This window comes from Paenibacillus sp. P5_B5 (assembly GCF_056400365.1).
Window position 1 is genome coordinate 1 of sequence record NZ_JBFULK010000009.1, and the last position, 57671, is coordinate 57671.

General features: G+C 40.3%; 50 protein-coding genes (1 of these 50 running past the window's edge). 35 read left to right on the forward strand and 15 right to left on the reverse strand.

Features of this window, described 5'->3' with window-relative positions:
• Window positions 1-804 precede the first annotated feature (804 nt).
• From AC1DOK_RS13210 to AC1DOK_RS13235, 6 genes are all read left to right on the forward strand, one after another.
• Window positions 805-1911: a methyl-accepting chemotaxis protein gene (locus AC1DOK_RS13210; RefSeq protein ID WP_477554756.1), complete on the forward strand. Its 1107-nt coding sequence runs from the start codon at window positions 805-807 to the stop codon at window positions 1909-1911.
• Window positions 1912-2179: 268 nt separating this feature from the next.
• A complete protein-coding gene (locus AC1DOK_RS13215; protein ID WP_477554757.1) occupies window positions 2180-2884 on the forward strand; it encodes a response regulator transcription factor in 705 nt (234 codons plus the stop codon).
• Between the two features lies 1 nt (window position 2885).
• Complete coding sequence (locus AC1DOK_RS13220; protein ID WP_477554758.1) at window positions 2886-3821, forward strand: sensor histidine kinase; 936 nt, start codon at window positions 2886-2888, stop codon at window positions 3819-3821.
• Between the two features lie 143 nt (window positions 3822-3964).
• Window positions 3965-4888 carry an ABC transporter ATP-binding protein gene (locus tag AC1DOK_RS13225; protein WP_477554759.1) on the forward strand — a complete coding sequence of 308 codons (924 nt, stop codon included), beginning with the start codon at window positions 3965-3967 and terminating at the stop codon, window positions 4886-4888.
• Entirely contained in the window at window positions 4881-5573 is a 693-nt protein-coding gene (locus tag AC1DOK_RS13230; RefSeq protein WP_477554760.1) for an ABC-2 transporter permease, read from the forward strand. Before AC1DOK_RS13225 ends, AC1DOK_RS13230 begins: the two co-directional genes overlap by 8 nt.
• Window positions 5574-5709: 136 nt before the next feature.
• Complete coding sequence (locus AC1DOK_RS13235; RefSeq protein WP_477554761.1) at window positions 5710-6501, forward strand: polysaccharide deacetylase family protein; 792 nt, start codon at window positions 5710-5712, stop codon at window positions 6499-6501.
• A gap of 149 nt (window positions 6502-6650) precedes the next feature.
• Here AC1DOK_RS13235 and AC1DOK_RS13240 read toward each other — a convergent pair whose 3' ends face one another.
• On the reverse strand, window positions 6651-6944 hold the full coding sequence (locus tag AC1DOK_RS13240; RefSeq protein WP_477554762.1) for a 2Fe-2S iron-sulfur cluster-binding protein: 294 nt from the start codon (window positions 6942-6944) through the stop codon (window positions 6651-6653).
• 323 nt (window positions 6945-7267) lie between these two features.
• Here AC1DOK_RS13240 and AC1DOK_RS13245 point away from each other — a divergent pair, with 323 nt between their 5' ends.
• From AC1DOK_RS13245 to AC1DOK_RS13260, 4 genes are all read left to right on the forward strand, one after another.
• Entirely contained in the window at window positions 7268-8332 is a 1065-nt protein-coding gene (locus AC1DOK_RS13245; protein ID WP_477554763.1) for a lactonase family protein, read from the forward strand.
• Window positions 8333-8728: 396 nt separating this feature from the next.
• Window positions 8729-14452, forward strand: coding sequence for an Ig-like domain-containing protein (locus AC1DOK_RS13250; protein ID WP_477554764.1), 5724 nt, complete (start codon window positions 8729-8731; stop codon window positions 14450-14452).
• Window positions 14453-14486: 34 nt separating this feature from the next.
• Entirely contained in the window at window positions 14487-18308 is a 3822-nt protein-coding gene (locus AC1DOK_RS13255; RefSeq protein WP_477554765.1) for an immune inhibitor A domain-containing protein, read from the forward strand.
• A gap of 69 nt (window positions 18309-18377) precedes the next feature.
• Window positions 18378-19793, forward strand: a complete 1416-nt coding sequence (locus AC1DOK_RS13260; protein ID WP_477554766.1) for a copper amine oxidase N-terminal domain-containing protein — start codon at window positions 18378-18380, stop codon at window positions 19791-19793.
• Window positions 19794-19848: 55 nt separating this feature from the next.
• Here the strand turns inward: AC1DOK_RS13260 and AC1DOK_RS13265 are convergent, their stop codons facing one another.
• Window positions 19849-21036: an MFS transporter gene (locus tag AC1DOK_RS13265; RefSeq protein ID WP_477554767.1), complete on the reverse strand. Its 1188-nt coding sequence runs from the start codon at window positions 21034-21036 to the stop codon at window positions 19849-19851.
• Window positions 21037-21290: 254 nt separating this feature from the next.
• On the opposite strand from AC1DOK_RS13265, the gene AC1DOK_RS13270 reads away from it, so the two are divergent.
• From AC1DOK_RS13270 to AC1DOK_RS13290, 5 genes are all read left to right on the forward strand, one after another.
• Window positions 21291-21752 carry a GNAT family N-acetyltransferase gene (locus AC1DOK_RS13270; protein WP_477554768.1) on the forward strand — a complete coding sequence of 154 codons (462 nt, stop codon included), beginning with the start codon at window positions 21291-21293 and terminating at the stop codon, window positions 21750-21752.
• A gap of 189 nt (window positions 21753-21941) precedes the next feature.
• On the forward strand, window positions 21942-22889 hold the full coding sequence (trxB, locus tag AC1DOK_RS13275) for a thioredoxin-disulfide reductase (protein WP_477554769.1): 948 nt from the start codon (window positions 21942-21944) through the stop codon (window positions 22887-22889).
• A 44-nt stretch (window positions 22890-22933) separates the two neighbouring features.
• Window positions 22934-23503: an FAD-dependent oxidoreductase gene (locus AC1DOK_RS13280; RefSeq protein ID WP_477554770.1), complete on the forward strand. Its 570-nt coding sequence runs from the start codon at window positions 22934-22936 to the stop codon at window positions 23501-23503.
• An 84-nt stretch (window positions 23504-23587) separates the two neighbouring features.
• A complete protein-coding gene (locus tag AC1DOK_RS13285; RefSeq protein WP_477554771.1) occupies window positions 23588-23965 on the forward strand; it encodes a RidA family protein in 378 nt (125 codons plus the stop codon).
• Window positions 23966-24104: 139 nt separating this feature from the next.
• Complete coding sequence (locus AC1DOK_RS13290) at window positions 24105-24506, forward strand: phage holin family protein (RefSeq protein ID WP_477554772.1); 402 nt, start codon at window positions 24105-24107, stop codon at window positions 24504-24506.
• A 22-nt stretch (window positions 24507-24528) separates the two neighbouring features.
• Here the strand turns inward: AC1DOK_RS13290 and AC1DOK_RS13295 are convergent, their stop codons facing one another.
• Both AC1DOK_RS13295 and AC1DOK_RS13300 read right to left on the reverse strand, forming a co-directional pair.
• On the reverse strand, window positions 24529-24963 hold the full coding sequence (locus tag AC1DOK_RS13295; RefSeq protein WP_477554773.1) for a DUF6526 family protein: 435 nt from the start codon (window positions 24961-24963) through the stop codon (window positions 24529-24531).
• A 26-nt stretch (window positions 24964-24989) separates the two neighbouring features.
• Window positions 24990-25673, reverse strand: a complete 684-nt coding sequence (locus AC1DOK_RS13300) for a Crp/Fnr family transcriptional regulator (RefSeq protein WP_477554774.1) — start codon at window positions 25671-25673, stop codon at window positions 24990-24992.
• A gap of 192 nt (window positions 25674-25865) precedes the next feature.
• Between AC1DOK_RS13300 and AC1DOK_RS13305 the strand changes: the two genes are divergently transcribed.
• Window positions 25866-27173 (forward strand): phosphodiester glycosidase family protein, encoded by a 1308-nt coding sequence (locus AC1DOK_RS13305; protein ID WP_477554775.1) that lies wholly within the window; start codon window positions 25866-25868, stop codon window positions 27171-27173.
• A gap of 153 nt (window positions 27174-27326) precedes the next feature.
• Here AC1DOK_RS13305 and opp4C read toward each other — a convergent pair whose 3' ends face one another.
• Genes opp4C through AC1DOK_RS13330 form a run of 5 tightly spaced genes read right to left on the reverse strand, consistent with a single transcriptional unit; the run spans window position 27327 to window position 33043 of the window.
• Window positions 27327-28235, reverse strand: a complete 909-nt coding sequence (opp4C, locus tag AC1DOK_RS13310) for an oligopeptide ABC transporter permease (protein WP_477554776.1) — start codon at window positions 28233-28235, stop codon at window positions 27327-27329.
• Between the two features lie 19 nt (window positions 28236-28254).
• Window positions 28255-29220 (reverse strand): oligopeptide ABC transporter permease, encoded by a 966-nt coding sequence (gene opp4B / locus AC1DOK_RS13315; RefSeq protein ID WP_477554777.1) that lies wholly within the window; start codon window positions 29218-29220, stop codon window positions 28255-28257.
• 18 nt (window positions 29221-29238) lie between these two features.
• Window positions 29239-31005 carry an oligopeptide ABC transporter substrate-binding protein gene (gene opp4A, locus AC1DOK_RS13320; protein WP_477554778.1) on the reverse strand — a complete coding sequence of 589 codons (1767 nt, stop codon included), beginning with the start codon at window positions 31003-31005 and terminating at the stop codon, window positions 29239-29241.
• A 26-nt stretch (window positions 31006-31031) separates the two neighbouring features.
• Window positions 31032-32027, reverse strand: a complete 996-nt coding sequence (locus tag AC1DOK_RS13325; protein WP_477554779.1) for an ABC transporter ATP-binding protein — start codon at window positions 32025-32027, stop codon at window positions 31032-31034.
• Entirely contained in the window at window positions 32018-33043 is a 1026-nt protein-coding gene (locus tag AC1DOK_RS13330; protein WP_477554780.1) for an ABC transporter ATP-binding protein, read from the reverse strand. Before AC1DOK_RS13330 ends, AC1DOK_RS13325 begins: the two co-directional genes overlap by 10 nt.
• 550 nt (window positions 33044-33593) lie before the next feature.
• Here AC1DOK_RS13330 and AC1DOK_RS13335 point away from each other — a divergent pair.
• From AC1DOK_RS13335 to AC1DOK_RS13345, 3 genes are all read left to right on the forward strand, one after another.
• Complete coding sequence (locus AC1DOK_RS13335; protein WP_477554781.1) at window positions 33594-34403, forward strand: pyruvate, water dikinase regulatory protein; 810 nt, start codon at window positions 33594-33596, stop codon at window positions 34401-34403.
• Window positions 34404-34430: 27 nt separating this feature from the next.
• Entirely contained in the window at window positions 34431-35054 is a 624-nt protein-coding gene (locus AC1DOK_RS13340) for a phosphatase PAP2 family protein (protein WP_477554782.1), read from the forward strand.
• A 169-nt stretch (window positions 35055-35223) separates the two neighbouring features.
• Window positions 35224-35853, forward strand: a complete 630-nt coding sequence (locus AC1DOK_RS13345; protein ID WP_477554783.1) for an acetate uptake transporter — start codon at window positions 35224-35226, stop codon at window positions 35851-35853.
• 102 nt (window positions 35854-35955) lie between these two features.
• Here the strand turns inward: AC1DOK_RS13345 and AC1DOK_RS13350 are convergent, their stop codons facing one another.
• From AC1DOK_RS13350 to AC1DOK_RS13365, 4 genes are all read right to left on the reverse strand, one after another.
• Window positions 35956-36993 (reverse strand): NADH:flavin oxidoreductase/NADH oxidase, encoded by a 1038-nt coding sequence (locus AC1DOK_RS13350; protein WP_477554784.1) that lies wholly within the window; start codon window positions 36991-36993, stop codon window positions 35956-35958.
• Entirely contained in the window at window positions 36941-37486 is a 546-nt protein-coding gene (locus AC1DOK_RS13355; RefSeq protein ID WP_477554785.1) for a DMT family transporter, read from the reverse strand. The genes AC1DOK_RS13350 and AC1DOK_RS13355 overlap by 53 nt, the downstream gene beginning before the upstream one ends.
• 141 nt (window positions 37487-37627) lie before the next feature.
• The gene (locus tag AC1DOK_RS13360; protein WP_477554786.1) at window positions 37628-38674 is read right to left on the reverse strand and encodes an acyltransferase family protein; all 1047 of its coding nucleotides are present in this window, start codon (window positions 38672-38674) and stop codon (window positions 37628-37630) included.
• A 205-nt stretch (window positions 38675-38879) separates the two neighbouring features.
• Window positions 38880-39188 (reverse strand): hypothetical protein, encoded by a 309-nt coding sequence (locus tag AC1DOK_RS13365; RefSeq protein ID WP_477554787.1) that lies wholly within the window; start codon window positions 39186-39188, stop codon window positions 38880-38882.
• 170 nt (window positions 39189-39358) lie between these two features.
• Between AC1DOK_RS13365 and AC1DOK_RS13370 the strand changes: the two genes are divergently transcribed.
• The gene (locus AC1DOK_RS13370) at window positions 39359-40312 is read left to right on the forward strand and encodes an MBL fold metallo-hydrolase (protein WP_477554788.1); all 954 of its coding nucleotides are present in this window, start codon (window positions 39359-39361) and stop codon (window positions 40310-40312) included.
• A 613-nt stretch (window positions 40313-40925) separates the two neighbouring features.
• Here the strand turns inward: AC1DOK_RS13370 and AC1DOK_RS13375 are convergent.
• Entirely contained in the window at window positions 40926-42098 is a 1173-nt protein-coding gene (locus AC1DOK_RS13375) for a conserved virulence factor C family protein (protein ID WP_477554789.1), read from the reverse strand.
• Window positions 42099-42143: 45 nt separating this feature from the next.
• A complete protein-coding gene (locus tag AC1DOK_RS13380) occupies window positions 42144-42710 on the reverse strand; it encodes a guanylate kinase (protein WP_477554790.1) in 567 nt (188 codons plus the stop codon).
• A gap of 405 nt (window positions 42711-43115) precedes the next feature.
• On the opposite strand from AC1DOK_RS13380, the gene coxB reads away from it, so the two are divergent.
• The 15 genes from coxB to AC1DOK_RS13455 form a co-directional block, all read left to right on the forward strand.
• Entirely contained in the window at window positions 43116-44123 is a 1008-nt protein-coding gene (gene coxB, locus AC1DOK_RS13385) for a cytochrome c oxidase subunit II (protein WP_477554791.1), read from the forward strand.
• 109 nt (window positions 44124-44232) lie between these two features.
• Complete coding sequence (ctaD, locus tag AC1DOK_RS13390) at window positions 44233-46029, forward strand: cytochrome c oxidase subunit I (RefSeq protein WP_477554932.1); 1797 nt, start codon at window positions 44233-44235, stop codon at window positions 46027-46029.
• Window positions 46029-46643, forward strand: a complete 615-nt coding sequence (locus AC1DOK_RS13395) for a cytochrome (ubi)quinol oxidase subunit III (RefSeq protein WP_477554792.1) — start codon at window positions 46029-46031, stop codon at window positions 46641-46643. Before ctaD ends, AC1DOK_RS13395 begins: the two co-directional genes overlap by 1 nt.
• Window positions 46644-46647: 4 nt before the next feature.
• A complete protein-coding gene (locus AC1DOK_RS13400) occupies window positions 46648-46962 on the forward strand; it encodes a cytochrome C oxidase subunit IV family protein (RefSeq protein WP_477554793.1) in 315 nt (104 codons plus the stop codon).
• A gap of 233 nt (window positions 46963-47195) precedes the next feature.
• Window positions 47196-48053 (forward strand): cytochrome c oxidase assembly protein, encoded by an 858-nt coding sequence (locus AC1DOK_RS13405; protein ID WP_477554794.1) that lies wholly within the window; start codon window positions 47196-47198, stop codon window positions 48051-48053.
• Window positions 48054-48079: 26 nt separating this feature from the next.
• Entirely contained in the window at window positions 48080-48535 is a 456-nt protein-coding gene (locus AC1DOK_RS13410) for a DUF420 domain-containing protein (RefSeq protein WP_477554795.1), read from the forward strand.
• Between the two features lie 254 nt (window positions 48536-48789).
• Window positions 48790-49530: an ABC-2 transporter permease gene (locus AC1DOK_RS13415; protein WP_477554796.1), complete on the forward strand. Its 741-nt coding sequence runs from the start codon at window positions 48790-48792 to the stop codon at window positions 49528-49530.
• 37 nt (window positions 49531-49567) lie between these two features.
• Window positions 49568-49960: a GntR family transcriptional regulator gene (locus AC1DOK_RS13420; RefSeq protein WP_477554933.1), complete on the forward strand. Its 393-nt coding sequence runs from the start codon at window positions 49568-49570 to the stop codon at window positions 49958-49960.
• A 14-nt stretch (window positions 49961-49974) separates the two neighbouring features.
• Window positions 49975-50859, forward strand: coding sequence for an ABC transporter ATP-binding protein (locus AC1DOK_RS13425; protein ID WP_477554797.1), 885 nt, complete (start codon window positions 49975-49977; stop codon window positions 50857-50859).
• A 14-nt stretch (window positions 50860-50873) separates the two neighbouring features.
• The gene (locus AC1DOK_RS13430; protein WP_477554798.1) at window positions 50874-51776 is read left to right on the forward strand and encodes an ABC transporter ATP-binding protein; all 903 of its coding nucleotides are present in this window, start codon (window positions 50874-50876) and stop codon (window positions 51774-51776) included.
• Window positions 51769-53055, forward strand: a complete 1287-nt coding sequence (locus AC1DOK_RS13435; RefSeq protein ID WP_477554799.1) for an ABC transporter permease — start codon at window positions 51769-51771, stop codon at window positions 53053-53055. Before AC1DOK_RS13430 ends, AC1DOK_RS13435 begins: the two co-directional genes overlap by 8 nt.
• Window positions 53056-53555: 500 nt before the next feature.
• Window positions 53556-55190 carry a type 2 periplasmic-binding domain-containing protein gene (locus AC1DOK_RS13440; protein ID WP_477554800.1) on the forward strand — a complete coding sequence of 545 codons (1635 nt, stop codon included), beginning with the start codon at window positions 53556-53558 and terminating at the stop codon, window positions 55188-55190.
• Window positions 55191-55463: 273 nt separating this feature from the next.
• Window positions 55464-56345 carry an ABC transporter permease gene (locus AC1DOK_RS13445; RefSeq protein WP_477554934.1) on the forward strand — a complete coding sequence of 294 codons (882 nt, stop codon included), beginning with the start codon at window positions 55464-55466 and terminating at the stop codon, window positions 56343-56345.
• 18 nt (window positions 56346-56363) lie between these two features.
• On the forward strand, window positions 56364-57254 hold the full coding sequence (locus AC1DOK_RS13450) for a carbohydrate ABC transporter permease (RefSeq protein ID WP_477554801.1): 891 nt from the start codon (window positions 56364-56366) through the stop codon (window positions 57252-57254).
• Window positions 57255-57269: 15 nt separating this feature from the next.
• Window positions 57270-57671 carry the start of a sulfatase family protein gene (locus AC1DOK_RS13455; protein WP_477554802.1) on the forward strand. Its footprint extends 1005 nt past the window's final position, so only the first 402 of its 1407 coding nucleotides appear in the window; the start codon lies at window positions 57270-57272; the stop codon falls past the right edge of the window.

The window sequence follows — 57671 nt, forward strand, 5'->3', positions numbered from 1 at the left end:
ACCGGATTCATGGCAGTTTGAAAGATTGGCCACCGAAGGAGTACCTTCGTTTAGTGCAGCAAGGAGTCCTAAAACCGCGAGATATTGCGCTATAATACGATTGCTTCAGTATGAGTGTGGACAGTGTCCAGATTTAGGGGGCTGAACCGTATCCGCAGCGGAACCGGAAGCAAACGACGTTATAACGGAAGAAGCTTCCGCAATAACGCCGTTTTGTGCCGCACCGCGGGCAAAGCCAGCGCAATAGCGTAGGATCCGCAGCGGAACCGGAAGCAAACGACGTTATAACGGAAGAAGCTTCCGCAATAACGTCGTTTTGTGCCGCACCGCGGGCAAAGTAAGCGCAATAGCGGAGTATCCGCAGCGGAAGCGGAAGCAAACGACGTTATAACGGAAGCAGCTTCCGCAATAACGCCGTTTTGTGCCGCACCGCGGGCAAAGCCAGCGCAATAGCGTAGTATCCGCGGAGAAAGCGGAAGCAAACGACGTTATAGCGGAAGGAGCTTCCGCAATAACGCCGTTTTGTGCCGCACCGCGGGCAAAGCCAGCGCAATTGCGGAGTATCCGCGGAGAAAGCGCAGTAACCTTGTCGTAGTCTCAACTCGTATGCCCTCTAGTTTGAGGGCATACACAACCGGGCAAGCTATAGCCTCATCAATTATCTGATGATTAGCTGATCAATCGTCTGATCGTCGTCAGAGGAGGATGAATACTTTTTACATGGCGTTAACATAAGTAATCATTTGATTTAACACAAAGGTTCTACTATTAGGAGAAAAGTAGCATACTTGGGGAGTGGTCTCAATGTCTATCGTCCAGAGCCGAAATTTAAGTGTATCCATTAATGATTACATTCGAAATTGTATTATTATTGGCCCCAATCAGACATGTGGAGAATGCCACCATTTATTTGAAACACTTCAATCAGAGTGTGCAGTAGTATGTGATTCAGAGAACATTCCGCTAGGTCTTGTAATGAAAGAACGATTCTACATGCATATGGGTAGATTGTATGGCAGTTCCCTCTATTTTGAGAAAAGGATAACGCTTCTGATGGAACAATCACCAATCATTGTAGATCTCGCCATTTCCCCACATGAGCTAATTGATCGTGCTTTAAATCGTAATGAGGGTTATCTATATGATTGTGTAATTATTACAGATCAATCTCGATATAAAGGTATTATCACTGTTGCTGACTTGTTAAAAATCTCTAGAACCCTCCAAAGAGAAGCAGACGATGCACAATTAGTTACGGTCAAGTCAACCCATCAAATGGTGAATCAAATCCATGAAGCGGTAAAGCAGGTGATGGATTCTACCCATATAGGGATGAGCATATCGGATCAAATGATAGAGTTAACAATAGAGGGAAGAAAGCAGTTATCTAATGCTCAGGCTATATTCGAACATCAAAAGTCGCTTGCGATCGAGCAAGAGGAACAAATCCGTCAGCTTCAAGAACGGGCGTCATCGATATCTTCTATTCTTAAGTCGATTCGAGAGCTCGCTAAACAATCCAATTTATTAGCCTTGAATGCATCGATTGAATCTGCGAGGGCAGGCGTTCATGGGAGAGGATTTGTGGTAGTATCAGCTGAGGTTCGCAAAATGGCGGATGAAACAAATAAGGCAGCAGAGAGAATATCCACAATTATTGAATCGATTGATGAAGCAGTCATTCAAGCGGTAGAATTAGTGCAATCAGGTCGAGAGCAAACGGTACAGAATGCCTCTTATGTTGAACAGACATCCGAAGTATTTGATAAACTGTTTGCCGCTGTACCTGCGAATAAACAAAGCGCACATCAAATAGCCGATATTTCTAAACTAGCAGACCAAGAAGCATCGAAAGCACTAGAAACCATACAAGGACTAATTGGCAAATACGAAACGACTGTTCAGGTGTAGGTGTAGGTGTAGTGTAGGTGTTGGTGTTAGTTTAGGCGAAGATCAAGATGTTGATGAAAATATAGGTTTTGATGTTAGCGAAGATATAGGTGAAGGCATAGGTATGATAGGATAGTATATGATAGAATAGAATAGAATAGAATAGAATAGAATAGGTTAGGTTAGAGACTCTAATTTATTGAGGCTCTTCTTGTTGTTCACATAGTTTACATAGTTTACATAAAGGAATTTCCCTTTTATGAAGAAATGAAGGGGAAGGGAGAGAAGAATGATGAATCATATTTTACTCGTTGAGGACGATCCATCTATCGTTGAAATGGTGAGCGGGTATTTGAAGAAGGAAGGCTTTGAAGTAACAATAGCTTATGATGGAGAAGAAGGTATGGCTAAGTTCAGTCAGCATATCTATGATCTGATCATTCTTGATATTATGATGCCCAAATTGAACGGAATGGAGGTTCTGAGAAGCATACGAGACACAAGCTCAGTTCCGATTCTGATGATGTCAGCCAAAGATAGTGATGTCGATAAAGCTTTAGGATTAGGGTTTGGTGCAGACGATTACTTGGCGAAGCCATTCTCAATGATCGAGATGCTCGCAAGAATTAAAGCAGCCATAAGACGAGCTACTGAATATACGCGTAGTAGCAGTCATTCCGATCACGACGATCAGATAGTTATTGTAGATAATCTCAGATTTGATATTCAGAATTTTTCAGCAACCAAGAATAATGAAGACCTTCGGCTTACGTCCAAAGAATTCGACATTCTGAAATTGTTGATTACTAATCCTAATCGTGTATATACCAAGGCACAAATCTATAGGTTAATTTGGAATGATGAGTATTATGGTGATGAGAATGTGATTAATGTTCATATCAGGCGATTAAGAGGCAAAATAGAAGATGATCCATCGAGTCCTATGTATATTAAGACTTTGTGGGGAATCGGGTATAAGTGGGAAGGTCAATAACATGGTTATCACTTTGACTGGTATTATTGTTGTTTTAATAGGTGTGATTTTTTTTCAATATAGCTCGAGAAGAACAAGAAATAATGATCTCACTTACATCCATCAACAGCTGAATCGAATCATAACTCACGATACCGGAGAGAAATTATTGTTATTTACTGGGGATAAGCAAATCATAGCATTATTAGTAGAAATTAATCATTTGCTTGAGAATAATCAGTATAAATCAGCGAATTATACAAGAACAGAGTTATCAATGAAGAAGATGATCTCCAATATCTCACATGATCTAAAGACACCACTTACGGTTGTTTTAGGATATTTGGAAACTTTAAATAGAGACAGCGAAATAAGTAGTGAAGAACGACAATTGCTACTGACGAAGGTGCATCACAAGGCAGTAGAAGTATTGGGACTTATACATAAGTTTTTTGATTTAGCAAGGATAGAAGCGGGAGATAAGGATATTCCTCTTGCTAGAGTGAATTTAAATGAAATATGTGAACGAAACATGCTTCAGTTCTATGATATATTGACCTCCAAAGGTTATGAAGTTCATATCGATACGCCAGAAAAACCTGTTTATGTAATGGGAAATGAAGAAGCGCTTGATCGAATTCTGAATAATTTAATCTCGAATGCCATACATCATGGCGGTGATGGACACGTCGTTGGGTTAATAGTAGACGAAGATCAGGAGTTTAGTTATATCCATATTTGGGACAAAGGTAAGGGAATTAATGCGCAGCACCAAGACCGCGTGTTCGAACGAATGTTTACATTAGAAGACTCAAGGAATCAATCGAATCCTGGTAGTGGACTTGGACTTACGATAACGAAACGACTTGTACAAAATCTTGGAGGTACGATTAAATTAGCTAGTAATCCCTATGATCGAACGATGCTTACGGTTCAACTTCCTAAATTACGATACTAGATGAGCCTCAGTCAAGCGGGGCTCGTTTGTGCTTGGTGATACTTGTCCAGAATTAAGAAATAAGTAAGGATTGCTTAAGATAAAAGCTAAATTCGATGTCTAGAATAAGGAGTATATTAAAGTATCGAAGGAGGAGACCTTGTATGAGTTGTATCGTTAGAACTCGGCAATTAACGAAAACTTTTAACGGCAAGGAAGTTGTATCAGATGTCAATATGAATATTAAGCAAGGTGAAATCTATGGGTTCTTGGGACCTAATGGAGCGGGTAAGACGACGATTATGAAAATGATGACTAACCTTGTGAAGCCTACTGGTGGGGAGATTGAAATTTTTGGAGAGAAAGTAACGAACCAGTCTCATGAGCTACTTAAGAGAATGGGTTCCATTATCGAATTTCCTGTTTTTTATGATAAGCTGACGGCTAGAGAAAATTTAGAGCTTCATTGCGAATATATGGGTTACTATAACAAACGGGCAATTGACGAGGCCCTTGATCTTGTTAAATTGAAAAATATTGATCATAAAGCTGTGAAAGAATTCTCACTTGGAATGAAACAAAGGCTAGGAATCGCACGTGCTATTACGACAAAACCAGAATTGCTAATACTAGATGAACCTATTAATGGACTTGATCCAATTGGAATCAAAGAGCTTCGTGATTTATTCAAAATGTTAAGCAAGGAATACGGTACAACGCTGTTAATCTCCAGTCATATTCTAGGTGAAATGGAGCAAATGGCAGATACGATTGCTGTTATTAATCATGGGAAATTAATAGAAGAAGTTTCAATGGATTATGTGAGAGAGAGGAACACAGAATTTATTGAAGTCACAGTCAACGATTGTAAGAAGGCAGCCTTTATACTAGAGAATAGTTTGCATACATCTAACATAAGAGTGATGGATGATGAAGTCATCAGAATTTATAAATCGAATATTGCACCAAGTGAAATTACCAAGACCTTAATATTAAATGATATTTATATTGAGGCGATTCATAAGAAAAGCAGCTCACTTGAAGACTATTTCATGTCCTTATTAAATGGGGGTGCGAAAAGTGCTTAAGCTTATGAAGTTAGAATTGAGGAAATTTCCTATTAAAGGTAGTGTTTTAGGTGCTTTTATTGCGAATATAGTTATTCTAGGGTTCATTGTTCTTGTAAGCCTTGATGTAGGACAATTAGATGAATTACCTTTTGCTAATTTCAGCGAAGCGTTCATGATTATTGATACGATTGTAAGAGGGACATTTACCGTTTTTGCCGCTGCGATGCTTTCTCGTATGGTCATTAGTGAATTCAAGAATAAATCGATCACGGTCCTGTTTATGTATCCGATTAACAGAAAGAAATTAATTCTATCAAAGCTGATTATTGTGGTTATATTTACACTCGTTGCGGTAGTTTTATCTAATCTTATTATCGGAAGCGGGTTCTATATCATTAATCATTATATACATATTGTACTTGGTCAATTAACAAGTTCTATGCTAATCGAATCGATGATCGGCATTGGGATGAGAAGCGTCGCAACAAGCTTAATGTGCTTAATTCCTCTTTATTTTGGTATGAAAAAGTACTCAGGAACAACTACTGTCATCGCATCATTAATTATCGTCTCAGTTGTTTGTTCCAATAATATGGGATTCTCATTAAGCTCCATTATAGCTGTACCGATCAGTATGGGGATTGTTGGACTATTAATTGCTTACTATACGATAAGAAGAATAGAGTCTGATGATTTAACCTAATTAGTGGCAAGTTAAGAGACCAGCTCTGGATTCGCAGGGACGAACATTCTGTTATTAATCATTCAAAATAGAATATAGACGGTATCTAACAAGACAGGATAAGCATAGAATAGTACAGAAGGGGGAGAGACAGCTGATGCAAAGAACGTTGTTGTTCTTATTATTCCTAGTTGTTGTGTTCTATATGGTGGTTCCCTACTGTATAACACGCGTGTTTGGCGTATGGGCGTTTAAGAAAGCTAAGCATGCCAAGCAAATTGCATTTACCTTCGATGATGGCCCTGACCCTCAATATACACCAAGACTGCTAGATTTATTACATAAGCACGGGGTTAAAGCAACCTTCTTCGTACTTGGTAGTAAGGCTGAACAATATCCTGAATTAATTAGACGGATGTACAGAGAAGGACATCAGATTGGCATTCATAACTATAAGCATGTTACGAACTGGATGATGACTCCTAAGCGGGTTAGAAATAAGCAGGTTGATCGCACAGCTGATATCATTGAGCAAATAACCGGGGAGCGTCCTCAATGTTATCGACCACCATGGGGGTGTGTGAACTTAGGCGACCTTCTACTGTTGCGTAAGTCCTATCGTATTGTGCTGTGGTCTGTAATGGCTTGGGATTGGAAAGCCTACTCTGAGGCAAGTAAATTACAACGAATTTTGTTAAAAAATATTAAGCCAGGTTCGGTCATTCTATTGCATGATAGTGGTGATACACTAGGGGCAGATGTTGAAGCACCTGAATTAATGCTGCAAGCACTTCAGGAGGTTCTAAAAGAGGTTCATCGAAGGGGCTACACATGCCTTCGTTCGGATCAGTTAATGGATATCGAATATTCGATATCTGGAGTTACAGCACAGGCTAAAGTGGATCATCCTCGTGATCTGGAAGCCCAAGAAGCAATATCCAGTAGTTAATCATAGGAGCACTATTTAAACAATAGAAGAAGAGCACCCCTTACGACGGTAACGGGTTTACATTAGAAGTGGCATAATTGTCACTTTTTTTGCTAAGAAAAGCGTGTCAAACTGTTTGCCAATTTGCACGCTATTTTGCATGTCTATTTTTAAAAATAGGTTTTGAGCTTGACCTTGATTGTCCCAGAGCTTGCGACCGTAGCCTGACATCCAAGACGGTAGCCTTCTGCAATTTCTTCTGGCTCTAATCGAAGGTTCTCCGCTTTATTCGGTTCTGTTAAATGCTCCATTCCCTCGCTTACATGGCATCTGCATCTAGCACATATGCCTCTTGTACAGCTGAAGCCCCAGTCTACCTTATTTTTTTCTGCGTGTTTTAGTATGGATACGCCAACTTCGGGTTCAACTTCTTTGAGAATAGTTCTACCTTTTAATTCTAGCATCTATGATATACCTCCTGTAGGCAATGCTAATCTTACAGACATAAATACTAACTCATATGCTAGCAGATGAAATACTTGTATATGCAAGTATCGTAAAGTATTATATCCCCCTAATACTTGTGCATGCAAGTGTTTTGGAAGGCAGATAAACCAGGTTATCGGAATGTTAACTAAACTGTAATAAATATACCATAGATCATTTAGTGAGACAGGGAATTAGCGACCAAAAATAGAATGTAGAGATACAGCAAATAAATGGCTAGTATAAGAGCAGAGTCATCCAATACAATCAATAAGGATAGAACAGGGAGGTAGTCATCAATATGAAGTTAAATGACAATGAAATTTATGTATATGTAGGTTCTTATGCGGAACAGGCGTCACCAGGGATTTATTTATATGCTTTTCATACGGAAACGGGAGGCTTACGATTACTTGATCAATATGCGGATATCCTTAATCCTTCCTATTTAACGATTGATCCGGTTCAGTTGCGTCTGTATGCGGTAAGTGAAGGAGAAGAAGGGACTGTTGTCTCTTATGCTATTGATTCTGAAACAGGAAGCCTGACACGTCTGAATAGTGTACCTACATTAGGAGCAGATCCGTGTTATGTGAGTTTAGATCCTAGTAGGAACTCCTTATTTGCTTCGAATTATTCGGGTGGTAATGTATGCTTGTTCCAAACTGGGGAAGAGGGTATTGCATTAGCAGACCAAGTTCAACACACTGGATCAAGCATTCAATTGGATCGACAGGAGAAAGCACATCCACATTCCATTCTTACAGATCCATCAGGTGCCTTTGTATTTGTTCCTGATCTAGGGATGGACCAAATCGTAGTTTATAAGCATGATAAAGATAATCAGAAGCTAATTGCTCATGGCAATGTGCCCATTAAACCAGGAGTGGGACCACGTCATCTAACCTTCCATCCAGTGCTTAATCACGCTTATGTTATTAATGAACTGGATAACACGGTAATTGCTTTTGCTTACGATGCTCAGCAAGGAGTTCTTACGGAGATTCAAACGATCTCTACATTAGAAGATTCTTATACAGGAGTTAGCTATTGTGCTGATATCCACATTTCCCCTAACGGCAAATTCCTATATGGCTCTAACCGTGGGGATGATAGTATCGTTCTGTTCCATATTAATGAAGCAGATGGCACACTTACTTATGTAGATCGAATTTCTACGTTTGGCAACTTCCCACGTAATTTTGCAATCATGCCTGATGGTAAGTTTCTTCTAGCTGCTAATCAGAATTCCGATACGATTGTTACATATGCCATTGATCAAATGACAGGACGTTTGACAGTGATGGGTGAAGTTACGAAAGTTGCTAAACCGGTTTGTATTAAGGTGTTTTTCAACTATAAATAATGTTGTATGGATTTACTATAACGAACAAAACTAACAAAGCCGTTTCCTTTATGGAACGGTTTTTTAGTTTATAAGAATTTATATTGCAAGGCTAATAAATTCTATTCAATATTTTATACATCTATACATAGCTGTGTCTAATTCGTTAAACTTTCTAGAAATATTAGTGACGAATTGCGAGTGGTCTACTGCCGTTAGGACGGGGACGTCTGATATTTCCTAGGTTTGTTCCAATGAATTAATAGGTGAGGTGACATATTCAGGGCCATAAATAATGGCACGCTAATTGCAAGAGTTAATTAATAAGGAAGCTCTTTCATTAATCATCTATTGAAAGCGTTTACTAGCGAGTTATTTCAGTTAGTCAATAAATCTTAAAAAAAAGGAGGTCTAAAGATGTCTCTTTCAAAAAAAAGGAAGCAAGGTATTTTAAGGTTATTCATTGTACTAAACATCTTATTTGTAATCGTGTCTGCAAATGGTTACGTAGCATCTGCGAATGGTGTTATGGATGTCATTACGCCATCAGATGGACAGGAAGAAGCAATGGAGGTTATCCCTTCAACGAATATAGAGGAACAATCGAATGAGGATGAGTTCTCCAATTTCTCACTTGCGAAAGGTGCATCTGGTTTTGTCACCTTCACCTCTTCTCAAGAACTTAGCTATCCACAAGGGATCGCAGTGGATAGTGAGGGGAAGGTTTATGCCGCGAATAGTGAGTTTACTGGTGAATGGGGTGCTGAACTATCAGTTAAGCAGTTTGATAACCAGGGTACATACATTCAAGATTTTGGTGAAACAGGATATATTGCAAATGGAATAGCGGTAGATGATCAGAATGTATTTGTGTATGACGATTATGGAAATATCCGTAAGTACGATAGAGCTGGAAAAATAGTAAACACTTTTGATACGCATTTTTACGAGGGGAAAGGTATAGCAATAGACCAGCAATATATTTATGTAGTAAATAGTGGAGCAGATAAAAAGAACATCGAAAAATACAATAGAGAAGATGGGACTCTAATCCAAAGCTGGGGAAATGATATCGATAACGTTTCCGATCCATCAGCAATAGCGGTAGATCATAACTTTGTTTATGTTTCAGATAGGGCTTCTAATGAAGTAATAAGATTTGGTAAGGACGGAAGCTCACCAGCTGTAATTGTAAAAGGACTTGACTCGCCGCGTGGATTAGCCGTAGATGACGCAGGCCATATTTATGTTGTGGAAACTAATCAAGTCAAGAAATTTGCCAATGATGGAACGCACTTAAATACTTGGGGGAATGGATACGGATCAGAGGAAGGGCAGTTCAAATACCCTAAAGGAATTGCACTAGATAAGCAAGGCAATATTTATGTGAGCGATACCGAAAATAATAGAATTCAGTTTCTGAATCCTCCTCCTTCTGTAGTAGGGAAAGAAGCTAAAGCAGGTGTGATTGACAATACCAATCCAGCTCATTCAACTGTTGCGTATACAATAGATATTAAATTTAGCGAGAATGTATTTCTTGATGCCTCTGGAACTATTACCCTATCAGATGGTGTGGGCAACGTAAATATGGATGTTCAAATCCTTAACGGCAATGTGCTTGAGGTGAAATCGATAGGTGGACTTAAGTCCAACCATCCATACACTTTAACCATTCCAAGGAATGTGATAAAGGATAGTGGCGGGTCGACGTTAGAATCAGATATTGTATACCCATTTAAGACGCCAGATGTGACACCTCCCACTGTGATAAGTACAACTCCTCTTAATCAGGCAGAAAATGTAACGATAGATAAGAAAATCAACATTACTTTCAGCAAAAGTATTCAGCCAAGCGATAATTTCGGAAGGATTAAGCTGGAGGATACCACCGATCGTAAATCGGTTAGTATTCAAACGAATACGGATCAAAACACTTTAACATTAACCCATCCAGATTTACTTGCCTATAGCACTGTCTATAAAGTTACGATTCCTGCAAATGCCGTGAAGGATACGGTTGGAATAGGCAATCCACTTATTAAAGAATATACCTTTGAATTCACAACTACTAAACAAGACATAACGTCGCCAACCATAACAGCTACAAGTCCGAGAGATGCTGCTAAGAACGTAGCAGTGGAAGTAGAGTTCGAAGCAACCTTTAGCGAAAACATTCAGCAAGGTGATCATTTTGGGATGATAACACTAAAGAGTAATGAAACAGAAGTAGGAATGACAGCCAGTGTCAAAGACAATGGCATTCTTAACATTAAACCAAACAAACCGCTTAATCATGGCAGTGTATTTATAGTAACAATACCGGTAGGTGCTGTGAAGGATATTGCAGGGAACCATTCTGCAGTCGGGCATACCTCTACGTTCACTACAATCGAGCGAGATGTAACATCACCAACGATCATAACCACAAATCCGATCGCTGACGATCAAGGCGTTGCAATAAACAAGGAAATAGAGATTACATTTAGCGAGAATATACAGCTTGATGCTGCCAAATCGATTATGTTGAAGAAATCTGCCGGAGTAGCGACGATTATCCAGAGCAGTTTGAAAGCTAACGACCCTACAACCGTGGTATTAAAGCCTAAAGATACTTTAGATTATCTAACCAAGTATGAGGTAACGATACCTGCGGGAGCCGTATCAGATGAGTCTGGCAATCAACTCGAAGCTCCACTTGTACTTTCCTTCAAAACGCAATCTAATCCGAGTACAGGGATATCCCATTACAAAGAAATCCCAATGCCAGGCAACTCGCGATTTGAGGGATTAGCTGTAGATCGGTGGGGAAATGCCTATTCAACAAGTTACGAGAACAATGTATTTGGAGTTAAAAAGTTTGACCAGGATGGTAAGTTAGTTAACACTCTCACCGGGTTTCGATATCCAGGGCGTCTTGTTATAGATAACTTAGGGAATCTATATGTCCATGATCTGGATAGGGTTAAGAAATTTGATAAAGAAGGCAAAGACGTGCAGACGTTTACAATTGAAGATAGCAGCGGGGGAATTGCATTAGATCAAACAGGTAATATTTATATAACGAATACAAGCAATCATACAATCGTTAAATACAGCAATGCGGGAGTGAAACTAGCGACATGGGGGACGCAGGGAAGTGCAGAGGGACAGTTTAACAGACCCGTTTCAATAGACGTTGATAAGGATGGATTTATCTTTGTTGCAGATAGAGAGAATAAACGCATACAGAAGCTTGATCCGAGTGGGATATTTGTGACTTCATGGGGTGTTAGCGAAGCTGATTATTATTGGGGTCCTAGTCCAATCGATGTGTCAGTAGACAGCTTTGGCAGCGTTTATGTCGTAGCAGATAATGAAAAGAACCTTCTGTTGCAATATGACAATAAGGGTAAGTTTATTAGGACTATTGGCAAAAAGAAAGATGCGAAGGATACCACCGGAGGTAAGGTTAATGAGTACATATCTCCAACAACAGCTACAATAGATGACTCCAATAACCTGTACTTGCTAGATAATGGTAAGAAAAGAATTCAATACATCGACATGTCACCTCAGATTGCACAGATAAATGAGTCCTTTAATCAGGCAGATGTTGGAGAGAATGCGGCACTTAATTATACGTTCGAATTAATTTTCAATGAAATTGTTCATGACAATAAAGCGTTGAATATCAAACTTCTCAACGATAAGAATGAACCAGTAGCAGTTACGTATCAATTAGAAGACAATAGGCTAGGAATTCAAGCTGCAAATCTCATTACTGATAGTAAGTATAAATTAGTCGTTCCTGCTGATGTAGTGAAAGATAGCGTGGGGCAGACAATGGATGCTGAATTCCTCCGAATTATTCACACACTTGATACCAAGGTACCATTCGTAGAGCGAACAAATATAAGCAAAGGAATTGTAAACGATATTCAATCGAATATTTTACTGAGCTTTAATGAAGCCATACACCAAGGAACTGATTTTGATCGAATTACGCTGCAAAAAAGTGACGAATCGACTGTTGGCGTAACAGGTAAGATCGAAGGCAATGTCCTTACAATTAAACCGAATCTATCACTTGAGTATGACCAGACCTATACGTTGACAATTCCCAATAAAGCTATAGCGGATCAGAATGGTCTAAATCTAGTGAACGATTACTCCCAGACATTCAAAGTGGTTAAAGCAGATAAGATTGCACCAAAGATTACAATGACGAATCCTGATCAGGGAATGACTGGTGTTCAATTAGATAAGGAGATTGTAATTACATTTGATGAAGACATTCAAGCAGGAGACAATTTCAAAATTATTTCTATTCTAAAAGGTGAGAAGGCTATCGTAATTGATCGTACGATCAATGGAAATTCACTTACCTTAAAGCCGAGAAGTAGACTTGAGCAGGATATGAATTACAAAGTTATCCTACCGGAAAATGCTATAACTGATAGAACAGGCAATAGAATGACTCAGAAATATACTTTTGTATTCACAACTGGAAAGGCGATAGAGGCACCTTATGTAGAGAGCAGCACACCTGTTCAAAATGCAGCTAAGGTGCAGTTAAATAGCGGTATTGCAATAACCTTTAGTGAGCTTATTGTTGAGGGGAATAACCTTGATCAGGTCAAATTAGCTCATAACGGGGTAGTTGTTGATACGGAATCGTCGATTAGCAGAAATACGCTTACGATTCAACCTAAGAAGGCTTTGAATTACGGAACTGTGTATCAATTAACAATTCCTCAAGGAGCAGTAATGGATACAGAATCTATTCCGCTTGAGTATGAATACACGCTAGGATTTACGACAGTGAACAATAATGCTAATTTAGCTTATCTAGAATTATTCGGCTCCAAAGTAGTGGGTGAGGATTTCCGGGTATTCCCGTTATACCCTTCATTCAGATCAGATATTACAAGCTATACGGCAAGATTGCCTTATGATATTTCAGATTTTGATGCTGAGGTCATATTGGAAGATGAAGAAGCGATTGCTGATATAACAATTACAAAGCAATCTGCAGATGATGTACTTATTCTTGTTACAGTAACAGCTTCTGATGGGGTAACGTCTAAAGTTTATCGTATCCTTGCGACAATTGATAAGAAGCCAACAGATGGTGGAGAATCCCCAGGTGGTTCAACGGGTGGCGGATCAGGCGGATCAGGCAGCTCAACCGGAGGTAGCGCACTTAGTCTTACGTTGAAAGAAGTCAACGCTGACAAAGCCATAAGTGATGCGTTAAATAGTGGGAAAGAAGTTATTATTTCTTTAAGTAATGACCCAGATGGCAAATTGCAAATTACATCAAGTAGCATGAAATCTTTAATAGACAAGAAGAAATCGCTTGTATTACAGAATGGTCTGGTAACAGTAGAATTTGCCCCCACATCCTTCGGAAATACACTGGCAGACAACTCAAAACTTGAATTAGGTATCCGAATTCTTAAGCCAGGTGAGAAACAAACGGAGTTAAAGAATGCTGCTCTAGGTGAAAACGTAGGTCTACTTGATATCGGTGGCGTGTTAGTCGAATTGATTGCTCAAATAGTTCATGTAGATGGAACCAAAACACCTATTAAGTCATTTGGAGAACCTGTAGCTATTACAGTGAACTTATCCGCATTGCAATTATCAGAAGCAGATATCGCTCAATTAACAGGTGTCCGTTACGTCAAGGATGATAAGCGTAACCTTACGCTTGTTAAATTAGGCGGTACATATAACACACTAAACAAATCATTTACCTTCTATACCGACCACTTTAGTCTATACGGTGTGATTAAAGCAAAGAGTTTAACCCAAATTCGACTAAAGTTTAATGAGCTTCATACAACGGTTAATGGTGTTAAGAAATCCAATGATGTAGCGCCAATTGTTGTTAATGACAGAACGATGGTTCCTGCGAGGTTTATTGCAGAGAACCTTGGGGCAGATGTGCTGTGGAATGAAGAGGCGAAGGAAGTAACCATTAAGCTGGATGGAAAAACACTTACGCTGACTGTTGATAAGCTGATCGAAGGATTTGATACAGCACCAAAGGTTGTAAATGACCGTGTATTAGTCCCAATCCGTTATATATCTGAATACTTCGGAGCTAATGTGTTGTGGTATCCATCAATGGAAACCGTAGAAATCGTTAAGTAGTAACAAATAACTTAATTAAGTAGCGGGAGGATATATGAAGAAAATAACGAGCATTTTACTTGCAACAACCTTATTATTTGGAGCTGTACCTAGTGCTTTTGCTGCTAAACCATTGGATGGCAATATAACGGTAACGGTTAAACCCTTGGTCATCCTGATGGATTTTCCTGATTATAAGCATAATGATTTTAAAATAAAGGAGAAGGATTACCGTCCTTTCTTTATAAGAGATACGTATGAGAAAGACTGGTATCAGCAATTGTTCTTTGGTGATACGTACACGCTGTATGATGAACAGTTTGATTCGATGAAAACGTATTTCAAAGAACAATCAAGAGGACGTTATATCGTCGATGGTGGAATTGCAGGCTGGTATACGGCCAAGAATGGAATTCTTGATTATGGCAAAGAGACGCAAGATAATGCTGCTGAATTAGTCAGAGAGGCTATAGCAGCTGTGGCGAATGACCCTAACTTTGATTTATCTGAATACGATATGGAGGACAAATATGATTACAATCAAGACGGTAATTATTTTGAGCCAGATGGAATTATAGATACGATTATCATGGTACATGCAGGTCGTGGTGATGAGTGGGGAAGCGGGTCCTTGGGCTCGGGTCGAGGTATTTGGCCATTTAGAGGGAAATTATCATGGTATGATTCATTCTCGGATGACAATAACTCTTATAAACAGTATGAAGTGACAGATACTAGTGGCAAGAAATACAAGGCTGAAGACTTTGTGACGGTTGCACAAGATTCATTGCCTATGCTGATAAACCATGAGTTCGGTCATACATTAGGACTCCCAGATATATACGGATCGGGTAATGAACCAGCACGTAACTGGTCGATCATGTCGAGTAATTATTTGGGAAGTGTGTATGCAACCATGTCTCCGCAGTTTGGCGCTCTAGGAAGAGAAACTCTGCAAGAGAAATTAGGTGGGGATTGGGCAAGGATGCACACGATTGACTTTGATAACATTGATCAGGGCGGTACGGATGTGACAATAGGGACACTAACATCTGGAGAACCTATTGATATGGTAAGAGTTGATTTGCCACCCAAATTGGAGTTTGTAAAGCCCTACGGCGGCACGCATATGTATTATAGCCAAAAGGCTGACGAAGCAAGAAATTCGATGTCTACAAATATAAACTTGACGGAGGCTACTGGTCAGATAAACCTTGAATTTAAAACTATGTATGATATTGAAAAGGATTGGGATTATGCTTCGGTTCAAGTGAAAGAAGTGGGTTCTAATTCATGGACAGCTATTAAAGGAAATATAACAACTGATAAGAATCCAAATGGTAATATAGACAATCCAGATGGAACTGGAAGAAACCCTGGACATGGTATTACGGGTGATACGAAAAACAAGCAGGGTATATCTGAATGGCATGATGCTATTTTTGATCTCACTGCCTATGCAGGTAAAAATATTGACTTGAGATTCTATTTCTGGTCAGATGCTAATACACCCAAGGAAGGTATCTATATTGATGATATTAAGATAATAACAGGAGGCAGCTTGAATCGAGCTGGATTAGAATCCTTACCTTCTGTAGATAGCACAGTCAATGGAAATACGGAGCTTGTAGAAGGTCCAAAGGGTAAAATGGCAGATGATCAGCCTCCATCCACTATAACGGATACAGGTAAAACAGATACAACGGTTACTTCAAATCTTACACCTCCGGTTGGAACTGACCTAAACCCAATTGTAGGTGATGAAGATGCAACACCACCAATTGTTGTAAGTTCGAGTCCGAACAGCGGTGATTTGGATGTAGCAATAGATAAGGAAATCACGATTACTTTTAGTGAAAATATTGTGGCGAGTGATGCTTTTCAAACTATTACGCTAACAAAAGAGGACGGAACAATCGTTGAAGCTGCAACCAGCATAGTGGATAACCTATTAAGCCTCACACCTGTTGAGCCTTTGGGAAACAGTGCTGTATACCGGGTGAATACGCCAGCTAATTCTATAAAAGATGCAGCAAATCATAACCTAGAGAACGACTATTCTATGGAATTTACAACTGTAGCTCAGATAACTCCACCAGCGCTTGTTACTGGCGAGACAGTAATATTCTCTGATGATGCAGAAGGAGAATCACTTTTTACATTTGATGGTTTCAAGCAAGATGATGGCACCAAAATCAATAAGCATTATTATTTACTTGAATGGCGTAATCATGAGGGAACAGACCGCTCTTTAAAATCATACAATTTAGGCAATTGGGTGGAGAAGGGTGCCTACGATCCGGGACTCGTCATTTGGTACATCAATGAATCTCTCGGTACCAAAGATCGATTAGATCAAGATGTATCAGACCACCCTGGCAAACTATCCGTAGGTGTCGTTGATGCGGATCAGTCTGCTCAGTTGAAGCGTACAGTTCAAAAAGATACACCAAGCAGTGATTGGGGTAGTCTTATGCGTGACTCAGCTTTTAGTTTGCGAAAAGGTTCAGAAATGGTTATTGAATTAAATGAAGGAATCATTATTGATCCTGAACTTGCCCCTCATCCTGTGTTTAACGACAACTGGGATTATACGAACAAAACGGAGCCGCAGACGGGTCTTATTTTAGATAATGAGGGGCTGCAAGTATACATTACGGAAGAATCTGCTTCAAGACGTTCAGCAAAGGTGCATATTGCTAATGCTAATAATCCTTTAACGTATATGCAGGGATCTGTACCGAATATTTATTTTGATGATAATACAAATGAAGTTGTAGTAGAGGCTCAAGGTAATGCAGGTTATAACGCCCATGTTGGGTATAAGAATGGAGATCGAACGTACTTCCAGGCTTTAAACAATATAGATGGTAAGTTTATAGGTAAAATTGATACTTCTGCCATTAATCCTAAAGAAAATTGGCAAGTAGATTATATTCTAATTGATGGAGCAGAACTAAATGCACCTGTTATCGGCAAAAAGGTTTATTACAGTGGTGCAGATAATGAGCAGAGGAATTCTATGATAACAAGTCTTGACTTAAGTGCGACTACGCATCCAAGATTAGAATTTAAAACTTGGTATGACATTGAGAAGAATTGGGATTATTCATCTGTACAAGTGAAAGAGCAGGGGACTAAGGACTGGATTGCTTTACAAGGGAATATCACAACAACCGATAATCCAAATTATGATCCTAAAGACGAGGAGCACCCAGTAAGAAACCCTGGTCATGGAATAACAGGCAGCTCACCTGATCAATGGACAGATGCTATATTTGATTTAAGTGTATATGCAGGTAAAAAGATTGATATTAAAATCGAATCTTGGACGGATGCCAATACACCGAAAAAGGGGATATATGTTGGCGATATTAGAGTGCTGTCTGGTAGTACGGTTATCTTTGCTGAAGATATCAAAGATAAATCGAAATTTGAGTTAGCAGGATTTAAGGAGGAAACTGAGCTGCCGTTACAAGATTCGGTAAAAGCATTCTATAACTCGCAACTTAACCCGTTAATTGGAAGTGATTTCAGCTCAGGTACTATTCATAAAGAAGGTATGAATATCAGCTTTAAAGATACACCAAGTTCATTTAAGTTAGATAGTGATGCTAAGGTAACGATTGAGGTTACCAATAATAATCGGTCAGTAGCAGATGCAACACTTATTGTCGCGCTATATAACCTGAATGGAACTAGAATGTACACCTACGCAAGTGCGAGTAAAGGAATTCAACCTAAGGGAGTGGAGCAGCTCACGACTAGCTTCAGCATTCCACAGACAGGGACTTATAAGGTGAAAGCATTTGTAGTGAATAACTGGGATGATATGCAATCACTTGTCAACCCGCTCGAAATACAAGTTAAACCATAGCAAGAGGAGAGCTTGACTCTCCTCAGTACCCACGGCAGTATTCCAGTTAGAAGAAAGAGAGGAAATACTATGAAAAAAAGGTTAAGCATTCTTATTGCAACATGTTTAATTGCATTAACGTTTCCACAAGCCGTTCTGGCCGATATCCCTTACGAGCTTCCACATGTAAATGAGCCTTGGGCAGAACAGGTTAATCCCGATGCTAAAACAGCAGATATTCTAAATACAAGTACAACAACTGTAACGAATATAAATGTAACGAATGGTAAAGGCTCAGCAACGATAAGTGGCAAATTTACGAAGGGGAATACCTCTTTCTACCTGGTTGTCAGAAGAGTATCTGATGATGCCGTTAAGTTTATAAATGATGGACAAACGAATGCAACTGGAGAATTCTCAATGGTTGTTGAGCTAAATGAGGGCGATTATTCAGTAGAAGCGATATGCAGTAATGAGAAACTAACCAAAGGATTTAAAGTATCCTCTGGGGGAACAACTAATCCAGATCCGGATCCACCTTCTGGTGGTGGTGGCGGCGGCAGTTCATCAGGAGGATCGGCAGTTAGTAGCAATTCAACAAGCCCAAGCAAGTTCGATGCAAATGGTCGTATTTTAATTCCACTCAGTTTAATTGAATCCTTGGCTGGGCAGAATAAGCCACTCGTGCTTGAGAACAATGGTGTAAAACTTACATTTTCGACGCTAACTTTTAGCGCATCGCAAATTACTAAGGCATTACAGGACAAAGCCGTAACGCTTGAAGTCGTTATTCGAGTAATGAAGCCTAGCGAACAACAAGAAGCCTTGAAGAAAACAAATTTAGGTCAAAGCACAGGCTTAATGGAAATAGGTGGAGTCATGGTTGAGTTGTCTCTGCAATTGATCCATGCGGATGGTTCTAAATCCCTTATTAATTTGGACCCATTTAATGAACCTGTTGCTGTTACTTTTGATTTATCTAAATTAAAAGTAAGTGATGCTGACATTGCACAACTAACAGCTGTACGCTATGTGCAGGATGATAAAGGTAATCTAACGGCAATCAAATTAGGTGGTAGCTATGATCCTGCAAAAAGAACATTTACCTTCCATACGGATCATTTCAGCTTATATGGTATTCTGAAGGCAAGCGAACTGAAGACAATTAGGTTAACAGTGAATAGCCTAACGACAACAGTAAACGGCTTAGATAAACTAAACGATGTAGCACCGATTGTTGTAAATAATAGAACCATGGTCCCTGCTAGATTAATTGCAGAAAGCTTTGGGGCAAAAGTAGAGTGGGATGAAGGGAAGCAAGAAGTTACGATCCTGCTGGATGGCAAAACACTAAAGATGACGATTAATAAAGTAATTGAAGGTTTTGATACTGCACCAATAGTCGTAAATGATCGTGCGCTCGTCCCGATTCGTTATATCTCCGAACAATTTGGAGCAAGCGTACTATGGTTTCCATCTACAGAAAAGATTGAGATCGTTAAATAACCATTATTAGACAAAGAGCTACCAAATGGTAGCTTTTTGTACTAATTTTAATTCCCTATCCCGCAATACTGCGCCCATGACTCATACGCTCGCTATACAGCACTTTCACCATAATCCCGATCGAGATCACAATCAATACACTTGGTATGTAGAAAATGGTTGGTGTTATGCCCTTAATTAGTAGAGGTAAGAAGTACCCGATGAGCGAAGCAGTTTGAGAAATAAAGACATACAAGCTAGCGCCAAATCCTGTTTTATGAATGAACATGCGCTGAACATAGCCCATACCAACGCCATAAAGAATCGATACAAATAGGGAATAGAGTGGTTGGACAAGAAAGAAGATGTACAAGGAGTCAACCGTTACATACGTGATGTATGTAATGAGAGCAAATAAACTCCCTAATAATATAATTCGTTTACTACCATACTTCGCTGCCCAATAGCCGGCCATAGTCATGAATAGTAATTCAAATACAGCTTGTGCACTCCATATGTAAGACATTAGCTTCGGATCGCCGAATCGTTCATTAATGACTAAGGGTAAGTATAAACCGCGTATGGCATCGGCGCATGAGAGAAGTAGTAACGCGATGAGCATAATTAACGAGAAGGGTTCTCCCGTTTTGGCATTCGCTTGTGTCACTTCACCAACGATTTCTTTGTAAAAGATAAGGAGTAGGAACAGTGATGCATATCCAAATAGGTTGCCCCATAATACTGCGCTGAAATTACCAATTAGAAATAGGTTAGCACCGAGGAGCAATCCAGTAAAGAATCCAATGCTATAGGTCGCGCGAAGCCAAATCTGCGATATTTCAACAACATCAGCGGCCATTCGGTGAAAATGGTTGCGTGCCATTGCGAATATTTGACCCATAATCATCCCAGATGGTGCAGTAGCTAATACCATTCCAATGAGTGCTGATACATAGCTTGCAGCGCTCATATAGATGACGATACCAATCATGCAGACCAGTGCTGCTGCTATGGGAATCCATTTCTTGCGATTGATTTTATCGCTAAGAAAGCCGACGGTAATCGTAAGTACCATATTAAGAAATAGAGATATCGCAAATACAGATGCAATTTCCCCTTTACTAAGACCTACGGAATCTTGCAAATAAATTGCATTCATTGGCGCTAGAATTCCGGTTCCAATTCCGTATAGGAATAAGAGTAGGACGAGCACCCAAGCTCCTTTAATATGAATAAACTTCGTAAAATCGTTTTTTATCGACACATTTATTTCCGCCTTTCAATGGCAACCTGCAACCTGCATTGTTCCATTATTTAACAATAATCTTACACTATAATTCCGATCAAATGAATCAAATTAATGGTTTCAATAAGTTATAAAATTGATTCAAATAAATTGAGAATTTAATTTATTATTGTTACTAAGACAGAGTTAAGAGGGAAATAGATATGTTAGAATGAGGGAAGAGGCTTGCTTTTTACTTCTAACAAATGAATATGCAAATGAGGATTATTATGATGAATAAATTAATAGAACCCATTGATATCACAAATTTACAACAGGCAGAAATCGTTCTATCCATTCAGCTCGTCTCGTATCAGGTTGAAGCTGAACTGATCGGCTTTGATGATTTGCCTCCGCTACATGACACTGCTGAGAGCTTATGTTCCTGTGGAGAACAATTCTATGGATATAGGGATAATGGTGCTATTGTAGGGGCCATTTCATTCACATTAGAAGAGGACCATCTGCGGATCTGTAGGATGATCGTACATCCGGATCATTTTCGCAAAGGAATCGGTAGTCAATTGCTGAGTTATCTCTGTGAGCATCATTCAGCTAGTAGAATGGTCGTAACAACAGGAGCTCTTAACCTTCCTGCGATTAATCTTTATAGGAAGCATGGATTTGAATTGGTGCGTGAGATTGAGGTAATGCCTGGATTAAGCTTGGCGTGGCTAGAAACTAGAACTGAATAATTTCAGAAGTGTTTCAGTGGTATTCTGACAAATGATTATGTAATTGATGATTTATACAACACATGGTACATTTAAAGGAGACGAATAGAGTATGTGAATAGTTGACATAATCACATATCTTATTTAAAATAATTATTATATAATAGTTATTATCGAATTTAAATATAATTTTTTTAGGAGGCAGACATCATGTACAAGTCTATCGTTATCGGAACAGGGCCAGCAGGTCTAACTGCAGCAATTTATTTGGCACGTGCCAACATGAACCCACTCGTAATCGAAGGTCCACAACCAGGTGGACAATTAACAACTACAACTGAAGTAGAGAACTTCCCAGGGTTTGTAGATGGCGTTTTGGGTACAGATTTAATGGATCAAATGCGTAAGCAAGCAGAACGTTTTGGTGCAGAATTCCGTTCAGGATGGGTGACTAAAGCAGACTTGTCAGAACGTCCTTTTAAACTACAAGTGGAAGGAATCGGCGAGTTAGTTTCTGAGACGGTTATTATCTCAACAGGTGCCTCTGCTAAATACTTAGGTATTCCAGGAGAAACAACTAATATTGGTCGCGGAGTAAGCACTTGCGCTACATGTGATGGTTTCTTTTTCCGTGGGAAGAAGATTACGGTCGTTGGTGGGGGAGACTCCGCTCTTGAAGAAGCAAACTTCCTAACACGCTTTGGTTCTGAGGTTACCCTTGTACATCGCCGCGATGAGCTTCGCGCGTCCAAGATTATGCAGGATCGTGCTAGAAGTAACGAGAAAATTAAATGGAGCCTTAACTGTACACCACTTGAGGTTGAAGCGGGACCTATGGGTGTTACAGGACTTAAGGTATTAAATAATGCAACAGGTCAAGAAGAAGTGATAGAAACAGACGGTTTATTCATTGCAATCGGTCATACACCGAATACGAAGTTCCTAGACGGACAGATCGATACAAATGAGGTTGGCTACATTCAAGTGAAGCCAGGCACTTCTGAGACGAATATCCCAGGCGTATTTGCTTGCGGTGACGTACAAGATGATAAATATCGTCAAGCGATCACATCTGCTGGTAGTGGATGTATGGCGGCACTCGATTGTGAACGTTTCATTGAACATAATGAATTGAAAGTTGCACAACCACAGTCGTAATTGTAGTAACAAAATAAATTTATCATCTTAAGGAGATGTCTCTTATGTATGACATTCTTGTTATTGGCGCAGGCCCAGCAGGAGCAAGTGCAGCGATTTTCAGCGCAAAAGCAGGATTAAAAACACTTGTCATCGATACTGAATCGGGAATGACTAAGCGTGCTCGTGTTGATAATCACTATGGTCTAATGGGAGTGGACGGCCCAGATTTAGTTGAAACGGGTCGTAAACAAGCTCAGAATTTTGGAGCTGAATTCATTTCAGAGAAGGCAACTGATATTATTGAATTAGATGAGGGTAGCTTGGAAGTAACGACTGACAAGGGCAATCAATATCAGGCTAAACATGTGATTATGGCATCTGGTGCAGCGATTATGTTAGCACAAGAAATCGGCTTAACTGTGATCCCTGGTAATGAGCCTAAAATTAAATTCGTTGTCGAAGTTGACGAAGCTGGTCGTACGAGTACGGAAGGTATTTGGGCGGCAGGTGTAGTAGCGGGTGTCAGCGTGCATACGATTATTACAGCGGGTGATGGAGCGAGAGTAGCTGTGAATGTTATCAGCGAAATCAAAGGCGAGCGTTATGTTGATCACGATTTATTGAAAGCATAAAATCATCGATATTCAAAAGGTTTCTCATGAGTGAAATGAACTTGTGAAAAATCACATTCTTTATAAAAGGAGAATAATAAATCTATGATTAAACCTATTTCTACAAGTAACGCTCCCGGTGCAATTGGTCCATACTCACAGGCTACACAAATTGGTAATTTCGTGTTTACATCTGGTCAACTAGGTCTTCATCCAGAAACAGGCCAACTTGGCGAGACAATAGGAGAACAAGCAAAGCAGTCACTTGATAACCTGAAGGCTGTTTTAGAAGCTGCAGGAACTAACATGTCACAGGTGATCAAGACAACTGTATTCGTTAAGGATCTGAATGATTTTGCCCAAATCAATGAAATCTACGCTACCTACTTCACAGAGCCGTATCCAGCTAGAAGCACAGTCGAAGTAGCAAGACTACCTAAAGATGGTTTAGTCGAAATAGAAGCAGTTGCCAATATCATTTAATCTTGAATTATATAAAACGGTTCTGTAAGTAGATTGATTCTACTCGCAGAACCGTTTTATTTTTACGAGGAAAATGGTTTAAAGTCGCCTCAAATCGCCTCATATTTTCATAGATTAGAGTAGAGAGGGGCGGTGCTTTTTGAATCAGATAGTTTTCAACGGCGGGACAGCTGTTATCGGTGTAATTTGTGTCTACGCGTTTGGCGAATGGACTAATATGTTTGGATTTTTCCTACTTACTATAGTAATCGATTATATTACTGGTATTGCTGCTTCCCTAAAAGAGAACAAAGGGTTAAGTAGTAAAGTTGGTTTTTGGGGACTGGGCAAAAAAGCATTCATGCTACTTATTATTATGCTTGCACATCGAATGGATGTTGTGTTTGATTTTAAATTTATCATGACAGGATTTCTGTACTTTTATCTTGCTAATGAATTGATTTCGATTACAGAAAACTATAGTAGACTCGGTTTGCCACTACCGGATGTTATTCGCAAATTGATAGCCATTATAAAGGATAAGGACAAGGACAAGGGTTAAATGCAAAGGTAAAGGTAAAGGTTTAAATACGATCATGGTCGGCGGTCCAGTGCTGGATCGCTGTCTTTATTTGCTTGCTGCTCAGCCCCTCTGTAGTGGCTCTAACGGCCAATTGTGGGAATTCTTCGTCTGCAGCGAATCGTAGTGCGATTATTTGGGGCATCGTTAGCTTAGGATCTAGCATGCGACCAGTTAAGACATAATGCCGAAGATTCTGTTCGGCTCGAATTGTGCGATCTTGGTTCTTATTTGCATAGGTACGTGTTAGAATAGCGATAATTGCGAATGCAATTGTATGAAGCAGTATAATAATAGGAAGCTGTATAGCATCTCCATTTACCAGACTTGTAATTACATAAATAAGTGAACTAATAGTTAAGAGAAGTATGGTAGGCATGAGAACATAATGAAATAACGGATGGATGCGACTGTGATTGGTATAGCTTTGTGGATTCATAAATAGTTTCCTCCAATGTGTGTAAATTAAGGTAAATAGGCCTGAAGCTCTGAGAGCTGATGTACGGTCATTTTGCGGCTTTTGACGGATATGATGCCATTCTTCTTGAGCTGATTAAGCTGACGGTTGACAGATTCACGTGTAGTGCCTGCCATATAAGCGACTTCCTGGTTAGTGAGCTGTAAATTGATTAGAATACCGTTTTTTTGTTCTACTCCATGTTCGCTAGTTAAACGGATCAAGATGGCAATAATTCGTAGATTCACATCATTTGCACTGAACTCTTGGATCTTGGTTTGCAAATCACGAATCTTACGTCCTAAGATATGCATAACCTTCACCATTATACCTGGGTTCTCAATCACAACCTGTTCAAAAGCCCGAATTGGTAGAACCGAGAGAGTAGCGTCTTCGACTACTTCTGCTGTAATCGAATACGGATCATCATCAAAGAAAATAGAATGAGGGAACATCGCGCCATCACGTAGAAAATTAATGATTTGTTCGTTGCCATGGGTATCAACTTTATATATTTTTACGATTCCTTTATGTATGAAATAAACGGCTTTAGATTCTTCACCTTCCATAATGATATTGGATTTCTTTTGATATGTTTGAACGTTTGCAATCCTCTCAAGTTTACTTAATTCGGATTCATCCATCGTATGAAAAATTGGAAGGCTCGATAACGACTCATTAAGTGATTGCATGTGTTTCCTCCTGATGTAAATTAAAACATAACTGTGTTAAACTGATTTAGATTGTAAACTTCGTATTTATTTGGTTTTTACGCTTATTAGCTAATATTAAATATACTCAAAATGTGGGTGTGATAATCATTGTATCGGAATAATTCTAAAAGTAAAAGTTTCAAATCTTGGGGTAAGTGGAAACGTTTGTTTATGGTAATTGCTATCGTTATTTTCTTAACTTCCACGCTTATTTACATGACGCCTCCTGGATCAAGATTTCGAACGATTCTGGCCGAGACTGCTATAACTACACAATCTTTTCGCAATTTGTCATGGGTATTTGTAGGTGGAACTGAGCGTGATCGGATGCTTAAGGAGCTATTTGAGGTAAACGATAAGAATGCAGCGGAAGAGCAGGAATTACCCAAGGAGCCTTTTAAGGAGAAGGTAGTTACGGAATTAACGAAAGTTGAAACGATATCGGGTAAAGGCTGGGTTGGCAAAAAGATTTATATTTACGACCCCAAAGCCATCCGTGTTGTAGTTCCTCAGAAAAAAGGGACAGGCGAGATGGTATCCTCTATGGTGAAGCGAACAGGTGCAGTAGCTGGGATCAATGCAGGCGGATTTGTTGATCCAGGTGGATTCGGTAACGGATTTGCACCCATCGGTCTCGTTATGTCTGGTGGAGAAGTGATGTACAATGATTCGAAGGATACGACTCCACAGCATGTTGTGGCGATATCTAAAGAGGGCGCTCTTATTATAGGTAAGCATTCTTTAAATGAACTGCGTAAAATGAATGTGTCAGAGGCTGTCTCTTTCTATCCGCGGGTTATTGTGAACGGTAAACCTCTAATAACCAAAGGAGATGGGGGGCGCGGTATTCAGCCGCGTACAGCTGTAGGGCAGAGAGAGGATGGAACTGTTATATTCGTCGTTATCGACGGCCGCCAAACTCATAGTCTCGGTGCGACGCTGCGTGATGTGCAGGATTTATTGCTTGAAGAAGGCTGTATTAATGCGGGCTTCTTAGATGGAGGATCATCTTCTGTACTTGTTGGCAAAGGTGGAGAAGTATTGACGAAGCCTTCCTCGCCTAATGGTAAGGAACGGGCGTTACCGACTGCATTTCTTGTATTTGATAATCCAGATGAGATTAAAGTCAACAATATCTGGAAAGGACTAGATACGATTGACCCAGGTGGAACGTGGGATCCCGATAAGGCTTGGAAGCCAGGGGGATCGACATCTAAGTCAACACCAACGCCTACACCTACACCGAAGTCCTCTAATGGAGTAACTTCCACTACGAAGCCGAATGGTACAGCTAAGCCACAAAGCACGAAGAAGCCTCAATCCTCCCCAAGTGAATCAGATCAGGAGAAGGGCGTGAGTGGCGATAGTAGTAGAGATAAGAAGCAACCAAGTTCATCTATTAAACCAACACCTAAACCTCCTGTGAAGTCAAACGATGATTCTACAGAGCCGAGTGAATCTGATGGTGGGATCGGATAATAAATTCATAGCATGAATAAAGTCCTCAATCAACCTTATGGATGATTAGAGGACTTTATTTATGCGTAAATTCATTTGTTTATGAGGACGGTGCTCTGATTAACCTAAAGAAACTCATCCTTCATAAAGACGGTGTAACCGTTTCTTCTTGTACTAAGTTTTCTTAGGATTAAAGGCGATTTTTAAACCTTCACCTACAAAGTTAATAGCTAGAATGGTACCCGTGATTAGAATGCCTGAAGGTGCCCATACCCACCACTGATTCTTAATAACTTCAGGTGAGATTGCGTCTGACATCATATTCCCCCAACTAGGCACGTTAGCAGGAACGCCAAATCCGAGATAACTAAGACCCGTCTCAGCTGCAATCATGCTTGCGATAATTAAGATCGATTGTACAATAACGGTTGATATTACATTAGGCAGCAAATGCTTTGTAATGACTTTGAAGGGACTACAACCAATGGAAATCGCACTGAGAATGTACTCGTTCTCCTTCTCGGACAATATCTTACCTCTTACAAGCCGTGCTGCGCCTCCCCAGCTTAACACACTAATAACGAAAATTAAGATGCCAACACCGGAGTCTGTGAATATGGTTTTGAGCACGATTACGAAGATGAGAAAAGGGAAGATTAGGACGAAATCGGTAAAGCGCATTAAGGCACTATCAATTTTGCCGCCAAAAAAACCTGAAACCGCACCTACGAATGTGCCAAAAATAGTAACGAAGAAGCTGATGGAGAAGGCGATAAGCAGGGTAGTTTGACCACCATATAGTAAACGAGTCAGAATATCTCGTCCACCCTTATCCGTTCCGAGCCAATGTTCAGCTGATGGTGGTTTATTAATCAATCGGATGTTAATTTTAACGGGATCGTTTGACGTTAGTAGTGGTGCTAGAATACATATTAAAGCAACAATAAGAATGAAGGATAAGCTAATGACAGCTTGTCTATTACTTATAAAATGCTTAAAGGCAATTAACCATGGAGAATCATGTTTCTTGGGCGAAAGGGCTGTAGTTGACTTCACCGATTGAGGGGTCGTTGTCATATTCATCTTGTTATCTCCTTTCGCATCAGCGAATGCGTATGCGTGGATCTACTAGTCCATATAGCAAGTCGGATACTAAGTTACCGATAAGCGTCATGACAGATAACATTAACGTAATTGTCATAACAACGGAATAGTCTCGATTGCTGATGGAAGCTAAGAAAAGCGATCCAACGCCTGGGTAAGTGAATATCGTTTCTACAATAACAGCGCCACCTAATAATCCGCCTAAATCAAGACCAATAAAGGTCACCATCGGGATCATGGAATTACGCAAAATATGGCGGTTGTAAATTCTAGATTCAGGTGTTCCTTTCGCCATAGCCGTACGGACATAGTCCTTGCGACTGCTTTCGATGATGTCATTTCTCAAAAATTGTGTATAGGCTGCGGTACTAAAGCCTCCAAGTACGATAGCTGGCAGAATGGTATGATAGAGCTTGCTCATATAGAAACCTAAGGTTCCATCTTCCACACCAACGCTGATTGTTCCGCTAATCGGAACCCAGTCAAGCTTGATGGCGAATACATACAACGCTACGATACTAAGAACGAATGTTGGAATCGCATAAGCGAAATAATTGAAGCCAATAACGGCGTCATCCGCCAGAGTGCCTGGACGCTTACCCGAGAAGAGACCCATAACATAAGACAGTGCATATGTAACGAGAATCGAAGTAACAGCAAGCAGCAATGTGTTACCAAGCCGTTGACCGAGTAATTCGATGACAGGCATTTTATGAATGAACGATTGTCCGAAATCACCTTGGAATGCACCTATAATCCAATTCCAGTATTGACTAGCTATGGAGTCGTTATAGCCAAGCAATTCTCGCATTTCAGCGATATATTCGGGCTTCGTATTTGTCGGATCCATCATACCCGTTAGGGCATCCCCTGGCATAAGCTTTGCCAGGGAGAATACCACTACCGAGATTAGAAAGAGCAAGGGCAACATACCTATAAGTCTTCGAAGCGTGTAATTAAGCATGTGAGTAAGCCCCCTAGGTTATTGTTTCACCCACCATTTGTGAACGTCGTCTTGATTAGAGAATGAGTTCGTATGCACGCCTTGCAGACGTTTATTAATGACATTGACGTCTACTGGTGCATTTAAATACATCATTGGAACTTCTTCATTTACAATTTTTTGCCAATCAAAATAAACTTGTTTACGGTAAGTCTGATCAAATGCTTTTTCGCCAATACCTTCAGCGATTAACTTCTCTGATTCAGGCGAAAACCAACGAGGGAAGTTCCAGAAATCATTGCTTCTCCATAGACCAGTTGGATCCGGATCGCTTGCCATACTCCAAGCACCCATGAATAGTTCAACAGATGGATCATCATTCTCAACCAAATCATAGAATGTGTTTAATTCTTTCAGTGCGCCGCCATTTAATTTCACATCAAGCCCAACGTCACGGAACATTTGGATAATAGCTTGTGCACGTGGTTCAGCAATCTCAGAGCCGGACATTGCATCGAAGTTCATTGTTAGCTTCTTACCTTGTGGATCCTCACGCATGCCATCTCCGTTAGTATCCTTATAACCTGCTTCGTCAAGCATCTTCTTTGATTTCTCTGGGTCATAAGCATAATTGTTAACTTGGTCTGCTGGAATCATAGCCCAGCTTACAGTAGGCATTGGGACTGCAATAGGAACTCCTAAGCCATTCGTGAAAGCATCAACAAGGCCTTGACGATCTAATGCATAATACATCGCTTGACGCAATTTCTTATCAGCGAACTTAGATTTTGGATCTACTGTAATTTTCTCAGTCTTCTTATCCCACTTACCTAACTTAAATCCAATGTAGGAGAAACCAAGTGAAGCTTCTTTCTTGATCTCAACGTTAGTTAGCTTCTCAATATCTTTAAACTGGCTGTTAGGGGGTTGCATAATATCGATTTCGCCTTTTTGTAGCAAGCTAGTTGCTAAGGCACCTTCAACTACTTTATATACAACGCCATCAAGAAACGGCTTACCTTGCCAATAGTCATCATTACGTACTAATTCAACAAATTCCCCTGGCTGGACCTTCTTGACTTTGAATGCTCCAATTCCGATCGGATTCTTACGTACTTGATCGGAATTCTGCATATCCTTGATTGCAATACCAGCGAAATATTTCTTGTTCATAGGGTAATTCCATAGGTTATCTAATGTATTAACTGCTGCTTGCTTCATTGTCATTTCAATCGTATAAGGATCGATTACTTTAATACCAGAGATTTCTTTGGCTTTACCATCACGGTATTCTTCAACCCCTTGAATCATTTCAACGTTAGAATAACGTGCTCCTTTGGCTTCTGTATATTCCTTACTTGCAATGACCTCAAGTGCAAATTTCCAGTCTTCGACTGTTAGCTCGTCACCGTTATGCCATTTAACACCTTTTTTGATTGTGAAAGTAAATACTTTGTGATCTGGTGATTCTTTCCATTCAGCAAGATGCGGATAGGTTTTGAGATCGTCTCCAGTCTTGAAGAAGCTGTCTGTCATGAAACTAAGAATGAGACTGTCATCTTCTCCACCATACCAAGCGGGATCTAGAACACCCTTGAATGGCTGAATATACCCATACGTAACTGTACCTCCTGGCTGTGGTCCTTCTGGCTTCGGTGTAGGCGTTGGAGCGGCTGTAGCTACTGGTGCTACGGTTGGTGCTGTTGTGGCGGCTGGTGTTGGAGCGGCTGTTTTATCGCTGCAACCTGCTAAGAATGCAGTGACTAAGAGCATTGAAGATAATACAAATGATGCTGACTTTTTCAAAACACATTCCTCCCTTTTAAAATAATTTAATATAAATGACAGGCTACCTGGTGACCAGGTGCCACCTGTTTCAACAGGGGACTTACTTCGTTGCATTCTGGCTTAGCATGTTGACAGCGTGGATGAAAGGCGCATCCAGATGGTGGGTTCGCTGGGCTTGGCACATCGCCTTGAAGAACAATTCGCTGACTGCGCTTAGATGGATCAGGGACAGGAACAGCGGACATTAAAGCTTGTGTATAGGGATGCAGCGGCTTCGCATATAAGCTGTGTTTATCTGTGAGCTCCACCATTCTGCCTAAGTACATGACACCAATTCGATCACTGATATGTTTAACTACACTAAGATCGTGAGCAATGAATAAATATGATAACTGGAAATCAACTTGCAAATCCTGCATCAAATTCAACACTTGAGATTGAATGGATACATCAAGGGCTGAGACGGGCTCATCTGCAAGGATAAGCTTTGGCTTAAGGGCAAGGGCTCTAGCGATCCCAATGCGTTGACGCTGCCCCCCAGAGAATTCATGTGGATATTTATAATAGGTATCTGAATCCATGCCGACTTTCTCAAGTAGCTGGATCACCTCATCCTTAACATCCTTTTCGGATCGATTGCTATAATTGCGAATGGGTTCCGAAATCAGGTGTCCAATCATCATCTTTGGGTTAAGGGAAGCAAAAGGGTCCTGAAATACCATTTGCATGTCCTTACGAATTTGTCTGAGTTTGGAACCTTTGATATTCGTGATGTCTTCACCTTGAAAATGAATCGAGCCTTCAGTAGGCTCTAACAGTCTGAGAATCGTTCGACCTGCTGTTGATTTGCCGCAGCCCGACTCACCAACAAGACCAACAGTCTCTCCGTATTTAACCGTAAGTGATAAATCATCGACTGCTCGAACAGCGCCAACTTGCCTGCGAAGAAATCCAGCAGTTATGGGGTAGTGCTTCTTCAAATTGTCTACTTGAAGTAGCAGCTTGGATGAATTGGATTCAGGTGATTCTTTTAGGCCCACGTTGTTGCCTCCTTCGTATGAGTAGGGTGACTCTGTTGATACAGTAAACAGCGCACATGATGATTGCTCCCGGTGTCAGAGAGTGTGGGTGTAACAGTTTTGCATTCAGTCATCATACTCGGACAGCGGTCAGCGAACCTGCAGCCAAACTTGGGCATATGGATTAGGGAAGGGACAATACCTTGAATGGACTCTAAACGCTCTCGTTCCTGATCAAGTCTTGGAATCGATTGTAGAAGGAGCTTTAAGTAAGGGTGCTTAGGATCGTGAAAGATTTGGTCGATGTGACCTTGCTCCACAATTTGACCTGCATACATGACGAGAACCTCGTCTGCCATCTCAGCAACGACACCTAGATCATGCGTGATCAGAATCATTGCCATGTCGCTTTTAAGTTGTATTTCACGTAAAAGCTCTAGAATTTGCGCTTGAATCGTAACATCGAGGGCCGTGGTAGGTTCATCGGCGATCAGTAATTTAGGCTCACATGCAATTGCCATAGCGATCATAACCCGTTGTCTCATACCGCCAGATAATTGGTGAGGATATTCATCTACAATTTGATCCGCTCTAGAAATTCCAACCGATTTAAGTAAATGGATGACTTTTTGTCGAGCTTGCTTTTTTCTTATATCTGTATGGTTGAATAGAACTTCTTGTAATTGATAGCCGATTGTAAAAACGGGGTTAAGAGCGGTCATCGGCTCCTGAAAGATCATGCCAATTTCCTTGCCACGTATATGGTTTAATTGCTTATTCGTCAGCTTAGTTAAATCTAGGCCGTTCAACTGAACTTCGCCATTCGATACTCTACCGACACCTTTGGGAAGGAGCCCCATGATGGATAATGACATAACACTTTTGCCACATCCCGATTCACCAACGACACCAACCACTTGCCCGGGTTTAAGTTGAAATGAGACATCATCGACAGCATGATGAAATTGGCCGTCAATCATAAACCCAGCTTCTAGATGCTGAACGTTTAATACAGAGTTAGACTGATTAATTGACATATAACACCTCTCATGGATATGTATGCGATTACATAAATAAATTAATTTACTTGTGGTTAATAATTAGTTGTACGATGATGGTTAATTATGAAGTTAGAGGGGAGTCGTGGTGTGTTCTGGATGAAGCATTGATGCATTCATGAAGAGTATATGATGTTACCATGGTGAGGTAGAAGAGTGATTAATAGATTCAATGAAGAGTAAGTGGAATGAAATAATAATTTAGATAACTAAATATTCCGATAATTTATTATGTGTTATAACCCGTGGATAAGCTAAATATAAAGATGATCTTGCCATTCGTCAAGAAGAAAATGGATTAAATGCACTACGATTGACATCTAATAGAATCTCTTGTTTGAAAAAGCATTGATGACGGTAGTATTGTGGATTATAATACTATGGTTAATTAATATGATCGTTAACTCGATAAGTGAAGGGAATGACAGAAATTTTTATTAGTGTGTTGTGAAACACAGTGTTTTTGGGGAGTATGGTAAAGTCTCAAAGTCAACTGGTGTTTCTATAAATGAGAGGAAAGTGCATAAGTATGTTAGAGGTAGATGTTTATCATATGATTACCATCTGCTCGGATTCGGTTGGTGAAACGGCTGAATCAGTCGTGCGAGCGGCTATTCGTCAGTTTGAACCATGTGATGTCAAAATGCGCCGGGTTAGACAGGTTAGAACAAAAGAGGAAATATGTGAACTGGTAGAAGATACAGCAGCTCATAGAGGTGTAATTGCCTATACTTTGGTTCAAGCAGAGTTAAGATCGGTTATGAAATCGGAAGCTGAGCGTCACAACATTCGTGCAATTGATATTATGGGGCCAATGATGGAAGCGTTAGTCGAATTGTTTGAGGAGTCACCAAGCAGAAAACCTGGTTTATTGCATCAATTAGATGAAGCTTATTTTCGGCGCGTTGAGGCGATTGAATTTAGCGTTCGCTGTGATGATGGCCGAGAGACACATTTACTTCTGGAAGCGGATATTGTTCTACTCGGTGTATCAAGGACTTCGAAGACGCCCCTTAGTATTTATTTGGCACATAAAGGATATAAGGTTGCTAATTTTCCACTCGTGCCTGAACTGAAGCCGCCACTAGAGCTGTTTCAGATTCCAAGTTCGAGAATTATTGGGCTTACAATGGATGCAAATAAGATGTACAAAATCCGTTCACAGCGATTGCAAACACTTGGCTTATCGGAGGATTCACAATATGCTGCTGTAAGTAGGATTGAAGAAGAGCTAGCATTTGCTATAGACTTATTTGAACGTCTAGATTGTTCAGTTATTAATGTTACGGACAAAGCAATAGAGGAGACGGCAGGGATTATCTTAGGCTATAATGAATGAAGTTAAATTGGGAGGGGAGATTTGGGCTTGAATCGGAAGTCATTCATTACCTTTATTATCATGATTGGAATATTCACCTTCTTTGCCATTACGTTCAAAACTCCATGGATTGAAGAGTTTGATAGCGTCGTAGGTGATGGTATAAGAACACTAAGAGGCGATGTCCTTACGTCTATATTTATTTTCATCACAGACTTAGGCGAGTTCCTTCCTATTCTTATCCTTGCTATTATCTTCATATTAATTGCCGTGTTTATATTGAAACTGCGCTGGAAGGTTCTGATTATTGCAGGAGCGGTTCTGGGTTCATGGGTAACGAATGCAGTGTTAAAGCTTATTTTTGTTCGTGCCCGTCCAACAGTCGAGCACCTATCGTTCGCAGATGGGTATTCATTCCCGAGTGGTCATGCGATGGTATCAACAACATTCTATGGTTTAATCGGGGTCATACTTTGGAACTATTTTAAGGAAAAAGGCTGGCCAGTGTTATCTCGTAGTATCGCTATATTCACGATCGTGTGGATTGCGCTAATGTGTATTTCACGGATTTATCTCGGTGTTCATTTCCCTAGTGATATCTTAGCTGGTGCAGCCTTAGGGTTTGCTTGGTTAATGCTTGCAACGATGGTCATGTCACGCGTCAAAAGATAGAAACGAATTTATGTACAATAGAATCAATTTCATAATACCTTTTATCCATCTAGATCAGTTATGAAATTGATTCAATGTTGAAGTTATTTTGGTATTCAACAATTAAAGTCAATTAGAGTATGAAAATGTACGTCACAACTATAGATCACATCATGGAGGTTCAATTCAAATGAATATTAACACACAACAAGTAAATCATGTCAGAATTACAAATGCTGACCCGTCAGCACTCGGATTGTTAGGGCTTGCGATGGTCACACTCGTTGCATCATCACAAAAGCTAGGATGGACGGAAGGATATGCCTTCATTATTCCTTGGGCTATTTTCTTAGGTGCATTCGCACAATTGTTTGCCTGTATTAACGATTCGAAGCATGGAAATACGTTCGGTACGACAGCCTTTGGAGCATTTGCTCTCTTCTGGTTCGGTGTAGGTACATCGTGGCTCATCAAATTAGGTGTATTTGGAGAAGCGCTAGCTGCAGATGTGGATGGGAAACAGCTTGGATTCGCATTTGTTGGTTATCTGATTTTTACTTTATACATGACCCTTGCTGCAGTAGAAACAAACAAAGTGCTTTTCATCATCTTTATCCTAATCGATTTCTTATTTATTGGACTTGCATGCGATGCATTCGGTCTAGCTGCACATGTGATGCACAAGGTTGCAGCATATGCTGAACTGTCTATTTCGGTCATGTCTTTCTATGGATCCGCAGCTTGCGTGCTAAATGCTCAATTTGGCAGAAGCTTCTTGCCTCAAGGCAAGCCTTTCGGTATTTTCAAGAAACATAACTAGTAATTACAGAACTAGAATTAACATACATAAATCCGCATGAGATACGACTGCATTCGTCGTTGTCATGCGGATTTTTAGCATGTGAGTGAGATTCAGCTATTACTAGATACTAGGATATCCTCGTTTATATGGAGCTTGGGGTTCAATTTCATCACCTAGCTGACGGATGGCATGCAATGCCCAGTAGGGATCACGAAGCATTCCGCGTCCAATTGCGATCAGATCCGCGTCTCCATTTATTAGGACGGATTCAGCAACAGCAGGCTCATCTAGGTTGCCAACTGCGATGACAGGGGTACCTAACGCTTGTTTAATTTCTCTAGCGAAAGGAACCTGATAGCCTGGCGAGCGGCCTGAGAATACGATTTTCTTGCCTGCAGGGCCATCGCCTCCGCTGGAGACGTGGAATACATCTACGCCAGCTTCTTTGTATCGTTTGCAAATATCGATCGCATGATCAATGTCATACCCACCGTCAGCATGTTCGATAGCGGATACTCGCATAATAAGCGGCATTCCCTTTGGCATAATACTCTTAATAGCTTGAATAACTTCGACTCCAAATTTAGCTAGATCCTGTCCATATTCATCTGTTCTGTGATTAATGGCAGGTGAGTGGAACTGGTGAATGAGGTAGCCATGAGCGCCGTGGATTTCGATGGTATCAGCACCAGCTAGCAGAGCACGAATAGCGCCAGCTTTGAACTTATCAACCATTAACTTTACTTCATCTAATGTGAGTGCTCGTGGTTTGCACTGTTTCCTATTGGCAACTTCCTCGTTACAGGGGCCGACGGGTTCTAAGGAATCTTCGGCTTTACGCCCAGCGTGAGCGATCTGAATCGCGACCTTCGATCCGTATTTCTTAGCTTCTGTAATGATCCGGGCGAAAGCAGGGATGTGATTGTCGGACCAAATACCAAGACAATGATCTGAAATTCTTCCATCAGGCTCAATATCCGTCATTTCAATAATGATGAGTCCTGTTCGACCAACTGCGCGTGATACGTAGTGTACATAATGCCAGTCTGTTGGCATTCCGTCCTTGGCAAGAGCCTCATATTGGCACATTGGTGCCATAACAATTCTATTTGGTAGAATGAGATCCTTCAGGTGAAATGGCTGCGATAGATTGCTCATGGTTATACCCCTCCTTGATCGTGACTTGACTCGGTGCTACGGTGGAAGCAGATGTATTACTGCGATAAATTAAGATAAGTGCCGCGAACAGTAGGACTACGCCTAAACCACGTTGCCAGTTAAAAGGTATAGGCATTTTACCGAACCAGCCAAAGTGATCAATGATCATACTCATGATAATTTGACCAACGATAACACTAATTACAGTGATTCCAACACCAAGCTTTGGAACAGCGAACACATTGCACATGACGAAAAAAGCACCCAGTATGCCGCCAAATAACATCCACTTAGGAACTGTGAATACTTCGGTTATATTACCTTTCCCTAAAAACAACATAATCAGCGTAATGGCAATAAGTCCAATGAAGAAAGAAACAAATGCACCCTCGATCGTCCCGATTCTCTTGCCTAATTCACCATTCACACCGGATTGTACACTTACACCTAATCCACTTATTAAGACAAGTATTAAAATGAGAACGTTATTCATACAAAACCTCCTTGCTCGACAGTCATTTCGTTTTCTCACAGTTTAACATATTCGGACTTTTTGGTCTTATATAAAAACAAAAAAATACGAGCTGACTCCGAATAGAAGTCCTGCTCGTATAGCTTAATTAATGAAGTTGAATTAATGATTCCAAATGGACAATCGACTAGCAATTTTCTTAGGTATACGCTTAATAACAATCGTGTGAAATTGAGGTTCAATAATTGGGTGTGCAAGCTTCTTCACGATAGGGAGTGAGAGCAGCAGCGTACAGCCGAAGGCTGCGACTAAGACAAGCAACATCTGTGCAGGCTGTGTAATGTGGTCATAGATGCCAAGCGCTACTGCTGAACGAATAACAAGTTCATGCAACAAGAATACATAAACCGTTCTTTTGCCGAAATCGGTGATCCAGCTTACCCGCTGAGGTACGCAGGCGAGGAAGGAAATAGCGGCTATAAATTCAAGTGCATAGATGAGTAGACGGAATATACCGACATACCACTCATGATGCCCAAAATAAGCAAAGGTGAAGCTGCCGAACAACCACTGGGGGTTGAGTTCTTTGGCAAACAATCCGATTAGGACAAGAAGAGTGAGTGATAGGGTACCTGCTACAATTCTAAACTTGGTCGTCAAGAACTGCACAAAGTGTTCATAATTAAAATAATACCCAATCATAAAGAAAGGAAGATATACAAATGTGCGTGAGATCGAAACGAATGTACCACTAAAATTTCCATACCCAATTAATACAGCGACTGCTATAGCGAGTAGTATAGGATGCTTCAACTTCGCAAAGAGTGGGAGAAGCAGGCGCCAACAGAAATGGCTGACTAGAAACCATAAGAGCAGGTAAGGGATAAAGAAGGAATATTGCATATTCACGCTTTTGAACACAAAGAATTGGAGCAAGCTGTAGAAGGACTGGAAAATCACATACTGAACAAAGATTTGCATCAGTATCTTACGACTCTCCGGACCCTTTAAATTATGTTTAGCAAAATAACCTGTCACAAATACGAATAATGGCATGTGAAAGGTGAAGATCCATACATAGAGTGTGTGAAGTGACTCATTACGTACGATTAAAGGTTCAATCGCATTAGATAAAAATACAGCACAGATAAGTATAAATCGTAGATTCAAAAAGAATGTATCCGCTTTGTTCTTCAAGCCAGTATTCATACTAATCGTCTCCATCCGAATGATGCTATGTCTCTCTTTCTATATATTCTAACAATAGCATGGGACCATTATTTGGTCGACAATGTTGTGATAAATTTCACAAATATTTATAGGAAGATACACAATACAAGTTAATGAAAGTATCCTCAGTTTAATTATAAGCATTTAGATCAGTTATGAAATTGATTCATTTCGTATAGTTAAATTACTTACGTTTTCTGTTCAATTGTTTAATTTCTTGTGTAACTACAGATGCTAAATCATCGTTACCAAATAAGGATAAGATACCTAATACGGTTTGATTCTCGATGGCTCCAGCTTCTTCTTTGGGAACCGTTAATTCAAGCATTTCTTTGAGTGATTGATTGTCGGTTTGGTTCGGATAGGCTTTGCGATAGATTTCTTCTGGATTCAAGTTATGATTAACACACCACTGGGCAAATACCAGAATCATCATGCGCTCATCACGTCGATAATCTTCTATTATTTGTTCTTCAAATTCTTTGGAATTCATGGATCGTTCTCCTTAATATGTTAAAATAAGCTATCGCCCTTACAAGTCGATTGATTCAGTTACTTTAAGATGTATAGCAATTGGATTAAGCTATTTTAAGGTATTTCTTTTTATAGTAAATGTCAATGATCGAATATTTCTAATAAGCTCGAAGGGGATTGAGTACATATATGGCTAGACGACGGTTTACCAATCTGGATAATGTTCCAAATACGAATACATTTCAAGAATTACTAGCTTGGCGTAAAGAACGTAAGGGCAAAGTTAAGGATCATTCTTACTTTGTTGGGCAGGCAGCGAACAAGGAAGTAACTTATCTTCAGGCGAACCGTTCTGAAACGACAGTTACTTGGATAGGGCATTCGACATTTCTGCTACAGATCGGCGGGTTAAACATACTGACAGATCCGGTTTGGGCAGACTCAATGGCATTCGATAAGCGACTGTCCGCTCCTGGGCTTATGATTGATGACTTGCCGCCGATTGATGTTGTCCTCATTTCCCATTCACATTATGACCATCTTCATTTAACATCATTACGCAAGCTTGCGCGTAAAGGCAAGTTTAAGGTGCTAGTCCCTGAAGGACTACGTTCTTGGATGCGCTTGAGAGGAATGCGAGATGCTGAAGAGCTGCCCTGGTGGGGCAGTACACAAGTTGGCGAAGTCATGTTTGATTTCGTACCCGCACAGCACTGGACGCGTAGGACGCTTACCAATACGAATGCGACACATTGGGGTGGCTGGGTGATACGTAAACGAGAGGAAGTGGAAGCTGATTCAAGTGACAAAGCCATCTACTTTGCTGGGGACAGTGGATATTTCCGTGGGTTTGGATTGATCGGTGAGAAGTATCGAATTGGTACAGTGCTTATGCCTATCGGCGCTTATGAGCCGGAATGGTTCATGGGCAAACAGCATGTAACACCTGAAGAGGCGATACAAGGCTTTCTTGATACAGGAGGAGATTGGTTTGTACCGATGCACTATGGTTCATTTCCTCTGGCAGACGACACCACGAAGGAAGCTCTAGATCGATTGCATGCAGAGTGGAAGCGACTTGAACTTCAAAAGGATCATTTGAAAATACTGCTGCATGGTGAGACGCTGCGAATACATGATTGATAAAACGGCGGGTAATCGATAATGAGATAACGGATTATTTGATGTTGAATAAGCGGTTATTCGGTAACGAGACAATAGATCGCGATAACGAAATAATGATTGCCAAATAACCAAATGAAGTAATTAGCGCTTTATACTATAAATGAAAATAGAGGGCCGCACAAGACATATTTCAAAGATTGTGCCAGCTAAGCTGGTCATGAATCACCTGAAATAAGTTCCTGCGAGTCCTCTATTTTGATAGACAAGGATAGAACGGCAAATCGTTGCGCTTAATGCTATTAATAGCGGGAAAATGTCATGTTAATATCAGCGAAAACGGCTTTTTGGAGATATTAACTGGATTTCCTCCTGTTAATTACAAGACTTTATAATCTAATCAACCGTATCCATTGAAATAACAGGAGTATTTCCGGTATTCACATCAATCATATTGAACATTTGACATTAAAGGGAGAAAATCCCGTTAGCACATAGCACATAGCACATAGCACATAGCACATAGCACTAGAAGCACTGATTTGGTGTTGAGCCTAAATAGTTATTCAATTTTACTGTTGATAACGAGCTGTTAGTATCTTTAGTCTTTAAGGCTAGTATCTGTTAGTGAACTCTAATCGTTACGGCGGGTCATTTGTTGCCAAACAGTGCCCTCAGCTTCTGAACCACTTTCGATTCGGAGGATCGCTATATTGATCTGCATGCGAATTTCGAATTCGGGATCATTCACAGCTGCACGAAGTGCTTCAAGCGCCGTATGATCACCTACTTCGTAGAGGAAGCGGGCAGCACGCCAGCGGACGAGCTTGTTATTATCGCGAAGTGCCTTGATCATGGCTGGAATCGCTGCTGGATCGCCTAGATCAGACAGTGTGTCTCCAGCCGTGCGGCGAATGGTAGGCACGTGATCTTCAAGTGCCTGGTATAAATACGGGAGTATCTCTGGCTCCCGTATATCACCAAGATAGACGGTAGCTAACCGTCTAACGGATATGTTCTCATCGCTAAGCGCACGAACGAGCAGGGGCAGCGTGTCCATGGACGGCTGCACAGCTTGCAGCGCTGCATAGCGATGCTTCCAATCGGGATCGCCTAGCATTGCAGCGATCTCTTCCACCGTGCGTGCCGGAGGCCGCACGGGTGCACTTGCACTAGCCGCTGTGCTGGCTAGTGGATCCGCCACAGCTGGTTCTGCGGCTGTGGCGGCTGTGACGAGCGCTTCGAGGCGCTCGTCTGTATAGGATGCGTCGAGCTCTGCAACGACGACATCGAGCACTTCCTGGAGTTCGCCGTAGCGAACTCCAAGCTCGTCCAGCCTGCGTTCACGGAGCAGGCTGGATGCGGCTGCGCGCGATACCGCATCGGAGAAGCGCGCTGGCATAGCAGCGCGTGCTTCATCGGTATCCTTGCGCACACGCACCTGCAAGGGAATGCCGCGGAATGTTTGGAGCAGCACGAAGACTTCGCCAAATATAGAAGCAGAAGCTTCATCCGTAGCTTCTGCTTTGGCTTCATCTGAACTGCTGTTCATTCCACCAAGTACAGCGATAGCCGCCATGAGAATTTGTTCCCAATCGCCCTTAGGGATTCTGTCTAATGCGATAAAGTTGGCGGCTTGAAAAACGCTCTTCACCCCAGGTATGTCAAGTAATTGCTGGATGTATGGAGGAGATTGATCGTAGTTATTGCGATCATACGTTCTCATTATGCCGTTTGGTAGCGACTCATTCATATTTAATTTCATTGAATGGGGGCTAGGTGTAGGTTCAATGGATAGTAGTTTCATTATAGTTCGCACAGGTAGGTTCTGTGCTTCCCTCCCTTTTGCAAGTCAATCGAGATCTAGTAAGCCACGCTGTAAATAGCTTTCTAAGGTTTTGGTCAAGTCAAAAATCGTATGAGCTAAATCTATATTCTCAAAGGCATGTTCACACTGGCTGCGGTAGGCCATTTCATCATCATAATGGGACATGTAGAGTGCAATTTCGGCATTGCTATGGTTTGTTGCACGTGCGCGTTTCTCTAAGGAAGCAGGATCGCAATAAATGAATATACGAACGACTTGCCCTTGATAACGCTGACGTAAAACCTCTGCTCCATCTTGATTCAAAATAAGGTAAACAGACTTTCCTTTTTCTAGTATATCCTCAAGGTCCTTACGTTTAACACCATACCGATTGTTATTAATTGTACTGACTTCAATGAACTCTTGATTAGATTCAGCTTCATCAAAATCATGGTTACTAATGAAGTGATACTGATCGCCGTCTGTCTCCCACGAATGTGGTTGTCTAGAAGTATAAGTTAATACATGCTTGATACCAAGTGTTGAGCCAGCCATTTCTGCTACTGTTCTGCGTCCTGCGCCATGTGGTCCAGTAAAAATGAAAATGTTCATACCATCAGATCCCTCCTTAATTGGACACCAAGCTGTTGTCCCCTTTGTTCGAAAGGACAACTCACGTCAAATGTCGAGTATATTTTCAGTATATGAGCTAGCTCGGTTGTTCAAAACCGTTTTATTTGAAGAAGTGTAAACTTCTTCATACCTATTATAATTCGTCTTCTACGAGAAAATATCCTGCGAATAGACTCATATAGTCAAGAAATATATGTGTCTACGTAGAGGAGAATTATTTGTGTCTGATTTTTAAGAACAATTTGTGAACTATGATAGTCATTGCACCTATTTGGATTGACAATACAGTATACTGAATTTATATTTAATAAAGTGTGATCAGGATGATTGACAAGTAGTTAGTATCATGGTAAAAATAACGGTTTTGAAGCGGGGTTGATGACTATGAAACGATTGAAAATGATGTGGCGAATAGCCCCCTTAGTTGCGATGATGTCGCTATTATTGACAGGGTGTGGAAGTCCACAACTTTCAGCGTTAATGCCACGAGGTCAAGTGGCAGTCGAGCAATTATTTCTAATTAAGCTCAGTATCGGAATTATGGGAATCGTAATTTTTATTGTTGCAGCACTGTATTTTATTGCAATCATTCGATTCCGCAAGCGTAAAGGACAGACAGGTTATCCGAAGCAAGTTGAAGGTAGTCACAAATTAGAGATTATTTGGACTGTTGTACCAATTCTTATGCTAATTGTACTTGCCGTTCCTACGGTTTACTACACGTTCTTGCATTCTAGCGATTTACGTCAGGACAAGAACGCATTGCAAGTTAAGGTAACAGCACACCAATACTGGTGGGAATTCGAATATCCAACTCTCGGAATTCACACAGCTCAAGATATGGTGATTCCACAAGGTAAGAAAGTAGCAATTGAACTTGAATCAGTCGATGTGACGCACTCATTCTGGGTTCCTTCTTTGGGCGGTAAGCTAGATGCTAACCGTGGTTTGGTCAATACATATTATTTAGAAGCAGATGAAGTAGATACCTTCCTTGGTAAATGTACTGAGTTTTGTGGTGCATCTCACTCTCTCATGGACTTCAAGGTCGTTTCTAAGTCAGAGGCTGATTTTGAAGCTTGGGTTCAAGGAATGAAGAAATCTGTTGCTGTTTCAGCTGATGCAGAAAAAGGTAAGTTATTGTTTGATTCAAATTGTTTGAGTTGTCACGCAGTTGATGTAGATAAAGGCTCATTCGGTCCGAACTTGAATAACTTCAGTAATCGTGCTGAAATTGCTGGTATTCTAGAGCACACAGATGCTAGTTTGAAGGATTGGATCAAAGACCCTAATGCTATGAAAATTGGCACGAAAATGCCTGCCGTTGGTCTAGAAGATAGTGAAATCGATGAGATTGTTAAGTACTTGAATGGCTTAGATAATTTTAAATAATGAACCAAATTAACAATATTTGTAAAATTGAAATAAGTTGTCTTTAAGGAGGGTAACCACGTTGTCACATGCTCACGCAGCACATCCTGTGAAACGTTATACAGGTATAATGGATTGGCTTACAACAGTCGATCACAAAAAGATTGGCATTATGTATTTTTTCGCGGGCGGATTCTTCTTTCTTATTGGTGGTTTAGAAGCATTATTAATTCGTTTGCAATTAATGGTACCAGATTCTCAATGGTTCATTGGGGATACATTTAATGCTTTAACAACCATGCACGGTACGACGATGATTTTCTTTGCGGCCATGCCGATGGTGTTTGGATTTATGAATGCACTCGTTCCGTTACAGATTGGGGCAAGGGATGTTGCTTTTCCTTTCATCAATTCACTCGGATTCTGGCTCTTCTTCTTAGGAGGTATCCTACTAAATGTATCATGGTTTGTAGGTCATATCCCTGATGCAGGTTGGACAGCTTATACGCCTTTATCCACATTACCTGAAAAGTTCGGTGTGAACTTCTATGTTATGAGTTTACAACTCTCAGGTCTTGGAACGCTGATCGGTGGGATTAACTTCCTTGTTACGATTATCAATATGCGTGCACCAGGTATGACTTATATGCGTATGCCACTTTTCACTTGGACTGCATTTGTAACTTCAGCGATTATTTTGTTCGCTTTCCCTGCAATTACAGTTGGTCTAGTAGAGTTGATGTTTGATCGCATGTTCGGAGGCGCGTTCTTCGATGTGACACGTGGCGGTAACAACATGCTATGGGAGCATCTATTCTGGATCTTTGGGCATCCTGAAGTTTATATTTTGATTCTTCCTGCTTTTGGGATTATTTCAGAAATTGTTAGTACGTTCTCGTCAAAGCGTTTGTTCGGATATAGCTCGATGGTATTCGCAACAGTGCTTATTGCTTTCCTAGGATTCATGGTATGGGTTCACCATATGTTCACAGCAGGTCTTGGTCCAGTGGCGAACTCCATCTTTGCGATTGCAACTATGGCAATTGCAGTACCGACAGGCGTTAAGATATTTAACTGGTTGTTCACGTTATGGGGCGGACACATTCGCTTCGCAACAGCTAACCTATTCGCATCTTCATTCATTCCGACTTTCGTAATGGGTGGAACAACAGGGGTTATGCTTGCAGTACCATCTGCGAACTTCCAATATCATGATTCCTATTTCGTTATTGCGCATTTCCACTACGTACTAGTTGGTGGCTTGATTCTAGCAATCTTCGGGGGTTCTTACTACTGGTGGCCGAAGATGTTCGGTAAAATGCTGAACGAAACACTTGGTAAAATTCATTTCTGGACATTCTTTATTGGTTTCCATTTAACATTCTTCCCGCAGCATTTCTTGGGACTAATGGGGATGCCACGTCGTGTGTTCACGTTCGAACAGAATGCTGGATTAGATATAGGAAACTTTGTTTCTACGATCGGTGCATTCTTGATGGGTGTAGGTGTAATCGTATTTATTATCAACATGATCATTTCTTCACGTTCGAAGAAAGATGTAGGCAATGATCCGTGGGAAGGTCGTACACTGGAATGGACTATTCCTTCACCGCCACCAGAGTATAACTTTAAACAAATACCACTTGTTCGTGGATTAGATGCTTATTGGAAAGAGAAGATGGCGGGGAATAAAGGAATGACTCCTTCTGAACCAGTTGGTTCCATTCATATGCCATCAGGCTCGATTCTACCGCTTATTATTTCAATCGCACTATTTACTGCCGCAATTGGATTTATGTATACAACGCTTTGGTTGGGAATTGCTGGTCTTGTTCTATTGCTTCTATGTATGTTCTTACGTTCTGTATATGACGATCATGGTTGGCATATTGAACCCGAAGAACTGGAAAAGGAGGTAAAAGCATAATGTCTGCTACTACTCACAATGAAGCATTACCGGCAAAGCTGGAAACAGCTACACTTGAAGGTAAGAATAAAGTTACTGGCTTCTGGCTTTTCCTCGGTGGTGAAACGGTTCTCTTCGGAGCTTTGTTTGCTACTTACTTGACCCTCCGTGGTCAAACACTTGATGGAAAGACACCACTTGAATTGTTTAACCTACCAATGGTTGGATTAACAACATTTATCTTGCTTACATCTTCATTAACAAGTGTATTTGCTGTAATGGCAATGCATAAGCATAATCTTAAAGGTTTGCTTACTTGGTTAGGTGTAACAGTTGCGCTTGGTCTTAGCTTCTTAGGACTTGAGATTTATGAGTTTGTTGAATATGTTCATGAAGGTCATACGTTTACTGCTAATGCATTTGGGACATCCTTCTATACATTAGTTGGATTCCACGGGGCTCACGTAGCTTTCGGGGTGTTATGGATTACCTTGTTGATTCTACAAGGCTTGAAGAAAGGCCTTACTACTGTTACTGCACCAAAGTTCTATTTAGCTGCCCTATATTGGCACTTTATCGACGTAGTATGGGTATTCATTTTCACAGTTGTTTATTTGATGGGGAAGGTAGGTTAACGACATGACAGAAGCACAAGGATCTAATCGAGTAGCCAAAAGTCACAAGCATGACAGCCTATCACCACATGTACTATCTTATATTATATCAATCGTTCTAACGATGATTGCTTTTGCTGCTGTTCTTTATGGAGGTCTAGATGTAGCGTTTGTACTCGTCTTGATCGTATGTCTTGCAATCGTTCAAGTTATTTTCCAACTTACGTATTGGATGCATATGAAAGATAAAGATCACATCATTCCAATTATATTTATTTCTAGCGGCGTTGTAGTCATTATTCCTATTGTAATTACCGCATTATACTGGATGTGGTGGTAAGATCCACCACACTTGATCGTGTTTGGCTAGAGAGGCAGCTTCTTTTGTAGAGTGATCAGAATAAGATAAGGGTTAACCTTGTACGCTCTGATTCACCTAGGAAACGCATCCGTTCTGTATTCGACGGTTTGGCTGTTTCTTAAGAGGAGTTGTCTCTATTGCTTTATTCAAAAGAAATAACTGTTCAGCTAGAGATTACAACAAGAGTTTAAGTAAGGAAGGAGATTGTGGTGATGAATCATAATCATATGGAAGTATCGAATGGTTTTTTTGATATGTGGAGTCCGATTCTATTATTATTCATAATCGTGGTTGGTATTCTCTATTTTCGAATGGTCGGTCCTTGGAGGGATAGCTTTAAAGATTCTTCTGAGGTTGAGACTTGGCGGAAAACTTTGTTTGCAATTGGACTCGTTCTGTTTTATATTATGCAGGGAAGTCCGATCGACTTTTATGGTCATCATTACTTATTTAGCTTACATATGTTCCAACAATCGATTCTTTATTTGGTCGTACCGATCTTCATTATTGTTGGACTACCGGAATGGTCACTAAAGCCAGTTTTTCAAATCAAATGGATTCGCATGATTGTTCGAGTTTCTACCTTCCCACTTATTTCATTGTTATTCTTTAATATCAGTTTTTCCATTTATCATTTACCATTGGTTATGGATTATTTGATGGAGAATGAGCTTGCGTTATTCGGTTATCATTTAATGTTGATGTACTCGGCATTTGCAATGTGGTTCCCCATTTATTCAACACATAGAGACTTTAATGGTATGAAGAGTCTACAGAAAATGGCTTACATTTTTGCTAATGGTATTCTGCTCACACCTGCATGTGCACTTATTATCTTTGCGGGACAATTGTTATATGGGATGTATCAAGATGTGTCGTTCCCATTCTCCTATTATAGTGTGCTAGATGATCAACAGCTTGGTGGAGTCATCATGAAAATAGTTCAGGAGATTGTATATGGTATTGTATTGTATACGATTTTCCGCAAATGGTATCGAGCGGAACGTAGGCAACATCCAGAAGAGCTTTCAGATGAACCAAGTGAGGGAATTATGTTAAGTCACGCGTAAAATACAAGAATAGGGGAATTAAAGCTATGCATATTTTACCTACGATTTCGACGACATTTATTGTTATTAGCGCTATTTTTGTTGCATTTGGTTGGTACCATATCATTAAAGGGAATAAAGAGACGCATAAGAAGCTGATGATTACGGGTGCAGTGTTTGCATTAATGTTCTTTACTGTATATATGTCTAGGACTATTTTTGAAGGAAACACTACCTTTAATGGTCCTCATAACATTCAGGTAGCTTATCAAATATTCTTGACCTTCCACATCTTACTAGCAACGATTAGTGCGGTGTTCGGGCTCACAACGCTTGTGCTTGCATACAAAAAAAGTTTTGCTAAGCATAGGAAGTTTGGAAGAATAGCAGCAACATTATGGATGTTTACAGCACCAACAGGTGTGCTTGTATATACACTGCTTTATATCTTGTTCCCTGGTGGAACAACTAAGCCAATGATAGATGTTATATTCGGATTGTAATAGATGATTTACTTTGCAGCTACCGCATGAAATGCGGTGGCTGTTTTTTTGTTGATATATAATTGATAACTTTCAGTAATAATTTTGAATAAACCTCTTGAATAATTTGGATTACCGAGTATACTGTTAATATAGATATATACAGTAGATACAGTTACATAACAGTTAAGCAAAGTGAAGCAAGGTGAAGTAGGAGTAGGGTACAGCATTGTGAGATCAAGAATAAACATAATTTTTTGAATGAGGTGAAGAACATGTCATTAGGGGCTGGAGCTTGGAAACTTGCCAAGCGTGATTTAACGAAGGATAAGTGGACTTACTTATGGGCAATGATTATCTGCTTTGCTATCGTTATTGGAATAACAACCTATGATCAAGTGAAGCAAATAATGGAGGCAGAGGGAGTGGCGTATAATATTACGTTCCTGCATAATATGATAGTTCTCCTAATGTTCCAGACGTTAGGCTTCGGTATGGGGCGCAATTATTTAACGAAATATTACAAAACAGATTTGTTTACCAAAAGAAACTCCTACCTAAATACAATGCCGATATCAAATAATCAGATCATATTCGGTAGATACATACAACATATAATTACGTTGATCTTGATGTATGTAGTCATATTTAGTGCAATTGGATTATGGGGGAATTTGTTTGACATACATGGGTTTACAGGTGTTCAGTTTATTCAATTAATCATGACCTGTATGGGATACTCATGTATGTTTGGTAGCATTTATATCTTATTGGAGCTTGGTTTTCATGGCAGAGTTTACTTTATCATGAGTTGTGTGATTACTGGATGTTTTATGATTGGGTGTGGGATTCTTACGTTTGTTTATCGAATTTCGATCTGGCATGTGGTGCTAGATATCATAAAGGTAAGTGGATGGGTTATCTCAGGCTTATCGTTGGGAGTAGCGGCGTTAGTCACCTTGCTTATGGCTAAGCTATTACAACGTAGAATGAAATTGAGAGATCTATATTTATAATCAGGAGTGGATCTTAGCAGAAAAGTAGGTGAGACGATTGAGAATACCCATAACAGTTGCAACTGATAGTGCAGAACCGCTATATTACCAAATTGAAGTACAGCTTAGAGCATTAATTCTTAGCGGGCAGTTATCTGAGGGAACTCTATTACCCTCTATTCGAGAGTTAGCCAAAGATCTATCTTGCTCTGTTATAACAATAAGGCGAGTATATCAAGATTTAGAGAATGAAGGTATTCTTCGAACGAGGCAGGGAACGGGAACTTTTGTAGCAAGTGTAGGTGCTGGTGTTAGAGAAACTTATCGGACAGATGCTGTATTAGCTGTTATGAAGGAAGCCATAGAAACAGGACTTCGGGTGAAATGTACCGAGCAAGAGCTGCGAGATTTATTTGAGCAAGCTTTAACGGAAGCTAGGGGAGAGGACTGAAGAAGCGAATGGACTTGAATAAGACAATTACAATTAATAATGTAAATAGACGACTAGATGCCTTTCAATTAGGTCCTATCGATCTGACGATCGAGACAGGTATGGTATACGCAATTGTAGGAGAGAATGGTGCAGGCAAAAGTACATTATTCAGCTTAATGATGAATGCACTTAAGCCTGATACAGGTGTGATTCAATTGTTTGGCTTAGATTATAGTGAAGATCCGCTTGCGATTAAACAGCGAATTGGTTATGCCTCTGTCCGTCATTTCTGGGAAGATTATGATATATATCGGATAGATGAACTAGAGAAGTTTACTTCCAGCTGGTATGACAAGTGGGATGATCGATTATTCTGGGAGCTTGCAGGAAAACTCGGCCTAGAACGAAGTCAGAAGATTCGTAAGCTGTCAACAGGCATGCAGCAAAGGTTAGCTATCGCGGTTGCTTTAGCTGTTAAACCAGATTTATTACTACTAGATGAAGCAACGAATGGTCTGGATTTTCGAACAGCACATCTGATACACGACGAACTTGTTAATTTTATGGAAGATTCGAATAAAACTATTGTATTCGCTACACATATACTTGATGAGATTAAACAACTTGCTGATTACATTATTTATATGCATGAGGGAAGAGTGCTTGGGACGTTCGAGAAGGATGTGCTTCTAGGTGATTGGAAAGCGTTCTGGGCGGATGGGATTCCAAGTGAAGTGGCAAGCTGGCAAGAGATTGCTGCGATTGAACAGCAAGGGCATTCACTTATAAGACTTGTATCTTCAGATGCTAGAGCTACGGGGGATAAGCTTGCAGAGCTTGGTATTCATGTGACGAGCATACAGGCACTGGACTTACAGGAAATTCTAATTCATATAGTTGAAAAGAACTATAAATAGAGGAGAGATAAGCCATGTATAGTTTACAGATCGAGAACGTTACGAAGCATTTTGGAGAAAAGACGGCAGTTAATGGCATTAAGCTTGCGGTTAAGCCAGGGGAAATTTATGGTCTGCTAGGTGGTAATGGAGCAGGTAAGACGACAACGATGCGAATGGTTCTAGGACTTATTTATCCAGATGAAGGTCGTATTATTTGGAAAGGTAAAGGGTATCGTGAAGAATTGTATCGCATGATGGGTTATTTGCCGGAGGAACGGGGCTTATATCCCAAGGTTAAGGTGTGTGATCAGCTACTGTACTTAGCAGAGCTCCGAGGTGTAGGAAGGAAGCAGGCTGATCAGGTACTTAAAGAATGGCTGGAGAAGTTCGGAGTACCCGAAAACTATAATAAACGAATCGAAGAATTATCCAAAGGCAATCAGCAGAAGATCCAGTTCATTGCCTCGATTATACATAATCCTGAAATTCTGATTCTAGACGAAGCCTTCTCTGGTCTTGATCCGGTCAATGTGGAATTACTGAAAGATACGGTGAGGGAACTCCGTAATCAAGGCAAAACCATTCTTTTCTCTAGTCACCGTATGGAACATGTTGAGGAACTATGTGAAAACATTACGATCCTACATAAGTCTAATACCGTTCTACAAGGAAGCTTGAAGGAGATCAAGAATTCATTTCCTAAGGAGCGCGTGATTCTGGAGACAGCAGCACCAGTCGCTGGATTAAGTGACATTACAGGTGTTCGTTCTGTGAAAGAGCATGCTGCAGGATATGAAATAATGATTAATAGCTTGGATGCAGCTCGTAAGATTCTGGAGAAAGCTATGCTAGAGACACAAGTGAATCGTTTTCAAGTGATGGAGCCGACACTCAACGAAATATTTATCAAAAAGGTAGGTGGTTCTCATGAATAAAATGTTTACGGTTATTAAATTTACATTTATGAGCAATTTTAGCATGAAGTCATTTAAGGTGATGACCTTGATACTTGCTTTAATCGTAACACTGGTTATTAATCTGCCGATCATTATTGATAGCTTTTCTGGTAGTGAGGAGCAAAAAGCGGATAAGATAGGTGTTTTTGCAAACAATGCCGAGATTGCAGCTAAGCTAACGGATTACTATCAAGTGCAGGAGAAGCCTAGAATTTCCATTGTGAATTTACCCGATGCCGGAAGTAAGGAAGCGAATGATAGCTATGGGAAAGAACAGATTAAAGCTGGTGAGATAGAGGGATATCTTGAAATTAGTGATGAGCTTGTAGCTGGGTTCCCTAAGGCCGTTTATAAATCAGAAGCAAGCAGTATGGAAACTGGCATTAAATCTGAATTAGGGGTTGCTTTGCAAGCGATCAAGACGAATATGGTGCTTAAGGATATTTCGCAAGAGCAGCTTATGGTTCTCCAAACACCAGTAACTATTGACTCCGTTCAAGTTAAAACAAGTGATACTTCTGGCACTTCTGGTCGCTCCGAAGAAGAAATGACTGTTGCATTTGGACTTGTCTATGCTTTATTGTTTCTAATCTATATGAGTGTTATCTCCTATGGTAGTTCGATTGCAACATCCATCACACAAGAGAAAAGCTCGCGCGTCATGGAGCTGCTTATCACAAGCTCGGCTCCAGTTCATCAGATGTTCGGTAAAATATTTGGTGTCTGCTTACTTGGAATTGTGCAAATTGCGGTCCTTGTGATCGTTGCCTTCGGTAATCTCATGTTACCGTTTAATCAAGATATGATCGCAGAAATGAACCTTGATCTATCTTCCATTCCATTCGAATTATTAATATACTTCATTATCTTCTATTTAGGTGGATTCTTTATTTACGCGATGGTCGCAGCGGGAATTGGATCGATCGTTAGCCGTATTGAGGATGTGGGTCAGGCGATTATGCCGATGATGTTCCTCATTATGGCGGGATTCTTCATCGCTATCTTCGGCTTGCAAAGCCCGGATGCACCGTTCATAGTTGCAATGTCTTATGTTCCTTTCTTTGCCCCACTGATCATGTTCTTACGTATCGGTCTCAGCAATCCCGCTTGGTGGGAAATTGCCTTATCCATCGGTATCTTGATTGCATCAATCGCTCTACTAGGCTGGCTTGCAGCGAAGATCTATCGCACAGGAGTTCTGCTGTATGGTAAGCGCCCATCTATTAAAGAGTTGAGGAAAGCGATGAAGTCGATGTAGGTAGTTGGAATTAATAAATAGAGATTTGTGAGTAGCATTTAATATTGAGACTATTGATACTTATAAATGAGACAAATAAAAAAGCCTTGGTGTGTAAAGCTATACACATCAAGGTTTTTTGGATTATACTAGTGCAAAACATATTTAATGCAATTAAATATGCTTGTATAGGAAGGTGAATTCATTTGATCAAACTACCTGTAAAACAAGGGATTACAAGGTGGTTTGGAATTCTGCATATGCCAAAAATAATGTTTATATACCTCGGAAAAAAGAGATGTTATTCTAAATCATGCAAAACGTAGTAAGCCATTGCACTAATCACTTAGACATCCGAGCTGCTGACCTGATACCAATCAGAGGGGCATGAATATTAAGCGCTTACATTAGCTGTTGACGGTGTACTTGGATGCGAAAGGGAGGGTTCAATGGGAGAAAGCAACGGTACATGCTTGTGATCTGCCTTAGTTATACCAACTCAATTACATAGGAGGGTTTATATGAAAAAGAAGTTATCCTTATTCCTTACATTCACTTTACTTGCTTCATTATTGGTAACAGGCTGTTCAAACGGCAACGAAGCAAATACGGGATCGGGATCGGAATCGACTCAGAACCCGTCATCAACTGTTAAATCGACGGAATTTCCTCTAAAGGAAAAGATGGAGTACACTCTTGTACAATCCAGGGGTGATGGTTTTAAACCTTTCGAGACATTGACGGCTTGGAACGAGCAGTTTGAGTCAAAGTCTAATGTCCATATTAAATGGCAGGATTGGGGAACAGGGGATGCATATAAACAGAAAAGAAGTCTAGGCTTTGCCAGTGGCGATCTGCCGGACGCTTTTTATGGAAGCTGGGCTATTGAAACTAGTGACTACATGAGTTACGGTTCTCAAGGATTGATTATCCCCATAGAAGAGATGATAAATGAGGATATCATGCCTAATTTTACTAAACTGATAGCCCGGAACCCTGATTTACTTAAGCAAATGACAGCACCTGATGGGCATGTTTATGGATTGCCTAGTTATAGTGAAGGCACAACCAATACCAATGACACATTGATGTATAACAAGCTTTGGCTGGATAAACTGGGCATGGAAATTCCAACTACAACAGATGAATTTTATAATTATATGAAAGCTGTCAAGGAAGCTAAGGATTTGAACGGCAACGGCAAGGACGATGAAATTCCTTTTACCTTCCGTTTTGGTACTAATGGTGCGATAGATAAAATTAATGGAATTTCATCATTTATTGGTTTTAGCGGACTTGTAATGCCTCAAGATTTGATTGATATAAAAGATGGTAAAACAATGTTTGTACCTGGTAAGCCAGAATTTAAAGAGGCTATTACCTATTTGAATAAATTAGCCTCCGAAGGACTGATCGATAAAGAAGCTTTTACCATGGATCCACCTGCATACAACGCAAAGATTCAAGGTAAAGTTCCTACAGTAGGTGCCACTTTAAACTGGTCAACTTATCAAAATAATTCAGTTATTGGCAGTGATGTATTTGTTTATGGGCCTCCACTTAAAGGTCCAAATGGCGAGCAAAGATGGGCGAAAAGGGTGGCCCCAGTGAATTTCAATATCGCTTTTGCTATCACTAACAAGGCAAAAAATCCGGAAATTTTATTGAAATGGGCCGACTTACATTACGATAACGATACATCGATTCAAAATCTTAATGGACCATATGACAAGTACATTAAAAAAATGGATAATGGGCAATTTGAAATAATGATGAAGCCGGACGGGAAACCATATACTGCGATTGAAAAATCGGCAGATACACCTGCACAGAGCTCTCTATACATTTTACTTGCAGGTGATTTTACACCGAATAAAAAATCACCCAGCGTGATAACTAAGGAAGAAGCCGAAGCAATATACAGTCCTTATTTTCCAAAAGAGGTATATATGAATCCTTTCATGGAGACAAAAGACTCAGAACGTTACGCTATTATATCAGCAGATTTAAAGCCATATGTAACCAAAATGACTGCAAAATGGATCTTTAACGGGGGAATTGATGCCGATTGGGATGCATACTTAAATCAGTTGAAAAAACTGGGGATGGACGAGTTTGAGCAAATTACCCAGAAAGCCTATGACAGTGCGAAATAATAATAAATACAACAGTTAACCTTGCAGAGTTGTTAAATCAAATAGGAAGCGGTTAAATGGCTATCAAGTAATCGCATGTTCTTTCAGGGCTTTCATCGTGAAAGCGGTGAAAGCCCTGGATTATAAATCTAAGCGGAATTTTTTACTTATGCAAGAAATCATTATGATATGTCTCAAGGAAGGAGCTGGACGACTGTGGAGTTGGCATCAAAGAATAATGCAAAAACAAGAGACTATACACAAGTCACGAAGAACAGGGGTTATAAAAAAGCAATGTTTCGTGATTATCAGTTATACCTGCTGTGCTTACCAGCACTAGTGTATATTATCCTATTTGATTATGTTCCCATGTATGGAATACAGCTGGCATTCAAGGATTTTGTTATTTCCAAGGGGATATGGGGGAGTTCTTGGGTAGGATTTCTGCATTTTGAAAGATTTTTCTCATCGTACCAATTTTGGCCGGTGTTAAAGAATACGATTGGTGTTAGTATCTATGAATTATTAGTATTTCCAATACCGATTATACTTGCCTTGATGTTAAATCAAGTCAAAAGCCAACGATTCAAGAAGCTCGTACAAACGGTTACATACGCACCACATTTTATATCAGTGGTCGTTCTCGTCAGTATGTTTACGATATTTCTGTCACCCAGTGTCGGTTTGATTAATCATATCATTGCTGCTTTCGGTGGAGAACGAGTTTTCTTCATGGCAGAACCGGGTATGTGGAAGGACATCTTTGTATGGTCAGGTGTTTGGCAGAATGCTGGGTGGGGAACCATTATTTATATTGCTGCTCTATCAGGTATAAGCCCTGAATTATATGAAGCTGCAAAGGTAGATGGGGCTAGCAAGTTTCAGATTATCCGGCATGTAGATTTACCGGGAATTATGCCAACTATAGTCATTATGTTTATTCTCAAAATGGGTTCTGTTATGAATGTAGCTTTCCAGAAAGCCTATCTGATGCAAAACTCCTTAAATATTGATGCATCTGAAGTTATATCAACCTATGTGTATAAGATTGGTCTGGAAAGCAACCAGTTCAGCTATTCAACTGCCATTGGTCTTTTTAATACATTGATCAATATTATACTTCTGATAAGTGCAAACCGTATTTCTAAAAAAATAAGCGGTTCCAGTCTCTGGTAGGGAAGGAATGGAGCGACGATGAAAACAATTAGAAGATCCAGAGGGGATCTCATATTTGATACCATAAATTATCTAATACTTGGATTGCTTCTACTCATCATTTTATATCCTATATATTTCGTTGTAATTGCTTCCATATCGAATCCACAAGATGTGGTTAGCGGTAATGTCACTCTGTTACCCAAAAACATGACCTTCGATGGTTATCTAAGGATTTTTAAGGATTCAAGTATATGGAGGGGATATGCTAATACGATTTATTATACGGTGGTAGGAACTGCCCTGAATGTTATATTGACCATGATGATTGCATTTCCTTTATCTCGTACATATTTTTCTGGGCGCAAGGTAATTACGATTATACTTATGATCACCATGTACTTCAGTGGAGGATTAATTCCCCAATATTTATTGGTCAAGAATCTTGGGCTTCGTGACACAGCGCTCTCGATGATTATCCTTGGTGCAGTCAGTGTGTTTAATGTAATCATAGCGCGAAGCTTTCTTGAGGCCAATATTTCGCCAGAACTGGAAGATGCTGCATCTATTGACGGATGTTCGCCCTTAAGGTTTTTTATCTCGATGGTGCTCCCTTTGTCCAAAGCGGTGATTGCAGTGTTGGTTCTTTACTATGGTGTGGCGCACTGGAATGATTATTTTAACGCAATGATTTATTTAAATAATTCAGAGAAGTATCCGCTCCAGTTAATTTTAAGATCCATCCTGTTACAGTCACAGAATATGTCTGCTATGACCGATGATATTACAATGATTCAAGAAAGCCAAGCCATTGCGGAGCAGATTAAATATGGTGTCATTATTGTTGCGTCGGTTCCGATGCTGATCTTGTATCCTTTTCTTCAGAGATACTTTATCCAGGGAGTTATGATTGGATCAATAAAGGGTTAAGGAGTGTCTATTCGTATGAATCAACTAAATGCAGAACAACCAAACATCGTTTGTATTCTAAGCGATGATTTAGGACCGTGGGCGTTAGGATGCGCTGGAAATCATGAAATTCACACACCCCATTTGGATCAGCTTGCCGCAGAAGGTGTACGTTTTACAAATTTTTTCTGCACCTCTCCAGTCTGCTCGCCCGCTCGTGCGTCACTTCTTACAGGACGTATGCCTTCACAGCATGGCGTTCATGATTGGATTAGAGAAGGTAGTATCGGTGAGCGAACGATCGAATATTTGCAAGACCAGACAGCTTATACGGAAATATTGGCAGCTAATGGCTACATTTGCGGGTTAAGCGGCAAATGGCATTTGGGTGACAGTATTAAGCCACAGAAAGGCTTCAGTCACTGGTACGTTCATCAG

What these genes read in the sequence shown, in the direction of transcription:
- AC1DOK_RS13400 (WP_477554793.1), top strand. Translation starts at nt 46,648, where the DNA reads ATGACAGAAGCACAAGGATCTAATCGAGTAGCCAAAAGTCACAAGCAT.
- AC1DOK_RS13280 (WP_477554770.1), top strand. Translation starts at nt 22,934, where the DNA reads ATGTATGACATTCTTGTTATTGGCGCAGGCCCAGCAGGAGCAAGTGCA.
- AC1DOK_RS13375 (WP_477554789.1), bottom strand. Translation starts at nt 42,098, where the DNA reads ATGAAACTACTATCCATTGAACCTACACCTAGCCCCCATTCAATGAAA.
- AC1DOK_RS13435 (WP_477554799.1), top strand. Translation starts at nt 51,769, where the DNA reads ATGAATAAAATGTTTACGGTTATTAAATTTACATTTATGAGCAATTTT.
- coxB (WP_477554791.1), top strand. Translation starts at nt 43,116, where the DNA reads ATGAAACGATTGAAAATGATGTGGCGAATAGCCCCCTTAGTTGCGATG.
- AC1DOK_RS13365 (WP_477554787.1), bottom strand. Translation starts at nt 39,188, where the DNA reads ATGAATTCCAAAGAATTTGAAGAACAAATAATAGAAGATTATCGACGT.
- AC1DOK_RS13240 (WP_477554762.1), bottom strand. Translation starts at nt 6,944, where the DNA reads ATGCTAGAATTAAAAGGTAGAACTATTCTCAAAGAAGTTGAACCCGAA.
- AC1DOK_RS13410 (WP_477554795.1), top strand. Translation starts at nt 48,080, where the DNA reads ATGCATATTTTACCTACGATTTCGACGACATTTATTGTTATTAGCGCT.
- AC1DOK_RS13440 (WP_477554800.1), top strand. Translation starts at nt 53,556, where the DNA reads ATGAAAAAGAAGTTATCCTTATTCCTTACATTCACTTTACTTGCTTCA.
- AC1DOK_RS13255 (WP_477554765.1), top strand. Translation starts at nt 14,487, where the DNA reads ATGAAGAAAATAACGAGCATTTTACTTGCAACAACCTTATTATTTGGA.
- ctaD (WP_477554932.1), top strand. Translation starts at nt 44,233, where the DNA reads ATGGATTGGCTTACAACAGTCGATCACAAAAAGATTGGCATTATGTAT.
- AC1DOK_RS13245 (WP_477554763.1), top strand. Translation starts at nt 7,268, where the DNA reads ATGAAGTTAAATGACAATGAAATTTATGTATATGTAGGTTCTTATGCG.
- AC1DOK_RS13355 (WP_477554785.1), bottom strand. Translation starts at nt 37,486, where the DNA reads ATGAATAACGTTCTCATTTTAATACTTGTCTTAATAAGTGGATTAGGT.
- AC1DOK_RS13300 (WP_477554774.1), bottom strand. Translation starts at nt 25,673, where the DNA reads ATGCAATCACTTAATGAGTCGTTATCGAGCCTTCCAATTTTTCATACG.
- AC1DOK_RS13360 (WP_477554786.1), bottom strand. Translation starts at nt 38,674, where the DNA reads ATGAATACTGGCTTGAAGAACAAAGCGGATACATTCTTTTTGAATCTA.
- AC1DOK_RS13220 (WP_477554758.1), top strand. Translation starts at nt 2,886, where the DNA reads ATGGTTATCACTTTGACTGGTATTATTGTTGTTTTAATAGGTGTGATT.
- AC1DOK_RS13395 (WP_477554792.1), top strand. Translation starts at nt 46,029, where the DNA reads ATGTCTGCTACTACTCACAATGAAGCATTACCGGCAAAGCTGGAAACA.
- AC1DOK_RS13405 (WP_477554794.1), top strand. Translation starts at nt 47,196, where the DNA reads ATGAATCATAATCATATGGAAGTATCGAATGGTTTTTTTGATATGTGG.
- AC1DOK_RS13335 (WP_477554781.1), top strand. Translation starts at nt 33,594, where the DNA reads ATGTTAGAGGTAGATGTTTATCATATGATTACCATCTGCTCGGATTCG.
- AC1DOK_RS13295 (WP_477554773.1), bottom strand. Translation starts at nt 24,963, where the DNA reads ATGAATCCACAAAGCTATACCAATCACAGTCGCATCCATCCGTTATTT.
- AC1DOK_RS13225 (WP_477554759.1), top strand. Translation starts at nt 3,965, where the DNA reads ATGAGTTGTATCGTTAGAACTCGGCAATTAACGAAAACTTTTAACGGC.
- AC1DOK_RS13235 (WP_477554761.1), top strand. Translation starts at nt 5,710, where the DNA reads ATGCAAAGAACGTTGTTGTTCTTATTATTCCTAGTTGTTGTGTTCTAT.
- AC1DOK_RS13270 (WP_477554768.1), top strand. Translation starts at nt 21,291, where the DNA reads ATGAATAAATTAATAGAACCCATTGATATCACAAATTTACAACAGGCA.
- AC1DOK_RS13215 (WP_477554757.1), top strand. Translation starts at nt 2,180, where the DNA reads ATGATGAATCATATTTTACTCGTTGAGGACGATCCATCTATCGTTGAA.
- AC1DOK_RS13450 (WP_477554801.1), top strand. Translation starts at nt 56,364, where the DNA reads ATGAAAACAATTAGAAGATCCAGAGGGGATCTCATATTTGATACCATA.
- AC1DOK_RS13430 (WP_477554798.1), top strand. Translation starts at nt 50,874, where the DNA reads ATGTATAGTTTACAGATCGAGAACGTTACGAAGCATTTTGGAGAAAAG.
- AC1DOK_RS13305 (WP_477554775.1), top strand. Translation starts at nt 25,866, where the DNA reads ATGGTAATTGCTATCGTTATTTTCTTAACTTCCACGCTTATTTACATG.
- AC1DOK_RS13210 (WP_477554756.1), top strand. Translation starts at nt 805, where the DNA reads ATGTCTATCGTCCAGAGCCGAAATTTAAGTGTATCCATTAATGATTAC.
- AC1DOK_RS13445 (WP_477554934.1), top strand. Translation starts at nt 55,464, where the DNA reads ATGTTTCGTGATTATCAGTTATACCTGCTGTGCTTACCAGCACTAGTG.
- trxB (WP_477554769.1), top strand. Translation starts at nt 21,942, where the DNA reads ATGTACAAGTCTATCGTTATCGGAACAGGGCCAGCAGGTCTAACTGCA.
- opp4C (WP_477554776.1), bottom strand. Translation starts at nt 28,235, where the DNA reads ATGAATATGACAACGACCCCTCAATCGGTGAAGTCAACTACAGCCCTT.
- AC1DOK_RS13370 (WP_477554788.1), top strand. Translation starts at nt 39,359, where the DNA reads ATGGCTAGACGACGGTTTACCAATCTGGATAATGTTCCAAATACGAAT.
- AC1DOK_RS13380 (WP_477554790.1), bottom strand. Translation starts at nt 42,710, where the DNA reads ATGAACATTTTCATTTTTACTGGACCACATGGCGCAGGACGCAGAACA.
- AC1DOK_RS13350 (WP_477554784.1), bottom strand. Translation starts at nt 36,993, where the DNA reads ATGAGCAATCTATCGCAGCCATTTCACCTGAAGGATCTCATTCTACCA.
- AC1DOK_RS13345 (WP_477554783.1), top strand. Translation starts at nt 35,224, where the DNA reads ATGAATATTAACACACAACAAGTAAATCATGTCAGAATTACAAATGCT.
- AC1DOK_RS13260 (WP_477554766.1), top strand. Translation starts at nt 18,378, where the DNA reads ATGAAAAAAAGGTTAAGCATTCTTATTGCAACATGTTTAATTGCATTA.
- AC1DOK_RS13285 (WP_477554771.1), top strand. Translation starts at nt 23,588, where the DNA reads ATGATTAAACCTATTTCTACAAGTAACGCTCCCGGTGCAATTGGTCCA.
- opp4B (WP_477554777.1), bottom strand. Translation starts at nt 29,220, where the DNA reads ATGCTTAATTACACGCTTCGAAGACTTATAGGTATGTTGCCCTTGCTC.
- AC1DOK_RS13250 (WP_477554764.1), top strand. Translation starts at nt 8,729, where the DNA reads ATGTCTCTTTCAAAAAAAAGGAAGCAAGGTATTTTAAGGTTATTCATT.
- AC1DOK_RS13415 (WP_477554796.1), top strand. Translation starts at nt 48,790, where the DNA reads ATGTCATTAGGGGCTGGAGCTTGGAAACTTGCCAAGCGTGATTTAACG.
- AC1DOK_RS13330 (WP_477554780.1), bottom strand. Translation starts at nt 33,043, where the DNA reads ATGTCAATTAATCAGTCTAACTCTGTATTAAACGTTCAGCATCTAGAA.